General features: G+C 60.9%; 43 protein-coding genes, 2 tRNA genes, 2 pseudogenes and 1 riboswitch. Of the genes and pseudogenes, 24 read left to right on the top strand and 23 right to left on the bottom strand.

The features are described 5' to 3' along the window. From BM132_RS27050 to dapA, 9 genes and pseudogenes are all read right to left on the bottom strand, one after another. Positions 1–430, bottom strand: a pseudogene (locus tag BM132_RS27050) (hypothetical protein); the annotation flags it as partial. A 13-nt stretch (positions 431–443) separates the two neighbouring features. Further along, the gene (locus BM132_RS27045) at positions 444–2,537 is read right to left on the bottom strand and encodes an RCC1 domain-containing protein (RefSeq protein ID WP_092459928.1); all 2,094 of its coding nucleotides are present in this window, start codon (positions 2,535–2,537) and stop codon (positions 444–446) included. Positions 2,538–2,563: 26 nt separating this feature from the next. Continuing rightward, positions 2,564–3,469: an Ig-like domain-containing protein gene (locus tag BM132_RS27040; RefSeq protein ID WP_092459923.1), complete on the bottom strand. Its 906-nt coding sequence runs from the start codon at positions 3,467–3,469 to the stop codon at positions 2,564–2,566. Positions 3,470–3,546: 77 nt separating this feature from the next. Then, entirely contained in the window at positions 3,547–6,021 is a 2,475-nt protein-coding gene (locus BM132_RS27035) for an RCC1 domain-containing protein (RefSeq protein ID WP_092459922.1), read from the bottom strand. 271 nt (positions 6,022–6,292) lie between these two features. Next, a tRNA-Ser gene (locus tag BM132_RS27030) sits at positions 6,293–6,382 on the bottom strand. Positions 6,383–6,465: 83 nt separating this feature from the next. Beyond that, positions 6,466–7,179, bottom strand: coding sequence for a phosphoribosylaminoimidazolesuccinocarboxamide synthase (gene purC / locus BM132_RS27025; protein ID WP_025212375.1), 714 nt, complete (start codon positions 7,177–7,179; stop codon positions 6,466–6,468). Between the two features lie 28 nt (positions 7,180–7,207). Beyond that, the gene (locus BM132_RS27020; protein WP_092397343.1) at positions 7,208–7,966 is read right to left on the bottom strand and encodes an MBL fold metallo-hydrolase; all 759 of its coding nucleotides are present in this window, start codon (positions 7,964–7,966) and stop codon (positions 7,208–7,210) included. Positions 7,967–7,970: 4 nt separating this feature from the next. After that, positions 7,971–9,086 (bottom strand): outer membrane protein assembly factor BamC, encoded by a 1,116-nt coding sequence (gene bamC / locus BM132_RS27015; RefSeq protein WP_092459921.1) that lies wholly within the window; start codon positions 9,084–9,086, stop codon positions 7,971–7,973. 17 nt (positions 9,087–9,103) lie between these two features. Beyond that, complete coding sequence (gene dapA, locus BM132_RS27010) at positions 9,104–9,982, bottom strand: 4-hydroxy-tetrahydrodipicolinate synthase (protein ID WP_092397339.1); 879 nt, start codon at positions 9,980–9,982, stop codon at positions 9,104–9,106. Positions 9,983–10,297: 315 nt separating this feature from the next. Between dapA and BM132_RS27005 the strand changes: the two genes are divergently transcribed. Next, entirely contained in the window at positions 10,298–10,858 is a 561-nt protein-coding gene (locus BM132_RS27005) for a glycine cleavage system transcriptional repressor (RefSeq protein ID WP_047227965.1), read from the top strand. A gap of 10 nt (positions 10,859–10,868) precedes the next feature. Then, a complete protein-coding gene (locus BM132_RS27000; RefSeq protein WP_092397337.1) occupies positions 10,869–11,342 on the top strand; it encodes a peroxiredoxin in 474 nt (157 codons plus the stop codon). A gap of 139 nt (positions 11,343–11,481) precedes the next feature. On the opposite strand, the gene BM132_RS26995 is transcribed toward BM132_RS27000, so the two are convergent. Both BM132_RS26995 and BM132_RS26990 read right to left on the bottom strand, forming a co-directional pair. Further along, positions 11,482–12,552 carry an AI-2E family transporter gene (locus BM132_RS26995; protein ID WP_092459920.1) on the bottom strand — a complete coding sequence of 357 codons (1,071 nt, stop codon included), beginning with the start codon at positions 12,550–12,552 and terminating at the stop codon, positions 11,482–11,484. A 29-nt stretch (positions 12,553–12,581) separates the two neighbouring features. After that, positions 12,582–12,821 (bottom strand): sulfurtransferase TusA family protein, encoded by a 240-nt coding sequence (locus BM132_RS26990; protein WP_047227968.1) that lies wholly within the window; start codon positions 12,819–12,821, stop codon positions 12,582–12,584. A gap of 98 nt (positions 12,822–12,919) precedes the next feature. Between BM132_RS26990 and BM132_RS26985 the strand changes: the two genes are divergently transcribed. Further along, positions 12,920–14,353 (top strand): M48 family metalloprotease, encoded by a 1,434-nt coding sequence (locus tag BM132_RS26985; protein ID WP_092459918.1) that lies wholly within the window; start codon positions 12,920–12,922, stop codon positions 14,351–14,353. A gap of 63 nt (positions 14,354–14,416) precedes the next feature. On the opposite strand, the gene BM132_RS26980 is transcribed toward BM132_RS26985, so the two are convergent. The 4 genes from BM132_RS26980 to rpoE form a co-directional block, all read right to left on the bottom strand. Then, positions 14,417–15,844, bottom strand: a complete 1,428-nt coding sequence (locus BM132_RS26980) for a DegQ family serine endoprotease (RefSeq protein ID WP_092459916.1) — start codon at positions 15,842–15,844, stop codon at positions 14,417–14,419. A gap of 226 nt (positions 15,845–16,070) precedes the next feature. Beyond that, positions 16,071–17,018 (bottom strand): MucB/RseB C-terminal domain-containing protein, encoded by a 948-nt coding sequence (locus BM132_RS26975; protein WP_092459914.1) that lies wholly within the window; start codon positions 17,016–17,018, stop codon positions 16,071–16,073. Between the two features lie 9 nt (positions 17,019–17,027). After that, positions 17,028–17,615 carry a sigma-E factor negative regulatory protein gene (locus BM132_RS26970; RefSeq protein ID WP_092459912.1) on the bottom strand — a complete coding sequence of 196 codons (588 nt, stop codon included), beginning with the start codon at positions 17,613–17,615 and terminating at the stop codon, positions 17,028–17,030. 30 nt (positions 17,616–17,645) lie between these two features. Further along, positions 17,646–18,227 carry an RNA polymerase sigma factor RpoE/AlgU gene (rpoE, locus tag BM132_RS26965; protein WP_003172477.1) on the bottom strand — a complete coding sequence of 194 codons (582 nt, stop codon included), beginning with the start codon at positions 18,225–18,227 and terminating at the stop codon, positions 17,646–17,648. Between the two features lie 556 nt (positions 18,228–18,783). Between rpoE and nadB the strand changes: the two genes are divergently transcribed. Continuing rightward, positions 18,784–20,400, top strand: a complete 1,617-nt coding sequence (gene nadB, locus BM132_RS26960) for an L-aspartate oxidase (RefSeq protein WP_092459910.1) — start codon at positions 18,784–18,786, stop codon at positions 20,398–20,400. Here the strand turns inward: nadB and BM132_RS26955 are convergent. Continuing rightward, positions 20,369–20,821 (bottom strand): protein YgfX, encoded by a 453-nt coding sequence (locus tag BM132_RS26955; protein ID WP_092459908.1) that lies wholly within the window; start codon positions 20,819–20,821, stop codon positions 20,369–20,371. The genes nadB and BM132_RS26955 overlap by 32 nt on opposite strands. Beyond that, on the bottom strand, positions 20,805–21,059 hold the full coding sequence (locus tag BM132_RS26950; RefSeq protein ID WP_007930227.1) for an FAD assembly factor SdhE: 255 nt from the start codon (positions 21,057–21,059) through the stop codon (positions 20,805–20,807). The genes BM132_RS26955 and BM132_RS26950 overlap by 17 nt, the downstream gene beginning before the upstream one ends. Positions 21,060–21,208: 149 nt before the next feature. On the opposite strand from BM132_RS26950, the gene BM132_RS26945 reads away from it, so the two are divergent. Further along, the gene (locus tag BM132_RS26945) at positions 21,209–22,150 is read left to right on the top strand and encodes a CAF17-like 4Fe-4S cluster assembly/insertion protein YgfZ (protein ID WP_092459906.1); all 942 of its coding nucleotides are present in this window, start codon (positions 21,209–21,211) and stop codon (positions 22,148–22,150) included. A 36-nt stretch (positions 22,151–22,186) separates the two neighbouring features. Further along, a complete protein-coding gene (locus tag BM132_RS26940; protein ID WP_092397321.1) occupies positions 22,187–23,008 on the top strand; it encodes an HDOD domain-containing protein in 822 nt (273 codons plus the stop codon). Between the two features lie 229 nt (positions 23,009–23,237). Here the strand turns inward: BM132_RS26940 and BM132_RS26935 are convergent, their stop codons facing one another. Together BM132_RS26935 and BM132_RS26930 are read right to left on the bottom strand one after the other, a co-directional pair. Continuing rightward, positions 23,238–24,629: a sensor histidine kinase gene (locus tag BM132_RS26935; RefSeq protein WP_092397319.1), complete on the bottom strand. Its 1,392-nt coding sequence runs from the start codon at positions 24,627–24,629 to the stop codon at positions 23,238–23,240. Beyond that, on the bottom strand, positions 24,622–25,293 hold the full coding sequence (locus BM132_RS26930; RefSeq protein WP_047227978.1) for a response regulator: 672 nt from the start codon (positions 25,291–25,293) through the stop codon (positions 24,622–24,624). The genes BM132_RS26935 and BM132_RS26930 overlap by 8 nt, the downstream gene beginning before the upstream one ends. A gap of 235 nt (positions 25,294–25,528) precedes the next feature. Between BM132_RS26930 and BM132_RS28785 the strand changes: the two genes are divergently transcribed. From BM132_RS28785 to BM132_RS26910, 5 genes are all read left to right on the top strand, one after another. Further along, on the top strand, positions 25,529–25,654 hold the full coding sequence (locus BM132_RS28785; RefSeq protein ID WP_256244328.1) for a hypothetical protein: 126 nt from the start codon (positions 25,529–25,531) through the stop codon (positions 25,652–25,654). A gap of 154 nt (positions 25,655–25,808) precedes the next feature. Continuing rightward, on the top strand, positions 25,809–26,786 hold the full coding sequence (locus BM132_RS26925; protein WP_092459904.1) for a Bug family tripartite tricarboxylate transporter substrate binding protein: 978 nt from the start codon (positions 25,809–25,811) through the stop codon (positions 26,784–26,786). A gap of 57 nt (positions 26,787–26,843) precedes the next feature. After that, the gene (locus tag BM132_RS26920; protein WP_092459902.1) at positions 26,844–27,302 is read left to right on the top strand and encodes a tripartite tricarboxylate transporter TctB family protein; all 459 of its coding nucleotides are present in this window, start codon (positions 26,844–26,846) and stop codon (positions 27,300–27,302) included. Position 27,303: 1 nt separating this feature from the next. Further along, a complete protein-coding gene (locus BM132_RS26915; RefSeq protein ID WP_092459900.1) occupies positions 27,304–28,818 on the top strand; it encodes a tripartite tricarboxylate transporter permease in 1,515 nt (504 codons plus the stop codon). Beyond that, the gene (locus BM132_RS26910) at positions 28,811–29,851 is read left to right on the top strand and encodes an AbrB family transcriptional regulator (protein WP_092459898.1); all 1,041 of its coding nucleotides are present in this window, start codon (positions 28,811–28,813) and stop codon (positions 29,849–29,851) included. Before BM132_RS26915 ends, BM132_RS26910 begins: the two co-directional genes overlap by 8 nt. 229 nt (positions 29,852–30,080) lie before the next feature. On the opposite strand, the gene ung is transcribed toward BM132_RS26910, so the two are convergent. Then, the gene (gene ung / locus BM132_RS26905) at positions 30,081–30,773 is read right to left on the bottom strand and encodes a uracil-DNA glycosylase (RefSeq protein ID WP_092397307.1); all 693 of its coding nucleotides are present in this window, start codon (positions 30,771–30,773) and stop codon (positions 30,081–30,083) included. Between the two features lie 131 nt (positions 30,774–30,904). Between ung and BM132_RS26900 the strand changes: the two genes are divergently transcribed. Then, on the top strand, positions 30,905–32,017 hold the full coding sequence (locus BM132_RS26900) for an enoyl-CoA hydratase/isomerase family protein (RefSeq protein WP_092397305.1): 1,113 nt from the start codon (positions 30,905–30,907) through the stop codon (positions 32,015–32,017). 213 nt (positions 32,018–32,230) lie between these two features. Here BM132_RS26900 and BM132_RS26895 read toward each other — a convergent pair whose 3' ends face one another. After that, complete coding sequence (locus BM132_RS26895; RefSeq protein WP_092459896.1) at positions 32,231–32,656, bottom strand: hypothetical protein; 426 nt, start codon at positions 32,654–32,656, stop codon at positions 32,231–32,233. Positions 32,657–32,962: 306 nt separating this feature from the next. Beyond that, positions 32,963–33,064, top strand: a riboswitch (guanidine-I (ykkC/yxkD leader). Between the two features lie 60 nt (positions 33,065–33,124). Between BM132_RS26895 and BM132_RS26885 the strand changes: the two genes are divergently transcribed. From BM132_RS26885 to BM132_RS26830, 12 genes and pseudogenes are all read left to right on the top strand, one after another. Further along, complete coding sequence (locus tag BM132_RS26885) at positions 33,125–34,192, top strand: putative urea ABC transporter substrate-binding protein (protein ID WP_092397301.1); 1,068 nt, start codon at positions 33,125–33,127, stop codon at positions 34,190–34,192. Between the two features lie 15 nt (positions 34,193–34,207). Then, positions 34,208–35,023 (top strand): ABC transporter permease, encoded by an 816-nt coding sequence (locus tag BM132_RS26880; protein WP_092397299.1) that lies wholly within the window; start codon positions 34,208–34,210, stop codon positions 35,021–35,023. Beyond that, positions 35,020–35,808 (top strand): ABC transporter ATP-binding protein, encoded by a 789-nt coding sequence (locus tag BM132_RS26875; protein ID WP_092459893.1) that lies wholly within the window; start codon positions 35,020–35,022, stop codon positions 35,806–35,808. The genes BM132_RS26880 and BM132_RS26875 overlap by 4 nt, the downstream gene beginning before the upstream one ends. 13 nt (positions 35,809–35,821) lie before the next feature. After that, complete coding sequence (locus BM132_RS26870; RefSeq protein ID WP_092397295.1) at positions 35,822–36,547, top strand: urea amidolyase associated protein UAAP1; 726 nt, start codon at positions 35,822–35,824, stop codon at positions 36,545–36,547. 11 nt (positions 36,548–36,558) lie between these two features. Continuing rightward, positions 36,559–37,200, top strand: a complete 642-nt coding sequence (locus BM132_RS26865; protein ID WP_092459891.1) for an urea amidolyase associated protein UAAP2 — start codon at positions 36,559–36,561, stop codon at positions 37,198–37,200. Positions 37,201–37,502: 302 nt separating this feature from the next. Then, positions 37,503–41,132 carry an urea carboxylase gene (gene uca / locus BM132_RS26860; protein WP_092459889.1) on the top strand — a complete coding sequence of 1,210 codons (3,630 nt, stop codon included), beginning with the start codon at positions 37,503–37,505 and terminating at the stop codon, positions 41,130–41,132. A gap of 22 nt (positions 41,133–41,154) precedes the next feature. Continuing rightward, entirely contained in the window at positions 41,155–42,933 is a 1,779-nt protein-coding gene (atzF, locus tag BM132_RS26855; protein ID WP_092459887.1) for an allophanate hydrolase, read from the top strand. Positions 42,934–43,284: 351 nt separating this feature from the next. Next, positions 43,285–43,896: pseudogene (locus BM132_RS26850) on the top strand (GGDEF domain-containing protein); the annotation flags it as partial. Continuing rightward, complete coding sequence (locus BM132_RS26845; protein WP_092459883.1) at positions 43,889–44,107, top strand: cysteine-rich CWC family protein; 219 nt, start codon at positions 43,889–43,891, stop codon at positions 44,105–44,107. The pseudogene BM132_RS26850 and the gene BM132_RS26845, both read left to right, overlap by 8 nt. Positions 44,108–44,139: 32 nt before the next feature. After that, entirely contained in the window at positions 44,140–44,832 is a 693-nt protein-coding gene (locus tag BM132_RS26840) for a pseudouridine synthase (protein ID WP_092459881.1), read from the top strand. Between the two features lie 309 nt (positions 44,833–45,141). Continuing rightward, the gene (locus BM132_RS26835; RefSeq protein WP_092459879.1) at positions 45,142–46,026 is read left to right on the top strand and encodes an alpha/beta fold hydrolase; all 885 of its coding nucleotides are present in this window, start codon (positions 45,142–45,144) and stop codon (positions 46,024–46,026) included. A gap of 162 nt (positions 46,027–46,188) precedes the next feature. After that, positions 46,189–46,262, top strand: a tRNA-Gly gene (locus BM132_RS26830). A 179-nt stretch (positions 46,263–46,441) separates the two neighbouring features. On the opposite strand, the gene BM132_RS26825 is transcribed toward BM132_RS26830, so the two are convergent. Next, positions 46,442–46,711, bottom strand: coding sequence for a hypothetical protein (locus BM132_RS26825; RefSeq protein WP_256244327.1), 270 nt, complete (start codon positions 46,709–46,711; stop codon positions 46,442–46,444). Positions 46,712–46,838: 127 nt separating this feature from the next. Beyond that, positions 46,839–47,151, bottom strand: a 313-nt coding sequence (locus BM132_RS26820; protein ID WP_092459877.1) for a DUF6124 family protein, incomplete at its 5' end; no start/stop codon positions are given.

The raw sequence follows: 47,151 nt of genomic DNA, 5'->3' as shown, positions 1-47,151 counted from the left end.
TCCCGCAGCCGAAATCACCTTGAATCGACGCCACCAGCGGATAGGCACACAACACATCCACCGATTTGCCCTGGCTGATGGCCGTGAACGGATCGCTGAACACCATGCCGCTGCTCTGCGTCAGGTTGCGGATGCCTTGGTCGCGGCGCAGATAGGAGAAACTGCGGGCACCCAGGGCGATGGCACTGTCGGTGTGCTCCCAGAACTTTGTCGACAATCCGCTCTCCAGACCGCTGACCAACACACCGCTGCAAAAATACGCCGCATGGTTGCCGGGACATTCCTGCGGGGTAGCTCGGTAGCGGCTGTTGAGCAGTTGAGCGATTTCCGGCCCAGTGGCGGCCTGAACCGGTAAGACCAGCAAGAGCAATAACAGCAGCAAAGGCTTGACCCGTGGGAGAACCGTTTTAAACGAGACACAGAGGCTCATGATCGCTCCCCTGTCACACGGACGCCGACGTGGATCGATAGTAAGAAACCTGGCCGTTGAGCAAAGACTGCACCGCAGCGCTGTCGCCGCCTCCTGTGGCGTATCCCCAGGTCACAGTCCGCCCATCAGCGGTCAAGGCAGTAAACCCATGAGAGTTGCCATAGATGGCTCGAACGTCGGTCAGCACCCCGGCAACCGGTTCCGTGTCCCCACCGACCGTCACATCCCCCCAAGCCACCACGCTGCCATCCTTGCGCAAGGCGGCGAAGGCCTTGGAAGACGCTGTCACCTGGACGATGTCATTCATCCGGGCGATTTCATCACTGACCTCTCCTCCCGTTTCCACAGAGCCCCAAGCCACCACATGACCATTTTCCCGACGCGCGACAAAGGACTGCCAGTTGGAGGTCACTTCGACGATATCGTCCAGATCCTCGATCAGTTGCGGTAGTACGCCGCCGTGTGTCGCCGCGCCCCAGGCGACGACATGCCCGCTGGCACAGCGGGCGACGAAGGCTTGCGCGGTGGCGCAACTGAGCTCAATAACGTCATCCCGATAGGCGATCTCTTGTGGTAGCGTCCCGCCTTGCTCCGCGCCGCCCCAGGCAACCAGTCGACGATTACCGCGCAAGGCAGCGAACGCGGCAAAATTGCCGATCACCTCCTCGATATCGTTCAACTGCGCAATATCTTCATCCAGTTCACCGCCATTGGTCGCCGCTCCCCAGGCCACCACCTCCCCCGTACTGCGGATGGCCGCAAAGGCCAATGAACCGCCGCACACCTTGACGATATCGCTGTATCCATCGATGGGTTCGGGCAGCAGGCCGCCACTGGCCGCGTCGCCCCAGGCCACCACATGACCGCTGTTTTTTATGCCGGCGAAGGCCGCGCCGTTACCCACCACTTGCGTGAAACCGGTCCTTGACACACCGCTCATGGTCGCACCATGGGTGGCCATCCCCCAGGTCACCACATTGCCATTGGCGCGGCGCGCGGCATACGCAGCCGTCGTGGCGCTGACTTCGGCGATATCGTCCATGCTGATAATGGTCGCGGGAATCTTCGCGCCCTCGACACTATTGCCCCAACCGACCAGATCGCCGATGTCTCGACGGGCGATAAAGGCCGCATCACCGGTGAGCACGCCATCGACACCATTACCGAAGACATTCGCCGGGTTCAGGGTGACCTGATAATCGGTGGAACGCACATGCAGGGGCCGGGAGGCATCGCTGTCGCGAAAAGTCGTGCCGGCCACCCAGCCATCGTCGCCATCGTACTGCCACTGCACCAGCAGCGGCCGCCCGCTAACGGCCTGGAACGCGCTCAAACGCCGCGAACAACCCGAACAGCGATACAGGCCACGGTTGTAACGCGCGCCCATGACCCGAACCTCTCCGGAAGCGATGTCACGCTTGACCTCGTACACGGACTCGGGGCTCGGCTCGCCTGCGTTGACGGTATAGGACAACGCGATGGAGCGGCCTTCATTGGCGTTGACCACGCTGTAGGGGATGGCGATGTCCAGGGTCCGCCCCACATCACTCGCCAGCACCGAGTGCGTGATCACCGTACTGCCGGCGCCCGGTACGCCCGTAAGGGTTACGCGGATCACATCGGCGGCTTTCAACCAGGCTTCGGGGGCAATCTGCAGCGTTGCGCTATCCGCCAGGTCGTCCGGGTTCAACCGATCGTCCCTGGCCTGCAAAAGGGTCGGCATCGGCAGGGGCAACTTACCCACTCGCAGGTTGAAGACTTCGGAGGGCTCGTTATCCCCCCCTGTCAGACGCTCTACCTCGTAAGTCAGCGCGACAGCCTGGTCAAGGAAGCGTCGGACCTGCGCCTGGGGCACCGTGAAGGACAAGGGTTTGCCCACATCGTTACGGGTATAGGGTTTTTCGTCGGTATAGGCCACCAGGGCGCCCGCCGCATCCACCCAGCGGAGCAACACAGTGTCTCCTTCGACCAGGCGGTCCTTGGGCACTGTCACCTTGAGCCCTTGGGGTATCGACTCGGGATCGAGCACAGTGTTCTGGGCTACGCCCTCCACGATGGGCGCTGGCAGCAAGTCGCCCTGCCCTGAATCTGCATGGGTATCGTTCATGTCAAAACCTCTTCAGAGCAAAGCCGTCAAGGCGTATCACGCGAAGCCCCCAGTACGGGCAGGTAGGTATCGGTACTCAATGAGGTGGCATTTTCATTGACCTGCTCGCCGTTCAGGTCATAGGCCCAGGCGGTTCCGGCCCCCAACGTGTCACCGGTCCAGAATGGATAATTCAGCCAGCCCAGGTAATTGGCCACGCCTCCACTACCGGGGGAATACAGGGTCCACAGGCGCTTGATATCCAGCAGCGTGACCGGATCCAGGCTGGCGGCATCGCAGACGCGGATCATCCCCTGCCAGTCGGCACTGGAACTCAGGTAATACAATTGCCGGATGCCGCTGACGGTCAGCGGATAGGCGCGCGGTTGATTCAGGCTGTCGGTGGCTGTGATCGTGCATTGGCCGTTACCCCTGGCGGTCACTTCACCGGTCAGGGCATTGACGCTGGCGACGTTCTCATCGCTGCTGGCATAGCCGTAAGGTGGGCTACCCCAAGTGGCGACGCGGGTCATCCGGGCGTAGCCCGGGACAACCAGTGGGGCCTTGTCGGCCACGGCGACATAGTGGTTCTGACGAAGGTCGAGCGCGGCGGGCCCTGCAAAGCCGGCGGATATTTCCAGCGGCAGTTCATCCGAGGGCAGCGTCTCATCATCCAGCGTCAGCACTTTGTAGCGGATGAGCACGATACCGTCGGAATCGGGGGTAAAATGTTCGGCCGCTACATAGAACACCACATCCCTGATATTCGCTCCGACCGGCAGTTGGTTTTCATAGTCGCTGCCGACAAACACAAACACCTTCTGCCAGTGGGTATCGGCGGTATAGCGTTTGATCCGAACACGGGCGCCATCAGGCGGGATATCGGCAAGTTCCAGAACGCCATCTGGCGCTTCATCCACGGAGGGAGGCGGCAGGTTTGGAGTATTGGACATGGTGAGACCTCGCAAACAGTTGGAGAACTGGCGCCCCTTGCGATGCGCCAATACTTGTCGGGAACGGAACAACCGATTTACGAACTGGAAGACGCATGCCCGGCCTGCGCGGCCAATGCCCTCGGCATCGGTGGCGAGCGATAGTAGGAAACGTTGTTGCGTAGCTGGCCAAACACCGCGTCATTGTTACCGCCACCGCTGTAATGACCCCAGACCACCACATCGCCGTTGGCTGTCAACGCGGTAAAACTATGGGAGTTGGCGTACAGGGCCAGGACGTCAACCAGGCGCTGGGCCGTGGCACCGGGAATTAAGCCGCCAACCGCTTGATTGCCCCAGGCAACGACAGAGCCATCGCTGCGCAACGCAGCAAAAGCCTCGGAACTGCCAGCGATCTGCACAACACCCGTCAGCCCCACCGGTGCGATACCACCTTCGTTAGGTCGCCCCCATGCGTCCACGCTGCCATCGCTGCGGCGCGCGGCAAACGCCCGCCAGGTACTGACAACTTCGACAACATTGATATTGGGGACCGGCGCGCCGGCTCCGCCGTACTCCGGCGTACCCCAGGCCACCACCTGTTGATTGTTGTTCAGCACACAGAAGGCCTGGGCATTGGCACAACCAAGTTGGGCGATGCCGGACAGACCGCCAGGCAAATTGCCGCCGTAGGCAGGATTGCCCCAGGCCTCCACCCTGCCGCCGGTGCGCAGGGCCGCAAAGGCGGCGAAACTGCCGATAATCTCCAGCACATCATTGAGCCCCCCGGGGACCGAATCACCGTACCCTGGAATGCCCCAGGCCGCGACCGGGTTGTTCAGACGACGGACCGCGAATGCCTGTGAGGAGCCAGAGACGGCGGAAATATCGCGATAAAGACCAATCTCCGCCGGCACCAGATCGTTGTCCCGATTCGCTCCCCAGGCCACCACGCCACCGTAGTTCTTGCGACCGGCAAAGGCGTTGCCATTCCCGACCAGATCGACGAAACCATCAGCTGATACGACGCCCATCCGCCCGCCTTCGGCCGGATTCCCCCAAACCCGCACCGTGCCCACACGGTCAAGAGCCGCATAGGCGCTCTGAGTGCAACTCACCTCGACGATATTACTCAGGGGTGGATTCACCCCTCCGAAGTCTGGATTACCCCAGCAGACCACATCCCCCTGATCAAGCAGGGCAGCAAAAGCCGCACCGCCGGCAGTCAGAGTATCGACCCCATTGCCGAAGATATTCGCCGGGTTCACAGTCGCCTCCTGGCTGCTCGACCGCACCTGCAATGCCTTGGACGGTTGGCTGTCGCGCCAGGTAGTGGAAGGCGTGCTCCAAGTGGCCTCACCCTCGTACTTCCACTGCACCGCCAGCGGCTGGAGGGTGGTGGCGTGCAAGGCACTCAATAACCGTGAGCTGCCCGAGGCCCGATAGGTCGTACGGTTGAAACGGGCGCCCATGACCTTGAAGGGCTCCAGCGCCACAGGTACGCCAACGCTCATGTTGAACGGCAAGGACGGCCCGGTGATCACCCCATCGCGGTCACGCGTATAGGTCACACTGACGTCCGTACCGAGAAATCGTTGAACGATGGCCGAAGGGATCAAGAAGCGCAGGTAGCTATCAATAGCCGTGTAAGGTTTTTCCTGGGAATCATACTTGGCAACAACCCCCTTTTTATCCGTCCATGTGACAAAGACATAGTCGCCACTGACCAGAGCATCCCCCGGGACCCGGGTCCAGACCTCCGTTACCTGGGAAGGATCGAGCGTACCACCCTCGGGCACACCTTCCACATGGGGCGCGGGCAGATCCAGATCCACCTGACCAAGATGGATATCCAGGAGCTTGGTCGCCGACTGGCTGAAATTGCCCAACTGATCGACCACCACAAAGTCGATCAGGGTCTTGGGGTTGTCACCTGCTTGTTGAAAGGTGCTGGTGAAATAGGTTTTCACTTCGGGTATCGAAGCGTCGGTGATATCCCATTCATCGGTGACATCACCGAGCGAAAAGCGAATGTGATCGAAGGGTCGCCGGTTGCTGTAGTTGAAACCGAACGCCACCCCTTGCGCTGCACGCTCGGCGCTGATCCCTGCGATGACGACATCGGGAGGGATCACCAGGTCCAGCCCCTCCGGCGCGGGTTCGCCTGGAGCGCGCCGGTGATACAGAACATTCAAATCATCCGAGGTCCCGCCGCCTCCACTGGGACGAGTGACTTTGTAGTGCAGTCGGTTGACGCCATGTACCAACCGTCCATGGGGCAGGTACAAGCGCATGCGCTTGTTTTCGTCCCTGATGATATCGCCAGCCACGGGCGTGGCGTCGTCATTGACGTACAGGTCAACCTGATCATCAATTTGCAGTGTCCCGCCACGACGCGGAATCTCGAACCATGGATCAATCAGACACTCAAGGCCCTGAGTCTGGTCGTCGTAGAGCCGTTTTGGAATACCTCCATCGGCGATATTGGCCGGTTTCACCGGGGTCACCCACCCTGGAATGATCACGGGCCATAGCTCGAACAACTCGTTTAACGCAGAGGATTGGATGTCCATTATTGTTCTCCTGGCGGGTGACGAACCGTGGGGCTCGGGACGCAACTATCACACTCCAGGCGGGGGGAACTGGCTACTGTCAGAATTAACAGGTGGGAAGGGATTTAAGACCAATGGTAGGTTGAGATGGCGGGCTTGCATTTTGTGCCCGGTTCTCCAGCAAGACAGTGCATGGTGTCTGGACCTGCTTTACCGAATACGAGGAAGATGTCAGAAACGAAAAAGCCCCTGAAATGTTCAACCATTTCAGGGGCTTAGTCGTACTCAATTATGGCGGAGAGATAGGGATTTGAACCCTAGGTACTGTCGCCAGTACAACGGATTTCGAATCCGTCCCGTTCGGCCACTCCGGCATCTCTCCAGTGGCGCGCATCATACCAGCACATTCGCCGGAAGCGAACCCCCGGGCGAAATTTTTTCCGTGCTATCAGATGCTTGCGTCGATTACAGCGGTACGCCCAGACGCTGGGCAACTTCTTCGTAGGCTTCGATGACGTCACCGAGGCCCTGGCGGAAGCGGTCTTTGTCCATCTTCTTCTTGGTGTCCTTGTCCCAGAGGCGGCAGCCGTCCGGGCTGAATTCGTCACCCAGGACGATGGAGCCGTCGCTGAACACACCGAACTCAAGCTTGAAGTCCACCAGCAGAAGGCCGGCGTCGTCGAACAGCTTGGTCAGCACTTCGTTGACCTTGAGGGACAATTCTTTCATGCGCGCCAGTTGCTCGGCGGTGCCCCAACCGAACGCCACGACGTGGGATTCGTTGATGAACGGGTCGCCCTTGGCGTCGTCCTTCAGGAACAGCTCGAAGGTGTAGGGATTGAGCTTCATGCCCTCTTCCACACCCAGGCGCTTGACCAGGCTGCCGGCAGCGTAGTTACGCACGACGCATTCGACCGGGATCATGTCCAGCTTCTTGACCAGGCATTCGTTGTCGCCCAGCAGCTTGTCGAACTGGGTCGGCACGCCGGCGGCTTCGAGTTTCTGCATGATGAAGGCGTTGAACTTGTTGTTCACCATGCCCTTGCGGTCCAGTTGTTCGATGCGCTTGCCGTCGAACGCCGAGGTGTCGTTGCGAAACAGCAGGATCAAGCGGTCTGCGTCGTCGGTCTTGTAAACCGATTTGGCTTTGCCGCGGTAGAGTTCTTCACGTTTTTCCATGATGGGCTCCGCTTGCTAAGTAGATGGGCTAGGCGATATGTCGCCAGTCGAGCCCTGAATCTTGATCGGCCAGTTGCAGCCAGTCCGGGTCGCACCCAAGGGTGTCGACGAAACATTGCCGGGCCAGCTGCGGCAGGTTGTTCTTGCTGCTCAGATGGGCCAGGACCAGGTGTTGCAGGCCTTGCCAGCCCAACTCGGCCACCAGGAACGCCGCCTGGTGGTTGTTCAAATGTCCGCGCTCCCCGCCTACCCGCTGCTTGAGAAAGTACGGGTAGTACCCACGCGCCAGCATGTCACGACAGTGGTTGGACTCGATCATCAAGGCATCGAGATCGCGGTAGCTGTCCATCACCCTGTCGCAATACGAACCCAGGTCGGTCAGCAACCCAAAGCGCCGCTCACCGTCGCTGAATACATACTGCGTGGGCTCCCGGGCGTCGTGCGCCACGCTGACCACGCTGACCTCCAGGGCACCAATGCGCAGTTGCTCGCCTCCGGCCACCAAGCCTGCAGGTTCGAGGGGCTTACGCAGGCCCTCCAGTGTGCCGCGGCTCAGGTATACCGGCAGATTGTAGCGCCGAGACAGCAAACCCACGCCATGCACGTGGTCGGCATGTTCGTGGGTCACGAGTATCGCGCTCAATTGCGCCGGGTGCACACCCAGGCGCAACAGGCGCTTCTCGGTTTCCCGCAAGGAGAAACCACAATCGACCAGCACATACGTGCCGGCGCTGGCTATCAGCGTGCCGTTCCCTTGGCTACCGCTGCCGAGAACGGCAAAACGCATCGGATCAGCCCAGGTTGTCCTGAATCACGCTCAATACCTGGCGGGCCACATCGGCCGGTGCCACGGTGTTGATGTTTTTCTCGACAGTCACCTGAACGTTGTCACCCACCTTGCTCAGGCGAACCTGATAACGCTCGGCGCGGGCTTCAATTTCTTCCTTGTCCGGCTTACTGCCGAACAGACCACTGAAGAAGCCAGGCTTCTCATCTTTCTTCTCGGCCTTTTCGGCGAGGTTGATGTAGTACAGGCCCAGGCTGCGGTTGATGTCTTCCACCCGCCATTCACCCTGCTCCAGCGCACGGCCCACGCTCGACCAGGCGCGATCCAGATCGGAACCGACGTTGAGCACCGGGTTGCCGCTGCCGTCTTCGCTCAGGCTGACGCGGCTCGGAACGTCGAAATCCCGCGATGCAAGCATCGAAACCGAACCACCCTGTTCTGCATTACGGCTCATGCTGGCGAGCATGTCATCCACCAGCGCGGCATCCAGGCCGGTGTTGACCGAGCGGTTGGTGAAGGCCACATCGGCAGTGCTGCCGGCGGGACGCTCGGCGCTGACCACGTAGATTTCACTGGTGTTGCGCTGCACGCCCGGCTCGATGCGAACCCGCACGCGGCTTTCGCTATCGGCACCGACACCGGCGGCGCTCAAGCGCTTGGCCATGGCGGCGGACAGCTCATCGGCACGTTGCCAGGTGGTGGTGAACTCGCCCGTTTGCGGGCGCTGTTCATCCAGGCGGAAACCGTTGTCCTGGAAGAACTGGATCGCCACGGGCCAGACTTCGGCCGGCGGATGCTGGGCCATGACCCAGCTTGAATCGCCGCTCTTCTGCAGGGTGTAGTCGCTGGCATCGGCCAAGGCCGAGAGCGGCTGTGGGCGGGGAACGACGTATTCGCCCTTGACGCTGTCATCCGCCACGTTACGCGGGATCGGCAACAGCGGATCCAGGCGTTTGGCGACGCTGACATCGGGCGGTATTTGCATCGGTGCAGTCTGTTGCGCTTCCAGGTAATCGCTACCACGGTCGCGGAAGTAACCTTCCGGGCCCCAGACCCATCCGCAGCCACTGGTGCTGGAGATAATCAAGGCAAGTGCGGAAAGTCCGGCCATTCGCTTCATGCGTTGTACTTCCTCAATTAAACCAGGACGCCCGACTGGCGCATGGCCTGCCGAAGCGGTTCGTGACAGGCTTCGCTCAACCAGGTGAGCGGCAGGCGGATGCCTTGGTGCATCAGGCCCATTTCAACCAAAGCCCACTTCACCGGAATCGGGTTGGCTTCGATGAACAGGTCCCTGTGCAGCGGCATCAGTTTTTCGTTGATTGCCCGCGCGGTCTCGGCGTCGCCCTTGAGCGCCGCCTCGCACAGGTCGGCCATTTCGCGCGGAGCGACGTTGGCGGTGACGGAGATATTGCCCTTGCCACCCAGCAGGATCAGCTCGACCGCGGTCGGATCGTCGCCGGACAGCACGAGGAAGTCATCGCTCACGCCAGCGAGGATGGCTTTGGCGCGGTCCAGGTCGCCGGTGGCTTCCTTGATACCGATGATTCTCGGCACGGTGGACAGGCGAATCACGGTCTCGGCCTGCATGTCGCAAGAGGTGCGGCCGGGAACGTTGTAGAGAATCTGTGGGATGTCGACCGCTTCGGCAATGTGCTTGAAGTGCTGGTACAAGCCTTCCTGGGTTGGCTTGTTGTAGTACGGAACGACCAGCAGGCAAGCGTCGGCACCGGCTTCCTTGGCGTTGCGGGTCAACTCGACGGCTTCGCGGGTCGAGTTGGCGCCGGTACCGGCGATCACCGGAATCTTTCCGGCTACCTGTTTGACCACGGCGCGGATGACTTCGATATGTTCGTTGACATCAAGGGTTGCCGACTCGCCAGTGGTACCGACGGCGACAATGGCATGGGTGCCGTTTTCAAGGTGGAAGTCCACGAGTTTGCTGAGGCTGACCCAGTCAAGACGCCCTTGTGCATCCATGGGTGTGACCAGTGCCACCATACTGCCCGCAATCATGAAACCGCTCCTGCCGGAAAAAGAGAGCGGTAATGGTACTGGCGCCAAGATGCTTGTACAAGCGAACTACCATTCCCCTTGGCGATGGTTTTCGCTACCCTTCAGGCTTTGATCGGTACCGATAAGCTCATACGCCGGTTCCCAGCCTCCGTTATTCGTCGCCACAAGCCCCATTCCTGCGTTTGTCCTGCCGCATTTCCGCCACCCCGGAATGCAGCGCAACCCAGGCAAAGGGCTTGAGTCGTTCGTTTCTCCAGGTTTGTCGCCGTGCCGAGCTGCAAAAGTACCGACCGCTCATCGCTTTAGGAATGCTGCATGTCCACCCCCACAGTCCGCGAACAATTCCTTGTTATCAGTGCCCTTGGCGCCAACCCCATGGAGCTGACTAACGTCCTGTGCCGCGCCAGCCATGAAAATCGCTGCGCCGTCGTAACCTCACGCCTGACCCGTCACGGCGAATGCAGTGCACTCGTGCTTGAGATCTCCGGCAGCTGGGACGCCCTGGCCCGCCTGGAAGCCAGCCTGCCGGTGCTGGCCAAGAAACACGCCTTCACCGTCAACGTGGTGCGCAGCGCCGCCCTGGAGAACCGTCCCCAGGCCCTGCCCTACGTGGCCTATGTGAGTTCGGCCTATCGCCCGGACATCATCAATGAGCTGTGCCAGTTCTTCATGGACCACCATGTCGAGCTGGAGAACCTGACCTGCGACACCTACCAGGCCCCGCAGACAGGCGGCACCATGCTCAATGCCACGTTCACCGTGACACTGCCGGCCGGCACCCAGATCAGTTGGCTGCGCGATCAGTTCCTGGATTTCGCCGACGCGATGAACCTTGATGCCCTGATCGAACCGTGGCGCCCCCAAAACCCAATGTAAGGAAGCGTTCATGGCCGTTGCCATTGACCAACCGGTTACCGATTTCCAGGCGCCCGCTACCAGCGGGCACACCGTCAGCCTCGCGGCCCTTAAAGGCAAGCAGGTGGTGATTTACTTCTACCCCAAGGACAGCACCCCGGGGTGTACCACCGAAGGCCAGGGTTTTCGTGACCAGTACGCCCAGTTCCAGGCCGCCAACACCGAAGTGTTCGGCGTATCACGCGATAGCCTCAAGTCCCACGAGAACTTCAAGTGCAAGCAGGAGTTCCCGTTCGAGCTGATCAGCGACAAGGACGAGGCCGTTTGCCAGCTGTTCGACGTGATCAAGCTGAAAAAGCTCTATGGCAAGGAATACCTGGGCGTTGATCGCAGCACGTTCCTGATCGACAAGGACGGTGTGCTACGCCAGGAATGGCGCGGTGTGAAGGTGCCGGGGCATGTGGATGCGGTGTTGTCGGCGGCGCAGGCGCTGAACAAGGCCTGAAGTTTTTTCGTTGCCTGTCCTGGCGCTATCGCGAGCAGGCTCGCTCCCACAGGGGATTTATTAACGGCACAAATCCAGTGTGGGAGCGAGCCTGCTCGCGATGAGGCCACCCGTTTCCTCACCGGATAAATAGCGCCTACTACAACAACGGCGCCACCACCGGCTCCCGGCTCGGCCACGCATCCAGCACAGCCTTGAACAGTGTTGCCAGGGGAATGGCAAAGAACACACCCCAAAACCCCCACAGCCCGCCAAACAGCAACACCGCGCAGATGATCACCACCGGATGCAGGTTCACTGCTTCGGAGAACAGCAGCGGCACCAGCACGTTGCCATCGAGCACCTGAATGATCCCATAGACGGCCATCAGATAAATGAACTGATCGCTCCATCCCCACTGGAACAGCGCAATCAACGCCACGGGCACGGTCACCACCACGGTCCCGACATACGGCACCACCACCGAAATGCCCACCAGCAGCGCCAGCAATGCCGCGTAATTGAGCCCAAGGGCCACGAAGCCGATGTAGGTCACGCCGCCGCAGATGAAAATCTCGATGACTTTTCCGCGAATGTAGTTGGCGATCTGGCGATTCATTTCCTGGGCCACCCGGGTGATCAGCGCCCGCTCGCGGGGCAGATAGCCACGGACCCAGCGCCCGATCATTTCCCGATCCTTGAGAAAGAAAAACACCAGGATCGGCACCAGCACCAGGTAGATCATGATGTTCACCAGCAGCGGCAGGCTGGACAAAGAAAACGTCAGCGCCCACTGGCCGAACTTGCCGATCTGGCCGCGCACCACCTCGATGGCCTGCAGTACCTGTTCATCGGACACCAGATGCGGATAGCGCTCAGGCAACAGCAACAACAACGACTGCCATTTGGCGAGCATCCCGGGCAATTCGTTGAACAAGGTCACCAACTGATGCCAGAGCAGCGGCATGATCACGACGACGAACACCACCAACAACCCCATGAACAGGGCGAACACCAGCCCTACCGCCATGGCTCCAGGCAGCCGCATCCGTTCCAGTGTCGTGACCAGCCCCTGCATCAGGTACGCCAGCACCATCCCTGCCAGCACCGGCGCGAGCATGCCGCCCAGCGTGAGGACTGCCGTGAAGGCCAGGAACAGCAACACTGCCAGCACCACCGCCTCTTCGTCGGAGAAGTAGCGCTGGATCCAGTCGCGTAACACTTTGAACATTAAAAATCCTTAAGGGCCGCTGTGGTTTTTCAGGCTTTCTTCAGCCAGTAACGGTAGACGCCGTTGTCGTCTTCTTCACGCAGCAGCGTATGACCGGCCAGCCGGGCAAAGGTGCGGAAATCACGCTGGGAGCCCGCGTCCGTTGCGGTCACCTTGAGCACGGCGCCGCTGGCCAGGCGATTGAGCTCCAGCTTGGCCTTGAGCAGGGGCAACGGACAATTCAGGCCGCTGGCGTCCAGTTCGGCATCGGGGGCTACAGCATCGGTCATCGGTTCACTCCGCAGCAGGTCGTTGAGCGACTTAGAATATCTGGTCCCGGGCCTGGTGTCCGGCTACAGTAGGGTCTTTGTCGACTAAGGCTTCGTGCATGACATTTCTGCGCCCCACCCTGCTGACGCTCGCTTGCCTGCTTGCCTCACCGGGCTTCGCCGACGACCTGCCGTCACTTGGCGACGCCAGTTCTGCCATCGTCTCGCCGCAACAGGAGCACCAGTTGGGTCGCGCCTGGCTGGCCTTGCTGCGCAGTCAGGTCTCACAGCTCAACGATCCACAACTCAAGGACTACGTCGAGTCCAGCGTTTACAAACTGGTGGAGACCAGCCAGGTCAACGACCGACGCCTGGAATTCATCCTGATCAACAGCCCGCAACTCAACGCTTTCGCCGCACCCGGCGGAATCGTCGGAGTAAACGGTGGACTGTTCCTCAATGCGCAGACCGAAGGTGAATACGCCTCGGTCATGGCCCACGAACTGGCGCACTTGTCACAACGCCACTTTGCCCGGGGCGTCGAAGCTCAACAACGCATGCAGGTGCCGATGATGGCAGCGCTGCTGGCTGGCATTGTGATCGCCGCCGCCGGTGGTGGTGACGCCGGGATTGCGGCCATTGCTGGCACCCAGGCGGCCGCCATTCAGGAACAACGGCGTTTCTCGCGTCAGAACGAGCAGGAGGCCGACCGCATCGGCATCCAGAACCTGGAAAAGGCCGGCTATGATCCGCGGTCCATGCCGACCATGTTCGAACGGCTGATGCGCCAGTACCGTTTCGACGCCAGGCCCCCTGAATTCCTGCTGACTCACCCGGTGACCGAATCCCGAATCGCTGACACCCGCAACCGTGCCGAACAGGCAAGGCCAGGTGGCATCGAGGACAGCATGCGCTATCAATTGATTCGCGCACGGGTCAAGTTGATCTACGAAGAAACGCCAGGGCTGGGCGCCAAGCGCTTCCGGGCGCAGTTGGATGAAAATCCAAAGAACGACGTGGCCCGCTATGGCTTGGCGATCGCGCAGATCAAGGGTGGCCAGTTGAATGAGGCCCGGGAAAACCTCAAGCAGTTACTGGCCAAATCGCCCAACGAGATCATCTATAACCTGGCCCAGGTTGATCTGGATATCACCAGCAACAAACTGCCAGACGCTCAGGCTCGCGTCGACCGGATGCTAGCCCAGTACCCGGGCAACTATCCGCTGAATCAGGTGCGTGTCGACCTGCTGCTCAAGCAGAACCGCCCCGCCGACGCCGAGAAGGCTCTTGAGAACCTGCTCAAGACTCGTCCGGACGATCCGGATGTCTGGTACATGGTGGCAGAGACCCGCGGACTGTCGGGCAACATCATCGGCCTGCACCAGGCCCGCGCCGAATACTTCGCCCTGGTGGGCGACTACCGTCAGGCCATCCAGCAACTGGACTTCGCCAAACGGCGCGCCGGCAGCAATTTCCCGCTGTCGTCACGCATCGACGCCAGGCAGCGCGAGCTCATGGAGCAGGAGCGCATGGTCAAGGACATGATGGGCTGAGTCTTTTCGGACACAAAAAAACCGCCTCTTTCGAGGCGGTTTTTTTTGGGGACAGCTAAGCGATCACTCGGCCAGCTTGAAGGTAATGAAACTCGCACGGCCCTGACGCAGCACCCGCATCGAGACTGAACGATTCTTCGGCAAGGCCTTGGCGATGTCGGTGAACTCCTTGGCCGAACCGATTGCCTGGTTATTCAGGTGAGTGATGATGTCGCCTGGTTGCAGGCCGATCAAGGCCGCAGGCCCCTCCTGCACCTCCTTGATCACGACACCACCTTGCAGCTCCAGGGTCCGCTTTTGCTCTGGCGTAAGCTCCGCCACAGCCACGCCCAGACGATTGCTGCTACGTTCCACGCCTGACTTGGCCAGTGAATCGAGCTCCTTGCCTTCCTCTGGAATGGCGCCGACGGTCAATTCGACGTTTGTGCGCTTGCCTTCGCGGATCACTTCCAGATTCGCCTTGGAACCGGCCTTGAGGGCACCCACCAGATGTGGCAGGTCGGCGGACATGACGATCGGCTGGCCATTCATGCTGAGGATCACGTCGCCCACTTGCAGGCCACCCTTGGCAGCCGGACCACCCTCCTGAATCTGCGCCACCAGCGCACCGGCAGGTTTCTCCAGCCCGAACGACTCGGCCAGGTCCTTGTTCACTTCCTGAATGACCACGCCCAACCAGCCGCGGCTGACCTTGCCTTCGGTTTTCAGCTGATTGGACACGTCCATGGCAACGTCGATCGGGATCGCGAAGGACACGCCCATGAAGCCGCCCGAACGGGTATATATCTGGGAGTTGATCCCGACGACTTCACCGTCGAGGTTGAACAGCGGCCCACCGGAGTTGCCTGGGTTGATCGGCACGTCGGTCTGGATGAACGGTACGTAGTTTTCGTTTGGCAGGCTGCGACCGATGGCGCTGACGATGCCCTGGGTTACGGTGTGGTCGAAGCCAAACGGCGAACCGATGGCCACGACCCACTGACCGGCTTTCAGGTTCTGGGATTTGCCCAGTTTGAGTACGGGCAGATCTTTACCTTCGATCTTCAGCAACGCCACGTCAGAACGCGGGTCAGTACCGATCAGCTTGGCCTTGAGCTCACTGCGGTCTGCCAGGCGCACGAGGATCTCGTCGGCATCGGCAATCACGTGATTATTGGTCAGGATGTAACCGTCGGGCGAAATAATGAAACCCGAGCCCAGGGACTGCGCTTCACGCTGACGACCACCGCCGGGAGAACGCGGTTGCGGCATCCCGCGTTCGAAGAACTCGCGCAGCATCGGCGGCAAACCTTCCAGGTCCGGCATCTGCTGATCCATCACTCTGCGTTCCGGCAGTTTCTGGGTGGTACTGATGTTCACCACCGCCGGCGAGGCTTGCTCGACCAGCTCAGTGAAGTCAGGCAATTCGACCGCCATAGCGGGAACGGCCTGACCGAGCACAAGCACAGTGGCAAAGATGGAAAGATAGGTTTTCAAGCGTGGTATCGACATACGGCTCCCGTTACGACGAGCGTGGTTAAGCGATATGGAGCAAGAAATACCAGGGGAAGATACGCCGGTATTTTTGTTCCGCAAACAGGCAAGGCCAGAGCCGAGCGGCTCTGACCTATAGAAAAAAAATTGAAGTTTTGCAAATGAAAATGCTGACAGAAAGTTTCGGCATTTCGATCGAGTCCCGGCGCTGTAAGCCTCTTGCCCAATCGAACCACCCTGGCAGCTATTGAGTTGCCGTGACATCGGAACGCATGGAGAGCGCGATCCGTTCCGCTGTACCGATGGGAATTTCACCGACCACCGTGACCATCATTTCGCCCTGGGGCGTCGTGAGTCGACGCGAAACAGCGGCTGTCGGGCCGAGCTGCGTACGCGTGTCCGTGACGGTCCCGCCGTTCAATGGTTCCAGAAACACCGAAAAACGAGCCAGGCCATCTTCATACATCAAGCTATTGACCTGAACGTTGGTTTCCGGGTCCTTTCTCATTCCACTGCTGGTCAATTCGAAACCCGGCGGAAGCCAGTCCGAACGCCATGCAGTTTTGGCCTTGGCGCTTTGAGCCGGGTTTTGCGCTACAACCTTGCATTCGGCAGTGGCTTGCAGATCACCGTCGGACGGCGCCGTGATATTCAAACGTGTGAACTGAAAACGCTCGAGCAACTGGCCCTTGTCATTGAGCAAAAGAGACTTGAGCGGCAGGCCGGTCTCTCGGTCCAGATGCAGTTCGAAACCATAACGATGCTGGTCCTTGGGCGTCAGCGCCACAATCACCGCCGGGCGCCCGGCCACGCGCGACTTGCCAATGACGGCAAGATCATACCAATTCTTGAGTTTTTGCGGATCGAGCGCACGTGCCGCGCCTTCAGGCGTATTCCCCACCCCGGCAATCAAGGAGCCACTTACGCATTGAGTACGTCCATCAATGCGCAGAACTTCCTGTGCCGAACCGTCGAGCTGGAGTAACCGCTCACGGACTTTGCCATCCTGGACACGATGCCAGATGTTATGGGTAGAAAAACTACCGTTGCGCTCGTAAACGAAAGTGCCCTGGAAGCTTTGCTGTTGCTCGGCTTGACTCAGACGATTAAGCCAGTCCTGAGCCTCACCGGCATAGGCTGGGATAACGCACCAGCCACCTAGCAAAAGCGAAAATAGAGGTATGGCGCGCAATCGTCCTCCTTAGCGGTTTTCCAGACTGGCTGCACGAGCGTAAGGCAACGCGCTTTCAGTACCTTTCAAGGCAGCTTCCTGGGCATGTTGACGCAGGTAGTTGGGCAGACGCTGATCATGCCAGCCTGGCTGGCCTTGCAGCACACCGTTGGCCATGGGACCTGCGACTTCCGAGCTTTCGCTATAGCCGGCCAACACTGCCGGGCCCTTGACCTGTGGAGCGGCCAAGCCAGGCTGGTTGGACTGCTGGGCCATCTGCACGCCGGCAATCTCATCCTGGTTGTAGAGGCGAACCCCTGCCAGAACAGCTACCGTCACCGAAGCGGCAACCGCCAGACGACCCAGGTTGCGCCAAGGGCTGCGGGAGGCTTTGACCGGAACCGCTTCATCAGCCAGTGCAGCAGATACAGCCGCAGCGATGTCAAGACGCGGAAGTAGCAGGTCCTTGTGCATGACAGCCCGAGCGATCTGGTAACGAGCCCAGGTCTCACGGGTTTCAACATCGTCGAAGGCATTTAATACCCGACGCAATTCCAATTCGTCCGCTTCGTTATCCATCACTGCGGACAGCGATTCCTGCAGGGCTTCACGACTCATGGCGTTCCTCTCTTGGCTGTCGCCGCTGTCTCAGTTTTCCTGCAACAAAGGTTGCAGGGCTTTATCGATGGCCTCCCGAGCGCGGAAAATCCGGGAGCGCACGGTACCCACCGGACACTGCATGACGCTGGCAATGTCCTCGTAACTCAGACCGTCGAATTCACGTAAAGTTAGAGCCGTACGCAAATCTTCGGGCAGTTGCTGGATGGTCCGATGGACAGTGCCTTCGATCTCATCCCGCAGCAACGCTCGTTCCGGTGATTCAAGATCCTTGAGACCGTGATCGCCATCATAGAACTCTGCATCTTCAGAACTTACATCGCTATCCGGCGGCCGGCGGCCGCGTGAAACCAGATAGTTTTTCGCCGTGTTAATGGCGATGCGGTAAAGCCACGTGTAAAACGCGCTGTCTCCGCGAAAATTACCAAGCGCACGGTAAGCCTTGATGAAGGCTTCCTGAGCAACATCCTGGGCTTCATGGGTGTCGTGCACAAAACGCACGATCAACCCGAGAATTTTGTGCTGGTATTTCAGCACTAGCAGATCGAAAGCTCGCTTGTCGCCGCGTTGAACGCGCTCGACCAGTTGCTGATCCTCTTCCTGGGTTAGCATGAACACTCCTCGATAAGCTCGAAGGAGGCTTGCATTACTAATCGACCGGGCTTGCAACCATAGACTCGGGCTTTTCGCAAAAGTTCTCCCCTCCAAGCAAGTTTCCGGCGCGCTCTGATCCGGCACGCACGAAAAGCGCAGCGCGAGATTCCCCGGCTGCGCGAATAATCTGTCGCCGGGCCTGTCGGCAAAGATTCAAATCCTAATCTTGCACCAACCCGACGTTGTTCCCTTTTGCAGACAACCGTCTATTGAACCCAGTCGCTCGGCAAAAGTTCCAACTATTTATAGCCTTGCGTATGGAACATCGGGCAACCCTGACGAGATAAACAGTGTTTCATCCTCGAAACGGTCGCCTTGTCGCCCATCCACCAAAATCGTGATCCGACGAAGCGCGTCATCTTTGTGTCATTCTGGTTTCACATTGCCATGAATACGCCGCTATTGTGCCGATCCCCCTCTCTATATACTAGTGGGCTGCATGGCTGCCTGACCCATTGAAACGGATGTCTTGCGCCAACCCCGACCCGGGTCGTTTTGAGCGGAAACCTTTCAAATGAGCCAACAGTTCCAACACGATGTTCTGGTAATCGGCAGCGGCGCCGCCGGTTTGAGCCTGGCACTGACGTTGCCGGAGCATCTGCGCATCGCAGTCCTGAGCAAAGGCGACCTGGCCAACGGTTCGACATTCTGGGCCCAGGGCGGCGTCGCGGCCGTGCTGGATGACACCGACACTATTGAATCGCATGTCGATGACACCCTCAATGCCGGAGGAGGCCTGTGCAATCCCGAAGCCGTGCGTTTCACCGTCGAGCACAGCAGGGAAGCCATACAATGGCTGATCGACCAGGGCGTCCCGTTCACGCGTGACGAACAATCCGGGACCGAAGACGGTGGTTTCGAGTTTCACCTGACCCGCGAAGGCGGTCACAGCCATCGACGCATCATTCACGCCGCTGATGCTACCGGCGCGGCGATTTTCAAGACCCTGCTGGCCCAAGCCCGCCAGCGGCCCAATATCGAGCTTCTGGAACAACGCGTCGCGGTCGATCTGATTACCGAAAAACGCCTGGGCCTGGACGGCGACCGCTGCCTGGGCGCCTACGTGCTCAACCGTGGCACCGGCGAAGTCGACACCTACGGCGCCCGCTTCGTGATCCTGGCCTCCGGTGGCGCCGCGAAAGTCTACCTATACACCAGCAACCCCGACGGCGCCTGCGGGGACGGCATTGCCATGGCCTGGCGTTCGGGCTGCCGGGTGGCGAACCTGGAGTTCAATCAGTTCCACCCCACATGCCTCTACCATCCGCTGGCCAAGAGTTTTCTGATCACCGAGGCCCTGCGCGGCGAAGGTGCTCACCTGAAACTTCCCAACGGCGAGCGCTTCATGCAGCGCTTCGATTCCCGCGCCGAACTGGCGCCCCGGGATATCGTCGCCCGGGCCATCGACCATGAAATGAAGCGCCTGGGCATCGACTGCGTCTACCTGGACATCAGCCACAAACCCGAAGCATTCATCAAGAGCCATTTCCCGACGGTGTACGAGCGCTGCCTGGAATTTTCCATCGACATCACCCAGCAACCGATTCCGGTGGTGCCAGCGGCGCATTACACCTGCGGTGGCGTGATGGTCGACCAACAGGGTCGCACCGACGTACCGGGCCTGTATGCCATTGGCGAAACCAGCTTCACCGGCCTGCACGGCGCCAACCGCATGGCCAGCAACTCGTTGCTGGAATGTTTCGTCTACGCCCGCTCGGCGGCGGCGGACATTCTTGAGCAATTGCCGCAGATCGGCGCTCCGTCCGCCCTGCCCTCGTGGGACGCCAGCCAGGTCACCGACTCGGACGAAGATGTGATCATCGCTCACAACTGGGACGAACTGCGGCGCTTCATGTGGGACTACGTCGGCATCGTGCGCACCAACAAACGCCTGCAGAGGGCGCAGCATCGGGTGCGGCTGTTGCTGGATGAAATCGATGAGTTCTACAGCAACTACAAGGTCAGCCGCGACCTGATCGAGTTGCGCAACCTGGCCCAGGTCGCTGAACTGATGATTCGCTCAGCCATGGAACGCAAGGAGAGCCGCGGGCTGCACTACACCCTCGACTACCCGGGCCTACTACCCGAAGCGCTGGACACTATCCTGGTGCCGCCCACCTACGCCGGCTGAACTTGAGCCGAACCCGCAGGCGTCGGTGCAGATCCGGCGCCAGCGCATCGCGAGGCACGCACAGCGAACGGACCCGCCATTCACCCCGCAGGCGAAAACGCAGCACGATAATCATCGGCAACGCCAGGCTGTCCGGGCGCAATTGCACCGCCTGCCAGCCACCGGCCCTGTTCCACAGCTGCCAGCCATCGGCATCACGACGCAACCGGCAAAAGGCCTGACGGTGGGTCAACAATAGATGCCGCGGTAGCGTCCAGGCACCATGGGCCAGGCACAGCAGCACGCCGAGGCTGATTAACCAGAACGGGACGGACAACAGCAACAACGAACCCAAGGCAAAGGCCTGGGCCAGGAGATAGGCCGCCAGCAGTTGCCCGGAAGCCCGCCAGCGGCATTCAAAGCGATTACTTGGGCTGGACACGGTCCAGGATCATCCGAACCATGCGCTGCAGCTCCGGGTCTTCGGATTCGCTGCGTTCCATGAACCAGCCGAACATGTCCTGATCCTCACACTCGAGCAGACGCACGTAGCACGCACGGTCCACGTCGTTAAGGTGGGGATAAACTTCTTTCACGAACGGCACCAGCAACACGTCAAGCTCAAGCATGCCGCGGCGGCTGTGCCAGTAAAGGCGATTCAGTTCAACATCTTCGACCATGGAGCGCTCCTCAAATAGAGCGCAAGTATACAGGCCCCGCTGCGATGGAACAGACGGCTCGGGTCAGGCACCACCGATCCTTTGTGAACTACCCATTTCAAGGGCGCCCCCTTATGATGTCCACCAGACTTTTTACCCTGCGATGACCCATGGCTGATTCCGCTTTTTTCTGCACCCTGTCCCACGAAGGCGTTCTCGCGGTCCGCGGCGTGGACGCCGGCAAATTCCTGCAAGGCCAATTGACCTGCAACCTCAACTACCTGAGCGACAGCCGGGCCAGCCTCGGCGCCCGCTGCACCCAGAAAGGCCGGATGCAATCGAGTTTCCGCATCCTGCTCGAAGGCGATGGTGTACTGATGGCAATGGCCACCGAATTGCTCGAACCGCAACTGGCGGACCTGAAAAAGTATGCCGTGTTCTCCAAATCCAGACTGACCGATGAAAGCACCGCCTGGGCTCGCTTCGGCCTGGAGAACGCCGACACGGCGCTCGCAGCCCTGGGCCTCGAGCTGCCGGCCGACACCGACAGCGTCGTTCGTCATGATCGCCTGATCGCCATTCGCGTCTCTCCTAACCGCGCCGAACTTTGGGCGCCCGCCGAACAGGCCGACCCGCTGTCAGCCCGGCTGCGCGAACAGTTGACCGAGGGCGAGCTGAACCAGTGGCTGCTGGGTCAGATCCGCGCCGGGATCGGCCAGGTCATGCCGGCTACCCGCGAACTGTTCATTCCGCAGATGCTCAATCTGCAAGCCGTCGGCGGCGTGAGCTTCAAGAAAGGTTGCTACACCGGCCAGGAAATCGTCGCCCGCATGCAGTACCTGGGCAAGCTCAAGCGGCGCCTGTATCGGCTGCAAATGGATGCCAGTGAACTGCCCGAGCCTGGCGCCCCTTTGTTTTCACCCACGCACGGCAGCTCCATCGGTGAAGTGGTGATGGCCGCTCACGCCGAACGAAACATTGAACTGCTGGCCGTGGTACAGGCCGAAGCTGCAGAAGATGACAATTTGCACCTCGGCGCGCTGGAAGGCCCGGGCCTGCAATTGCTCGACCTGCCTTACGAACTGGACCGCGACCGCGAAATCCAGCGCTGATCGCAGCATTTTGTCGTAACACCCTAGAGAAACGAAATGAGCGATTTGGCGGATAAGGTCCAACGGGATTTGGTGGAGGCCATCGATAACGATGACCTGGTTCTGCCAACATTACCGGAAGTGGCCCTGCAGATTCGCCGGGCCGCCGAAGACCCGGAAATCAGCGTCAGCAACCTGAGCAAAGTGATCGGTCGTGACACGGCGCTTTCTGCGCGCCTGATAAAAGTGGTCAACAGCCCACTGCTGCGGGCGACCCAGGAAGTCACTGACCTGCACACAGCCATCACCCGGCTGGGGGTCAACTACAGCAGCAACCTGGCCATCGGCCTGGTCATGGAGCAGATTTTCCATGCCCGTTCCGAAGTGGTGGAACAGAAGATGCGCGAAGTCTGGCGTAAAAGCCTGGAAATCGCCGGTGTCTGCTATGCGTTGTGCCGGGTTTATACGCAACTCAAGCCCGATCAGGCCGCGCTGGGTGGGCTGGTACATCAGATCGGCGTACTGCCGATTCTCACCTACGCCGAAGACAACAATGAATTGCTGTCTGACCCGGTCAGTCTCAATCACGTCATCGAAACGATTCACCCGGTGCTGGGAGACAAGTTGCTCAGCGTCTGGGAATTTCCAGAAAGACTGGTGAAGCTGCCGGGGCTGTATCTGGACTTCACCCGAGACTCGAAGCAACTCGATTACGTCGACCTGGTGCAGGTGGCCGCCTTGTATTGCTACAAGGACTGCGACCACCCTCTGGGCAGGATCGATGCCTTCGGTGTACCGGCCTTCAAGAAGCTGGGCATCGACCCGGAAAACAAAGCCCGGTGCGCGGAGATCGAAGAAGCGCGGTCGATGTTTTACTAGATCGTCCGAGGGAAAGCGTCTTTTTGTGGCGAGGGGATTTATCCCCGTTGGGCTGCGCAGCAGCCCCCAAACCAGGCAACTCGGTGTACCAGGAAGATTGAGTTAACTGCTTTAGGGCCGCTGCGCAGCCCAGCGGGGATAAATCCCCTCGCCACAGGATCGGGTTCCCTGCGCAGTGTCGCAAACGCGGCGGCCACTCCCTCGCCACAAGACAGTGTTCGGCTCGGGTTCAATCGGAACCAGGGATAAAGCTCACCCTGACTTTCAGACCGCCCTCCTGCCCATCATGCAACGTGATTTGCGCCAGGTGCGCACGGCAGATTTCACCGACGATCGCCAACCCCAAACCAGAACCGGCCACTTGCTGATTGCGTCGATAGAAGCGCTCGAACACGCGGTCTCGCTCATGCAGCGGAATGCCCGGTCCGTCGTCCTCGACCTCGAGCACCGCAGGCGCTGTGACCCGCAGGATCACATTGCCCCCCGACGGGGTATGGGCCAGGGCATTGTCCACCAGATTGCTCAACAACTCGTTCAACAAGGTTGGCTCACCTCGCAGCCACACCGGTTCGTCGGCTTCCAAAGCCAACGCCACGCCACGGGCATGGGCCAACGGCGCCATGGCCATGCCCAGCTCCCGTGCCAGTTGGCTGAGATCCAGTAGCTGCGCGCCGCCCTCGGCGATGGCCCGGGCACCATTTTCGACACGAGCCAGGGACAGCAACTGATTCGCCAGATGGGTCAGCCGATCCGTGCCCTGGGCCGCGGTTTCCAGGGTTTCACGCCAGACTGCCGGCTCGCTGGCGCGTAGCCCCAGTTCAAGCCGAGCCTTCAACGCAGCCAAAGGTGTGCGCAGTTCATGGGCGGCGTCGGCGATGAATTGCGCCTGACGCTCGAATTGCCCGCGAAGACGCTCGGTGAAATGGTTGAGGGCCCGCACCAGTGGCCAGAGTTCATGCTGGACTTCCACCAGGGGCAATGGCCGCAAATCGTCCGGCTGACGCTCCTCCACTGCCGTGCGCAAGCGCTCCAGCGGGCGCAAGGCGGCACTGACGGCGAACCACACCATCAACAGCGCGCCCACTGCCAGCATGCCCAGACGCAACAGCGTGTCGGCCATCAGGCCACGGGCCATGCTGATCCGCGCCTCTTCGGTTTCCGCCACGCGAATCTCCGCCATGCCGTTCATGTTCGGTTCACTCACCGCCTTGAGCAGGCTCACCACCCGCACGTCCTGCCCCTGATAGCTGGCGTTATAGAAACGCGCCAGGGCCGGGTAATCGTCGGTACGCGGTGTACCGGGCGGTGGGCCTGGAAGGTTTTCGTAGCCGGAAATCAGCTTCTGGTGGATGTCATTGACCTGGTAGTAAATACGCCCGGCGCTGTCGTAGGCAAAGGTATCCAGGGCCACATAAGGCACATCCGCGCTGAGGCTGCCGTCGCGTTGCGACAGGCCGGCGGCGATGGTCCGGGCCGAGGCCAGCAGCGTGCGGTCGTAGGCCGTGTCCGCGGCTTCGCGACCGTTCCAATAGGCACTCAGGCCGCTGGCGAGCATCAGTACCACCAACAGCAGTGCCAGGTTCCAGAGCAGTCGCCAACGCAAACTGTCGGGCTTATGCATCGCGGGTTTCCAGCAGGTAGCCCAGGCCGCGGAATGTCACGATCGCCACGGCATGGCCGTCGAGTTTCTTGCGCAGGCGGTGGACGTAAATTTCAATGGCATCGGGGCTGGCCTCTTCGTCCAGGCCGAACACCTGGGCCGCAAGCTGCTCTTTACTCATCACCCGCCCTGGCCGGGCAATCAACGCCTCCAGCACGGCCTGCTCGCGGGAAGTCAGAGTCAGCAGTTCGTCGTCAAGGGTAAAGCGGCGGGTGTCCAGGTCATAAATCAACCCGCCACAGCGCTGCTGGCGTTCGCCCCCCAATACGCTACGGCGCAACAGTGCCTTGACCCGAGCTTCCAGCTCCGTGAGCTCGAACGGCTTGGCCAGGTAATCGTCAGCGCCCAGGTTCAGGCCATGGACCCGGTCCTTGACGTCGCTGCGGGCAGTCAGCATCAACACCGGCAAGGTCTTGCCCCGGGCCCGCAGCCGGGCCAGCACCTCGAAGCCGTCCATGCGCGGCAGCCCCACATCGAGAATCGCGACCGCGTACTCTTCGCTGCTCAACGCCAGGTCGGCCGCCACCCCGTCGTGCAGCACATCCACGGTCAAACCAGTGCTCTTGAGCGCCTGGGCTACACTTTCGGCCAGCTGGAGATGGTCTTCGACGAGCAGGACACGCATTGGGTTTCACCTCGATTCAGGGATGGTCGGCACCACTCTGTGGCGCGGAGTTTACAGCCGCATCCGCCTCTGTGAAGCCAAAAACATCGTGAAAGCTTTTGAAAGGTTAGCGAAAGGTTGGCCGGTTAGAGTCCTCCAACGGCCAGTTTCGACTGCCGCTCGCGAGGCACCTTGCGAACGAAAAACGCCCCGAAGCGTTTTCGCCAAATAAGAACAATAGCGCGGAGTATTCACCATGCTGTCCATACAGCCCCAGGCCCCGACGCCTGCTCGCCCTTCCCGCTTCAACCAGAAGTCTTTCCGTTGCGCCGCCGCTTTCGCCGGTCTTGCACCGTCGTGCCTGTGCATCTGCGCCACGTGACCTATCGTTCCAACCCTACGACCTGCGATGCGGATGACCTGCATCTGGCGGTCGGCTGTAGCGTCAAGTTCTGGTAATGGTCCGCTGTCGATTCCTCAAGGGTCCGGCATCGCCAAATGTGCAACACACAACAACAACTCCTGTGGAGACAAAAATGAACCTATCACTGCGTAAAGTTGCCCTGGCCGCCGGTTGCCTGATGTTCGCCGGGCAGTTGCTCGCCGAACCCAAGCGTCCGGAATGCATCGCCCCGGCCGCGCCTGGCGGCGGTTTTGACCTGACGTGCAAACTGGTCCAAAGCGCCCTGGTGAACGAAAAACTGCTGACCAAACCGATGCGCGTGACCTACATGCCCGGCGGCGTCGGTGCGGTGGCCTACAACGCAGTGGTTGCCCAACGCCCGGCCGACGCCGGCACGCTGGTGGCCTGGTCCAGTGGCTCGTTACTGAACCTGGCCCAAGGCAAGTTCGGGCGTTTCGACGAAAACGCCGTTCGCTGGTTGGCGGCCGTTGGCACCAGTTATGGCGCCATCGCGGTGAAAAGCGATTCGCCCTACAAGAACCTTGATGATCTGGTACAGGCCCTGAAGAAAGATCCGGGCTCCGTGGTCATCGGTTCCGGCGGCACCGTCGGCAGCCAGGACTGGATGCAAACCGCGCTGATCGCCAAGGCCGCCGGTATCGACCCGCGCAAACTGCGTTACGTGGCGCTCGAAGGCGGTGGCGAGATCGCAACGGCCCTGCTTGGCGGCCATATTCAGGTAGGCAGTACGGACATCTCCGACTCCATGCCACACATCCAGAGCGGCGACATGCGCCTGCTGGCGGTGTTCGCCGAGAAGCGCCTGGACGAGCCGGAAATGAAAGACATCCCGACCGCCCGCGAACAAGGCTACGAGATCGTCTGGCCGGTGGTTCGTGGCTTCTACCTCGGGCCGAAGGTCAGTGATGAAGACTACGCCTGGTGGAAAAACGCCTTCGACAAGCTGCTGGCTTCCGAAGACTTCGCCAAGCTGCGTGACCAGCGCGAACTGTTTCCGTTCGCCATGACCGGCCCGGAACTGGACGCCTACGTGAAGAAGCAAGTGGCCGACTACAAGATGCTGGCCAAAGAGTTTGGCCTGGTCCAGTAATCGCCTCTGTTCTCGCGGCGGCGTCGGTAATCCCACGGCGCCGCCCAGGAGTTAGTCATGCTCATCCAACGTATTTTCGCTTCAGTGTTGCTGCTGGCCTGCGTCGGCCTCGCGCTGATGGCCTGGCCTTACCAGGCAGCCTTTTCCTACGAACCGGTCGGGCCGCGCGCCTTCCCCTTGCTGATGATCGGGCTGTTGAGCCTGGCCCTGCTTTATATGGTGTTTCGTCCGACGCCTATCGTGCACAGCGACGAAGATCCGCAACTGGATCGCGAAACCCTGCAAAAAATCGGCATCTGCGTGGTGCTGCTGCTGATATTCGCCGGCACCTTTGAACCCTTGGGGTTCATCCTCGCCAGCATTGTGGTCGGGGTTCCGATGGCGCGCCTGTATGGCGGTCGTTGGGTGCCGAGCGTGGTGATCATCAGCCTGATGGCCATCGGTCTCTATCTGTTGTTCGACAAGCTGATGGACGTGCCGCTGCCCCTGGGCCTGCTCGACGTCCTGGAGAATTGATATGGATACCCTGAATTATCTCGGCCAGGGTTTTGGCGTTGCACTGACCCCCTACAACCTCGTGACCGCCCTGAGCGGCACTCTGATCGGCACCGTGGTCGGCCTGCTGCCGGGCCTGGGTCCTATCAATGGCGTGGCACTGCTGATCCCGATTGCATTCGCCCTCGGGCTGCCGCCGGAATCGGCGCTGATCCTGCTGGCGGCCGTATACCTGGGTTGCGAATACGGCGGGCGAATCAGCTCGATCCTGCTCAATATCCCGGGTGAAGCCTCCACCGTCATGACCACCCTGGACGGTTACCCGATGGCCCGCAAAGGCATGGCCGGCGTCGCCCTTTCGCTGTCGGCGTGGAGTTCGTTCCTCGGTGCATTCATTGCCACTTGTGGGATGGTGCTGTTCGCCCCGCTGCTGGCCAAATGGGCGATTGCCTTCGGACCGGCGGAATACTTCGTCCTGATGGTGTTCGCCATTGTCTGTCTCGGCGGCATGGCCGGAGACCGCCCGCTCAAGACCTTCATTGCGGCGCTGATCGGGCTGTTCCTGTCCTGCGTCGGGATTGACGCCAACAGCGGCGTATACCGTTTCACCGGGGACAATATCCATTTGACCGACGGCATCCAGTTCGTCGTGCTGGTGCTGGGCCTGTTCTCCATCAGTGAAATTCTGTTGCTGCTGGAAAAGACCCATCGCGGCCAGGAAGCGGTGAAAGCCACCGGGCGGATGATGTTCAACGTCAAGGAAGCGGCGTCGGTGTTCTGGGTGAACATGCGATGCGGCGTGCTGGGCTTCATCATGGGCGTGCTGCCAGGCGCCGGTGCGACCCTGGCCAGTGCCGTGGCGTACATGACAGAAAAACGCATCGCAGGGTCGACTGGCACTTTCGGCCAGGGCGACAAGCGTGGTCTGGCCGCTCCAGAAACGGCCATCGGCGGTGCAGCCTGCGGTGCGCTGGTGCCGATGCTGACCTTGGGTGTGCCTGGCTCCGGCACCACGGCGGTGATGATCGGCGCACTGTCGCTGTACAACATCACTCCAGGTCCGCTGTTGTTCCAGCAACAACCCGACATCGTCTGGGGCCTGATCGCCTCGTTGTTCGTCGCCAACATCATGCTGGTGATCCTCAACATCCCGATGATCCGCGTCTTCACCCGTATCCTGGCCGTGCCGAACTGGGCATTGGTCCCGGTCATCGCGATCATCACCGGGATCGGCGTCTACGCGGTGCACGCCACCACGTTCGATCTGTTCCTGATGATCGGTATCGGCATCTTCGGTTACATCCTGCGCAAGCTGGACTTCCCGTTGTCGCCGGTCCTGTTGGGCTTCATCCTCGGTGGTCTGATGGAGCAGAACCTGCGTCGTGCGCTGTCGATTTCCAACGGTGCGCTGGAAATCCTCTGGTCGAGCCCGATCACCCTGGGTTGCTGGGTATTGACCGTCATCATGCTGCTGATGCCATTGCTGCGGATCTGGCGCCGCCGCTCGGCTCAACGTCGCGCCCTGGCCAATGTCTGAGGCAACACTCAGACAATGGTGGGGAACACCGCTGGTCGGTCTGGCCGGCGGTTATCTGGCCAGCCTGATCGGCTGGCCTTTGCCCTGGATGGTCGGCTCGTTGCTGGCGATCATCCTGGTGCGCTGCCTCACCCCGTGGCAACTGATGGAAATCCCTGGCGGCCGTAAATGCGGCCAGTGGGTGGTCGGCATCGGTATCGGCCTGCACTTCACCCCGGTGGTGATGGAGCAGGTGCTGAGCCATTTTGGCCTGATCTTCTTCGGCGCGCTGATCACCAGCGTGTCCAGCGTGGTGAGTGTGTGGCTGATGCGCCGCACCGGCGAAGACCGCGCCACCGCTTTTTTCTCCAGCATGCCGGGCGGTTCCGGCGAGATGGTCAACCTCGGTGCCCGCAATGGCGCCGACCTGAGCCGCGTCGCTGCCGGCCAGAGCCTGCGGGTTCTGGTGGTGGTGCTCTGCGTGCCAGCCGCTTTCAAATACTTGCTCGGCGAAGGCGCCCCGGTGCAGCACGCTGCCTCGGTGGACTGGCTATGGCTGGCGCTGCTGTTCCCGGCGGGCGCCCTGCTCGCCTGGGGCTGGGAGCGTTTGCGCCAACCCAACCCGTGGCTGTTCGGACCGTTGCTGGTAAGTGCGGCGGTGAGCATCGGTTGGGACCTGCACATCGGCCTGCCCGACGGTGGCAGCCAGATCGGTCAGTGGTTGATCGGCAGCGGATTGGGTTGTCATTTCAACCGGCAGTTCTTCCGCCGCGCGCCGTCGTTCATGGGCCGTACGCTGATCGGCACGGTGTTGACGATGTTGATCGCCACCCTTGCGGCTCTGGGCCTGAGCACGCTGACCCACCTGGACTTGCGTTCACTGACCTTGGGCATGATGCCCGGCGGTATTGCGGAAATGAGCCTGACGGCGGAGACGCTGCAATTGTCGGTGCCGCTGGTGACAGCGTTGCAGGTCATGCGGCTGCTGTTTGTGCTGTTTCTGGCGGAGCCGTTGTTCAGGTATTGGATGCGCAAGCCGGGTTCGGACTTATAGACCGCGTTGCCCCCATCGCGAGCAGGCTCGCTCCCACACTGATTTGTGTACACCGCAATACCCTGCTCGCGAAGGCGCCGGCACATTCACCCTTGATGCAAGCTGATCCGCCGCTTTCGCGAGCAAGCCCGCTCCCACAAGGAATAGTGGCGAGCCCCATTTTTGCGCCCCTCCACAACCCCTCTGTGGGAGCGAGCCTGCTCGCGATGAGGCCAGCCCGGTCAACGCATTAAACCGCCGGCAACCGCCAGTCGATCGGCGTCTCGCCCTGTTGCTCAAGAAACTTGTTGGCCCGACTGAAATGCCCGCAACCCAGGAAGCCGCGGTAAGCCGACAGCGGCGACGGGTGGACGGAGGTCAGCACCAGGTGTTTGGTGGCGTCGATCAGCTTCTGCTTGCCCTGGGCATGGGCGCCCCACAGCAAAAAGACCAAATGCGGCTGGTGCTCACTGACCACTTCAATGACCCGATCAGTAAAGTGCTGCCATCCCTTGCCCGCGTGGGAATTGGCATTGGCACGCTCCACGGTCATGGTGGTGTTGAGCAGCAACACGCCCTGGTCGGCCCAGCTTTGCAGGTAGCCGTGATTCGGGATGTCGATATTCAGGTCGCGTTTCAATTCCTTGTAGATGTTCACCAGCGAAGGCGGTGCCGGTACGCCCGGCTGCACCGAAAAGCACAGGCCATGGGCCTGGCCCGGGCCGTGATACGGGTCCTGGCCGAGGATCACCACCTTCACCTTGTCCAGCGGCGTGGAATTAAGGGCATTGAAAATCAGCGGTGCCGGTGGGTAAATCTCCTTGCCGGCCGCGTACTCGCGACGCAGAAATTCACGCAACTCTGCCATGTAGGGCTGGTCGAACTCGGCACGCAGGGCTTGCTTCCAGCTCGGTTCGAGTTTGATACGGTCGTCAGCAGTCATGGTTGCACCCAGTAAAAACAATGGGCGCACCCTAGGAAAGCCTACATGGCTTGTCAATTGATCTGATGCAGAACCGGCACTTTCCTACGCAGCGGTCATACTGATCATTCAAATTTCTGATCGAGGTCACGATGAATTTGCACTTCGAAGAACTCACCGGCATCAACGGCGCCCGTATCGGCATCGCCACCCTGGATGCTGAAAAATCCCTGAATGCCCTCTCCTTGCCGATGATCAACGCTCTGCGCGATCGGCTTGATGCCTGGGCCAGGGAACCGCAAATCGTCTGTGTCTTGTTGCGCGGCAACGGCGCCAAAGCGTTTTGCGCCGGCGGCGAAGTGCGCAGCCTGGTGGAAGCCTGCCGCGCTCAACCTGGTGAAGTACCGCCCTTGGCTGCGCAATTTTTTGCCGCGGAGTACCGACTGGACTTCAACCTGCACACTTTTCCAAAACCCTTGGTGTGCTGGGGCCATGGCTACGTGCTTGGCGGCGGCATGGGGTTGTTGCAAGGTGCGAATATTCGGATCGTCACCCCGAGCACGCGCCTGGCGATGCCGGAAATCAGCATCGGCCTGTACCCGGACGTCGGCGCCAGTTGGTTCCTGTCGCGGCTGCCCGGCAAGCTTGGCCTATTCCTGGGCCTGACGGGCGCCCATATGAATGCCCGTGACGCCATTGACCTGGGTCTGGCCGACCGTTTCTTGCTGGATGAACAGCAGGACGATCTGATCGAGGGCTTGTTGCAGCTCAACTGGCAGGAACAAACACCCATGCAGCTCAACAGCCTGCTCAAGGCCTTGCAGCAGGAAGCCGTCGCGCAGTTGCCCGAAGCGCAGTGGCTGCCGCGCCGGCAGAGAATCGACGAATGGCTGGATGTCAGCGATGTACGATGCGCTTGGAAAGCCCTCAGCCTGCTGGTGGACCATTCAGACCCATTGATCGCGCGAGCGGCCAGGACCATGACCGAAGGTTGCCCACTGACCGCTCATCTGGTCTGGGAACAGATCGCCCGAGCCCGGCATTTGTCATTGGCAGGTGTGTTGCGCATGGAGTACACCTTGAGCCTCAACTGCTGCCGACACCCTGAATTCAGCGAGGGCGTGCGGGCGCGGCTGATCGACAAAGACCACAAGCCCCACTGGCACTGGCCAGACATCAACCATGTACCCGAAGCGGCGGTCGAGGCGCACTTTCACAAAGCCTGGGAAGGTCGGCATCCGTTGGCGGATTTGTCGAATGAGTAAAGAACCTGTGTGACATCTTTGAGAGTGACATCTGTGGGATGTGACATCTGTGGGAGCAAAGCTTGCTCGCGATAGCGGTATGCCAGTCACCGGGAAGCTGACTGATCCCCTGTCATCGCGAGCAAGCTTTGCTCCCACTAGCGTTATCCCATCAGGTTTATGGCAGGCACAAAAAAAGCGGCGCTCAATGCGCCGCTTTTTGCTGCCGATGAATCAGCGGTGGTTACGCCGTCCATCATGATCACCGCGTCCCCGATGATCCCGCCCGCCTCGGCCACGACGGTCGTCATTCCAACCGCCCCGTTTATGGCCGTCCCAGCCGCCCCGGTGTGGATGAGACCGGTATGCCGTACGCGGTGGCGAGTAATGGCGTGGTGCGGGTTGGTAATAACGCGGTGCCGAATAGTAGCGTGGCGCCGGTTGGTAATACCGCGGTGCCGAATAGTAGCGCGGTGCCGATTGGTAATACCGCGGTGCGTAATAGCCACGCGGTGCCGAATAGTAGCTCCCGCCACCGTAATAAACCGGCGCCGGTGAGGTGTAGACCTCGGAACGGTAGTAGCTTGAGCCTCCGTCGTAAGGAACACATGCCGAAAGTGTCAAACCCAGAAACGCAATGAGCAGAAGTCGTCGATACATGGCGGCCTCCTGGACCGCTAATGAGCCACATCAGCGACGCTGGCGGGCGGCAGTCATCTATTGGGTGACTGACGATTAATCTGACAGCGAAATCCGAATCTGGTGCGCCCTGGCAATAAGTTGAAACATGTAGCCCTGTGCCTCATCCCGGTGCGGGCAAGCACCACAACTATGCACAAACCCGCTTGCGACGCCGCGCTCTGCTCGGCCGCCCCTCTCTGGGCCGGGCCTTTACGGCACTTGGCACGGCTCTCGCTTTAACAAACTCCGTGCAGGAGTCATCACAGGTTCGCGGCACCACAATTTGCAATGGCTGACTAGGGTTCCGGCTCGCTTCTGGCGAGTGGCTGGTCCGAGAGTTGGCGACCTCCAGTTGAGGTTACACGGCGGGACAAAAGCCCGGGAGACAAGCCACCGTTCGCGGTGCCGCGTTGCTCCTGTCCGCCCTTGATCAACTGGAGAACCACCATGCTCAAGCTTCGTCTTTGCGCCCTGCTCCTCGCCACGTTCTCGGCCCTCGTGAGCCCCTCGTCCCCTGCCGCACCCAAAGACCATTTCAGCGTCTGCTGGACCATTTACGCCGGTTGGATGCCCTGGGAATACGCCGGCAGCCAAGGCATCGTCGATAAATGGGCGAAAAAATACGGCATCACCATCGATGTGGTGCAGCTCAACGACTATGTCGAATCCATCAATCAATACACCGCCGGTCAGTTCGACGGCTGCACCATGACCAACATGGACGCCCTGACCATTCCCGCCGCCGGTGGCGTGGACAGCACCGCGCTGATCGTGAGCGACTTTTCCAATGGCAACGACGGCATCGTGCTCAAGGGGGACGGCAAGAAAGTCGCTGACCTCAAGGGCATGGACGTCAACCTGGTGGAACTGTCGGTCTCCCATTACCTGCTGGCCCGGGCCCTGGACTCGGTCGGCCTCACCGAAAAAGACCTGAAAGTCGTCAACACCTCCGACGCCGATATCTCCGCAGCCTTCAATACCGACGAGGTCAAGGCCGTCACCACCTGGAACCCGATGCTCTCGGACATCAAGGCCCAGCCCGACGTGAGCGAGGTGTTCAATTCCAGCCAGATCCCCGGCGAGATCATGGACATGATGGTGGTCAACACCCAGACCCTGCAGGACAACCCGGCCCTGGGCAAAGCATTGACCGGCGCCTGGTTTGAAGTGGTGGCGCTGATGAACGCAAAAAACGCCGCCAGCAAGACCGCACTGGAACACATGGCCAAAGCCTCGGGCACTGACCTGGCCGGCTTCCAGTCGCAACTGGACACCACCAAGCTGTTCGCCACCGCCAAGGAGGCCCTGGGCTTCGCCACCAGTGAGCAACTGCCCGCCACCATGCGCAAAGTCGCCGAGTTCTCGTTCCAGCATGGTTTGCTCGGCGAAGGCGCCAAAGACACCGACGCGGTCGGCATGTCGTTTGCCAATGGCGTGACCAGCGGCGACAAGGCCAATCTCAAGCTGCGCTTTGACCCGACCTACGTGCAACTGGCCGCCGACGCCAAGTTGTAAACCGGAGGAGCTGGCATGCGCCTGATCAACCGCTACCCGGATCGCCCCAGTCGCCTGTTGTTGGTGATCCTGCCTTTCGCGCTGGTGCTGTTCGCCTACTTCATGGGCTCGGCCGAACGGTTGACGGACAATCCCAACGACAAGCTGCTGCCCAGTGCGGTGCAAATGGCCGATGCGGTCAAACGCCTGGCCTTCACCGCTGACGTGCGCAGTGGCGACTACCTGCTCTGGCAAGACACCGCGTCGAGCCTGCGAAGACTGGCAATCGGCCTGGGCATCAGTGCCTTGGCCGGCCTGTGCCTGGGCATCGCCGCCGGCACGCTGCCGCTGTTCGGTGCGCCGCTATCGCCTTTACTCACCGTGCTGTCGATGGTGCCGCCGCTGGCCATCCTGCCAATCCTGTTCATCGTCTTCGGCCTGGGGGAGTTGTCGAAAGTGATGCTGATCGTCATTGGCATCACCCCGTGCCTGGCCCGGGATCTGGAACAGCGCGCCCGGGAAATCCCGGTCGAATTGCTGATCAAGGCCCAAACCCTCGGCGCCTCGACCTGGACCCTGATGCTACGGGTGGTGCTGCCACAATTGCTGCCGCGCCTGTTGATTTCCCTGCGGCTGATGCTCGGTTCGGCCTGGCTGTTCCTGATCGCCGCTGAAGCGATTGCGTCCACCGATGGGCTGGGGTATCGGATTTTCCTGGTGCGCCGATACCTGGCGATGGATGTGATCTTGCCGTACGTGGTCTGGATCACCCTGCTCGCCTGGCTGATGGACTGGGGCCTCAAGTGTCTGACCCGCCGAGCATTCCCCTGGTATGAGGGGGCGAAGGCATGAGCTTCATCAAGGTCAACAACGTTTGGCAGCAATACGCCGATCAGGTGGTGCTGGAACGCTTGAACCTGAGCGTCGCCGAAGGTGAGTTCTGCACGCTGGTGGGGGCGTCGGGTTGTGGCAAGTCGACCTTTCTACGGCTGCTATTGGGCCAGGAGCGCGCCAGTCGCGGGCAGATTCTGCTGGACGGTGAGCCCCTGGCCGGCGAGCCGGATGCCAGCCGTGGCGTGGTGTTCCAGCGTTACTCAGTGTTCCCGCACCTGACCGTGCTGAACAACGTGGCCCTGGGCCTGGAACTGCCGCGCTCGCCGCTGCTGGGGCGCCTGTTTGGCAGCGCCAAACGCCAGGCCCGGCAAGAGGCCGCGCACCTGCTGAACAAGGTCGGCCTCGGCCATGCGCTGGACAAATACCCGGCGCAGTTGTCCGGTGGCATGCAACAGCGGCTGGCCATCGCCCAGGCGCTGATCATGAAACCCCGTGTCCTGCTGCTGGACGAACCCTTCGGCGCCCTCGACCCCGGCATTCGCAAAGACATGCACGCCCTGTTGCTGGAACTGTGGCGCGAAACCCGGTTGACGGTGTTCATGGTTACCCATGACCTGTCCGAAGGTTTCAGCCTCGGCACACGCCTGCTGGTGTTCGACAAGGTTCGCCTCGACCCCCATGCCCCCGGCGCCTATGGCGCGCGCATCACCTACGACATTCCACTGAACAGCGACCGCCGCACCGCCCGTGCCGCCGTCGACGCCCTGCCCGCCGAACTGGCCGGCGCATTGCGTATCGCTTGAAAGGAGTTTACCCATGACCGATTCGACCCAACTATTTGCTCCCTTCGCCGAAGAACTGCTGCCCGGTGGCGGCCACCGTTCCTTCGTGCTCAAGCGTGGGCAACTGCTGCGCCTGACCGATCTGCGCGGCGGGGCCAACGTGAGCCTGACGCTGCTCAATGCCAATGAGAAAACCGAGCGCCTGAACCTGCCCGACAGCCTCAAATGCCAACACACCGCCAAACTCACCAGCGGCCATTGCCTGTACTCGGACATGGGCCGGGTGCTGGCGGCAATCACCGCCGACACCTGCGGCTGGAGCGATAGCCTGGGCGGAGTGCTCTGCGCCGAGGAAGTCGCACAAAAATACGGCCAGGGCCGCTATCAGGAACTGCGCAACGGCTTCTTTCGCAACGGCACCGACAACCTGCTGGTGGAGCTGGGCAAATGGGGGTTGGGCCTGTCCGACCTGCTGATGACCCTCAACCTGTTCAGCCGGGTCGATGTCGATGAGGCCGGCAACTTTCACTTCGTTGAAGGCCATTCCAAGGCCGGCGATTACATCGAGCTCTACGCACCGATGGACACCCTGGTGGTGCTGACTGCGCTGCAACACCCGATGGACCCGAACCCGCAATACGCCCCGCAACCGCTCAAGCTCAGTTGGATGAACGCCGAGCCCAGCGTTGCCGAGCACTGTCGCAACTCGCGCCCGGAAAACCAGCGCGGCTTCATCAACACCGACCGCCTGTTCGCCTGAGGATCGCTGCCATGTCACTTGCCATCGCCACCCCACAAAAGCAGCCCGACGCCGCCATCTACCGCGCCATCATTCCCGCCGGGGAACCCTGGCTGGTTGAGGTCAAGGCTGGGCAAACCCTGCGCATCCTCGACCTGGAAGGCAACCAGGCGGTCGATACGCTGTTCTACAGCCTGGCCAACCCCAAGGAACGCTACGACGTGCAGCGCACCCTGCGCCGGCAGAACAGCGTGTACCTGAGCACCGGCAGCGTGCTCTATTCCAACCTCGGCCAGCCGATGCTGACCATCGTTGAAGACACCTGCGGGCGCCACGACACCCTCGGTGGTGCCTGCGCCCAGGAAAGCAACACCGTGCGCTACGCCCTGGAAAAACGCTACATGCACAGTTGCCGCGACAACTACCTGCGGGCTTGTGCTCACGACGGTCGTCTGGGCAAGGGCGACATCGGGCCGAACATCAACTTCTTCATGAACGTGCCGGTCACCGCCGACGGCGGCCTGACGTTCGAGGACGGCATTTCGGCGCCCGGCAAATACGTCGATCTGCGGGCCGAGATGGACGTGATCGTCCTGATCTCCAACTGCCCGCAACTGAACAACCCGTGCAACGCCTACAACCCCACGCCAGCGGAGCTTTTGATATGGAACTGAAATTAGCCCGCCTGCGGCGTTGGCTGTTTACGTTGTGCCAGAGCCGGTCGGGGCAGTGCATTAAATAAACAGATTGTATGAACACCCTCAAACCCTTGTGGGAGCGAGCCTGCTCGCGATAGCGGTCTGCCAGTCACATTGATTTTGGATGTGCGGACGTTATCGCGAGCAGGCTCGCTCCCACAGAGGAAATGAGGTGTTTGGAGGTTTCGCCATCGGGGACGACCCCGGCGGCCATCGAAAACTGCGGGACGGCCCGCATCCCAGTTCAGGCAGACATGCATGCCTGAGGGGGTTACGCCATGTTCAAAAAAATCCTCATCGCCAACCGTGGCGCCATCGCCTGCCGGATCCTGCGGACCCTGCGCGAACTGAAGGTCCAAGGCGTCGCGGTGTATTCCCAAGCCGATGCCGCCAGCCTGCATATCCTGCAGGCCGACGAAGCCCACTGCCTGGGCGAAGGCGCGGCGGCCGCTACGTATCTGGCGGTGGACAAGCTTTTGGCAATCGCCAAAAGCAGCGGCGCGACGGCGATCCATCCCGGCTATGGGTTTCTCTCGGAAAACGCCGCTTTCGCGAAGGCCTGCGAGGCCGCCGGCATCGCTTTCATCGGCCCGACGCCAGAGCAACTGCGCGTGTTCGGCCTCAAGCACACCGCCCGCGACCTGGCTCGCCGCCACGGCGTGCCACTGCTCGAAGGCAGCGAACTGCTCGACAGCCTCGACGCCGCGCTGGTGGCCGCCACCGAGGTCGGCTATCCGGTGATGCTCAAAAGCACAGCCGGGGGCGGTGGCATCGGCATGCGTGTCTGTCGCCATGCCGCCGAGTTGAGCGAGTCATTCGAAGCGGTCAAGCGCTTGGGCCAGAACAACTTCAGCGATGCCGGCGTGTTCATCGAGAAGTACATCGAACGCGCCCGACATCTTGAGGTTCAGGTATTCGGCGACGGCCAGGGCCAGGTGATCGCGCTGGGTGTGCGCGACTGCTCGGTGCAGCGGCGCAACCAGAAAGTCATCGAAGAAACCCCCGCGCCCAACCTGCCCGAAGGGATGGCCGCCGAGCTCTGCGCAGCGGCGATCCAACTGGCCCAGGCGGTCAGCTACCGCAGCGCCGGCACCGTGGAGTTCGTGTTCGACAGTGACGCCGGACGCTTTTACTTTCTGGAAGTGAACACCCGCCTGCAAGTGGAGCACGGCGTCACCGAACAAGTGTGGAACGTGGACCTGGTGCGCTGGATGGTGCAATTGGCCGCCGGCGAACTGCCTCCATTGAACGAGCTGAGCCAGGGCTTGCACGCCCAGGGCCATGCGATTCAAGCGCGGGTGTATGCCGAGGATCCAGGCCGGGATTTCCAGCCGAGCCCGGGGCTGCTGACGGCTGTGCAATTTCCGCCAGCCGACGGCAAACAACTGCGCATCGACACTTGGGTCGAGGCCGGTTGCCAGATTCCGCCCTACTTCGACCCGATGATTGCCAAAGTCATTCGTTGGGCGCCGACCCGCGAAGAAGCGCGCCTGGGTTTGCATCAAGCACTGAATGAAAGCCTGCTGTACGGCGTGGAAACCAACCGCGACTACCTGCAACAGATTCTCCTGGATGCACCCTTTGCCAGCGGCCAGCCCTGGACGCGCAGCCTGGAGGCGCTGGTCTATCGCGCCAACACCTTTGAAGTGCTCAGCCCCGGGACCCAGACCAGCATCCAGGACTATCCCGGCCGACTCGGTTATTGGGCGGTGGGTGTTCCGCCATCGGGGCCGATGGACAGCCGCTCGCTGCGCCAGGGCAATCGCCTGCTGGGCAATGAAGAAGGCGCCGCAGCGCTGGAAATCACCATGAGCGGGCCACTGCTGCGTTTCAATTGCAGTGCGCGGGTGGCCGTGACCGGCGCGGTGATTGCGCTGACCCTTGATGGTGAAGCCGTGCCGATGAACACCGCCCTGTCGATTCCTGCCGGCTCCACGCTGGCGATCGGCAGCATTTCCGGCGCCGGGGCGCGCAGTTACTTGTGCCTGCAAGGTGGCGTGCAAGTGCCGGATTACCTGGGCAGCAAAAGCACCTTCACCCTCGGCCAGTTCGGCGGCCATGGCGGCCGGGCCTTGTGTACCGGTGACGTGCTGCACCTGGCGCCGCTGGATCAGCGCGCGAGCGTGGCGCACACGAGCGCCCCCACTCTGGAGCTGGCCGACGTGCGGCAGATCCGCGTGATTTACGGCCCGCATGGCGCGCCGGAATACTTCACCGAGCGCTACATCCAGACCTTCTTCGACACGTCCTGGGAAGTGCATTTCAACTCCAGCCGCACCGGTGTGCGCCTGATCGGGCCGAAACCCGAATGGGTGCGCGCCGACGGTGGCGAGGCCGGCCTGCACCCTTCCAATATCCATGACAACCCCTATGCCATCGGCGCCGTGGACTTCACCGGCGACATGCCCGTCATCCTCGGCCCCGATGGCCCGAGCCTGGGTGGCTTCGTCTGCCCGGTGACGGTGATCGAGGCCGATCTTTGGCAACTGGGGCAACTCAAGGCCGGGGACAAGGTGCGGTTTGTGCCGGTGGACCTGAAGACCGCCCGATCACTGACTTTGGAATGGAATCAATGTGGGAGCGAGCCTGCTCGCGATGAAGTGGATGCGGTGTCTGATCTGGCCCCATCGCGAGCAGGCTCGCTCCCACAGGGGGTTGGGTCGCCGGTGGTGTTGGATATCGGTCAGGACGATACCCGGCTGGTCGCTCGCCTGGCGGGCGATACGCATTTGCTCCTGGAAATCGGCGCCCCCGAACTGGACCTGGTGCTGCGCTTTCGCGCCCACGCTTTGATGCAGGCGTTGGAACACAAAAAGATGCGCGGCGTGATCGATCTGACGCCGGGCATTCGCTCGCTGCAAGTGCACTACCAACCCGAACAACTGCCGCTGGGCGAGCTACTGCAGATCCTCAGCGGAGAGTGGGACGCGGTGTGCGCCGCGCAGGATCTGCAGGTGCCGTCACGCATCGTGCACCTACCGCTGTCCTGGGATGATCCGGCCTGCCAGTTGGCCATCGAAAAATACATGACCACGGTGCGCAAGGACGCGCCCTGGTGCCCGAGCAACCTGGAGTTCATCCGGCGCATCAACGACCTGCCCAACCTCGACGAGGTGCAGCGCACGGTGTTCGACGCCAGCTACCTGGTAATGGGCCTCGGCGACGTCTACCTCGGCGCGCCCGTCGCCACGCCACTGGACCCTCGGCATCGGCTGGTGACCACCAAATACAATCCGGCCCGCACCTGGACTGCGGAAAACTCGGTGGGCATCGGCGGCGCGTACATGTGTGTGTACGGCATGGAAGGCCCAGGTGGATATCAGTTCGTCGGGCGCACGTTGCAGATGTGGAATCGTTATCGCGAGGTCGCCGCATTCGACGGCAAACCCTGGCTGCTGCGGTTTTTCGACCAGATCCGCTTCTACCCGGTCAGCGCCGATGAACTGCTGCGCATCCGCCGAGACTTCCCCCTGGGCCGCTTCGACCTGGACATCGAGCACAGCCAACTCAACCTTGCCGATTATCAGCGCTTTCTGGCCCAGGAGGCCGACAGCATCGCCGCGTTTCGAGCGCAGCAACAAGGCGCCTTCAACGCCGAGCGCGAGCGCTGGATCGCCAGTGGCCAGGCACACTTTGACAGCGAAGAACCGGCACCCGCGCCCAGCGAAGATTCGCTGCTGAGCGAGGATCAGCTCAGCGTCGACAGCCACATCGCCGGCAATCTCTGGCAAGTCCAGGTGGAGGTTGGTGCACGCGTTGCGGTCGGCGATGTGCTGGTGATTCTGGAGTCGATGAAAATGGAAATCCCGGTGCTCGCCCCCATCTGCGGAGTGGTGCGCCAGATTCGTGTACAGCCCGGCTCGGCGGTGCGCGCCGGACAACGTGTGGTGGTGCTGGAACGTGACTGAACTCAAGCAAAGGATGAATACCATGAACCTGTCTTTACGCCTGGACGATCTGCGTGACGCCTACCGCAGCGGCGAACTTACACCCCGGAATCTACTGTTGAGCCTGCGGGAAAAAGCCGCGGCGCTGAACCCTGATTTTCACCTGTTCATCCACCTGCTCACGCCCGAGGAACTGGAACCTTACCTCGTCGCACTGGAGGGCCAGGATCTGGAAAACCTGCCGTTGTATGGCGTGCCGTTCGCGATCAAGGACAATATCGACCTGGCTGGCATTCCCACCACGGCCGCCTGCCCGGCGTTCAGCTACGTGCCGCAACATTCAGCCACCGTTGTCGAGCAGCTACTGGCCTTGGGCGCGATTCCCCTGGGCAAGACCAATCTCGACCAGTTTGCCACTGGGCTGAATGGCACCCGCTCGCCTTACGGTGCCTGTCGCAATAGCGTGCTGCCCGACTATCCGGCCGGCGGGTCAAGCGCCGGTTCATCACTGGCGGTGGCCCTGGGTGTGGCGAGTTTTGCCCTGGGCACCGACACCGCCGGTTCAGGTCGGGTGCCGGCGGCGCTGAACAATCTGCTGGGATTGAAAGCCACCAAGGGTTTGATCTCCACGGCGGGTGTGGTGCCGGCCTGTCGCACACTGGATTGCGTCACGACCTTCACCGCAACGGCACGGGAAGCCAGCCAGTTACTGGCGCTGACCGCCCGCCTCGACCCACGCGACGAGTACAGCCGCCGCAATCCGCTGTGGAACGACGGCTCCGCGTTCGGCGCGCCGCGACGCTTTCGCTTCGGCGTGCCTCGTGGGCAAGACCTGGCTTTTTTTGGCTGCCACGAAGGTCCACGGCTGTTTCAAGAGGCCATCGAGCGACTCAAGGGACTTGGCGGCGAAGCGGTGGAGCTGGACCTGTCGCCGTTTCTGGAGGCCGCCCGGCTACTGTATGAAGGGCCGTGGGTGGCCGAGCGCTACAGCGTTGCCGGGGAACTGATGGAACGCGAGCCCGACGCCGTACTGCCAGTTATCCGCGCCGTATTGGCGAAAGCGCCTACCGTGGATGGCGTACAAACCTTCCGTGCCCAGTACCGTTTGCAAGCGCTCAAAGCCCAATGCGATCGCGTCATGGAAACGCTCGATTGCGTCCTCACCCCAACCATCGGCCGTCCGGTGACCCTCGCCGAACTGGCCGCCGAACCGGTGCTGCGCAACTCGGAGCTGGGCTACTACACCAACTTCATGAACCTGCTGGACTACGCTGCCGTCGCTGTCCCCAGCGCGTTCATGGCCAACGGCTTGCCCTGGGGCGTGACGCTGTTCGGTCGGGCCTTCACCGATCAATACCTGTTAAGCGTGGCCGATGCCTTGCAGCGCCAACAAGACCCGGCCGTGCCAGCGCCGGCCAACCCGGCTCGCCATGACCGGGCGCGGCTGGTGGTGTGCGGGGCGCATCTGGACGGCTTGGCGCTGAACTGGCAGCTCCAGCAACGCGGCGCCCGTTTGATCGAGGCCACCCAAAGTTCACCCGACTACCGCCTCTACGCCTTGGCCGGCGGCCCGCCCCTGCGCCCCGGCATGCTGCGGGTCAGTGAGGGCGGCGTGGCGGTTGAGGTGGAGGTGTGGGAGCTGCCGAGCAGCGAACTCGGCTCGTTCCTGACCGGTATCCCTGCACCGCTTGGGCTGGGCAAGGTACAACTGGCCGACGGTCGCTGGGAAAGCGGATTCATTTGCGAGCCGTATGGTTTGGCGGGTGCGCAGGACATCAGTCATTTGGGGGGGTGGCGGGCTTACCTTAATACCCGCCAATAAACATAACCCTGTGGCGAGGGGATTTATCCCCGCTGGGCCGCGAAGCGGCCCCAATGCACTTTTGTCTGATATACCGCGTTGACAGGTTTTAGGGCCGCTTCGCGGCCCAGCGGGGATAAATCCCCTCGCCACAATGTTACAAACCTGCAAATCCGAGCACCTTTTCCCACAAGGCCACTAAACTGACTTCATTGGGTCTGCGCCAAGGGAATCGCCATGTCGCTCCGTTCGCCGTTGTATTCCCAGCGCAAGCCGCTCCTGGCCGTGGTGGCGCTGCTTGTTACAGGTTTCCTGGCCATTGCACTGCTGGGCTACTACGCAGCCCATGCCTCGGTACGCGACACCCTCCTCAAGACGCTGTACTTGAACCTGCTGATCGGCGCACTCGTGACGCTGACTGTCCTGGTCATCCTCTATCGCCTGATCGACCGCTACCAACAGCGTATCGACGCCCAAGCCACCCTCGATAGCCTGACCGAACTGCCGAACCGGCGCGGCTTCGATCTGCTGGCCGTGCAAGCCCTGCATGAAGCCCAACGTGAACCCAAGCCCCTGGCAGCGCTGCTGCTGGAGCTGGACGAGTTCAAGCGGCTGGGCGCCACCCATGGTCACATCGCCAGCGACCAGTTGTTGACCGGGTTCGCTCGCGACTTGACCGACAGCCTGCGGCATTCGGACATTGTGTGTCGCTGGAGTGGCGAGGCTTTTATTGTGCTGCTCAAGGACACCGACGGGCAGAACGGTCTGAAGATCGCCGAGAAAATTCGTCAACGAATCGAACAACAGCGTTATTTCTGCAGCGGCAAAGAGCTACGAGTCACCGTCAGCATCGGCCTCACCACCTTGCAGGACGAAGACACCTTGCACAGCCTGCTGTCGCGGACCGATCATGCACTGCAACGCGCCCGGCAAACCGGGAACAACCGAACCTGTGTACAGATGCCTCACTCCAGCTATGAATAAACCTGACCTGTGCCCGGTCTGTGGCGCCAGCAATGACTGCACCCTGGCCGACCCGCGAACCGCAGACCGCGCCTGCTGGTGTTACGGCGTGAGCATCGATCCGGCCGTGCTTGAAGCATTGCCGGCCGAGCTGCGCGATCAGTCCTGCCTGTGCCCGCGCTGTGCCCAGGTATTGGAGCAGTTACAAGCCAAGGAACAGTCGATTGGGTAAGATGCGCGTCCTTTCTCCTCCGCTGCCCACCCATGCGCGTTGATCGTTTTTTAAGCAACCTACCCCGCTTCAATCGCCAGCAGGTCCGCCTGCTACTGGTGGAACGCCGAGTACGGATCGACGGCCAGATCGTCAACGATCCCCATACGCAGGTGCGTGAATTCAGCCGTGTCGAAATCGACGATGAGGTGCTGCAAGGGGGCCGCCCGGCGCGCTACTTCATGCTGCACAAACCGCCCGGTTGCGTCAGCGCCACCCGCGATCCGCAACACCCTACCGTACTGGATCTGCTGAACGAGCCAGACAAGGACGACCTGCACATCGCCGGACGACTGGACTTCAACACCACCGGGCTGATGCTGATCACCAATGACGGCAGCTGGTCGCGGCGCCTGACCCAACCGCAAACCAAACTGCCCAAGGTCTATTACGTCGAAACCGAGCAAACCATCACCGCCGAGTACGCCATCACCTTCGCCCACGGCTTGTACTTCGCCTTCGAAGACCTGACGACCCAGCCAGCTGAGCTGACGTTGCTGGGGCCAAGATCGGCGCGACTGAGCATCGTTGAAGGCCGCTATCACCAGGTCAAACGCATGTTCGGCCACTTCGATAACAAGGTGCTGCGCCTGCACCGCGAACGCATGGGCCCGCTGCTGCTGGACGCCGAACTTGAGCCGGGCCAATACCGTGCCCTGAGCCCTGAAGAGATCCAGCTGATCTGATCGTATGACCGCTCGGCAGAAGTGTCGGGCAATTGTCAAACAACACTTGCGCGACAGCCGGTCCGCTGCTTGAATCAAACCGTCGGCCGAAATGTGACCGATGAGTCACCACATACTTCCAAGAAACTTTTTGCCGGCCGGAGCCCTCAGGCTCCTTCTTAACAGTCGACAAACTGCCCGCCTATAACAACACCCGTCGACCAGCTTGCGCGGATCGACATGGGCCTTCTCTTCCAGGCGTATGCCTACCTGTCACATTGCTCGTGCAATCTCATTGCGCGCATACCCGCTTGCCAGGAGTCTTATGACATGAGGCCAGAAATCGCTGTGCTGGATATACAGGGTCAGTATCGGGTTTACACGGAGTTCTATCGCGCAGACGCCGCGCAAAAGACCATTATCCTGGTCAACGGCTCGATGGCCACCACCGCGTCGTTTGCACAGACCGCCAAAAACCTCTACCCCCAATTCAACGTCGTGCTGTACGACCAGCCCTACGCGGGCAAGTCCAAACCCCACAATCGGCATGAGAAAATGCTGACTAAAGAGATCGAAGGCCAGATCCTCCTGGAACTGATCGATCACTTCGCCGCTGAGCATGTGCTGTCTTTTTCCTGGGGCGGCGCCGCCACCCTAACCGCCCTGGCCCAACGTCCACGGCGCATCGAAAAAGCGGTGATCAGCTCGTTCTCGCCGGTGCTCAATGCACCGATGCGCGACTACCTGGAACGCGGTGTCGATTACCTGGGAAGCCGGGACGGCGACCGCGTGGGCCACCTGGTCAACAGCACCATCGGCAAGCACCTGCCGCCGCTGTTCAAGCGTTTCAACTATCGCCATGTCAGCAGCTTGGCCGAGCATGAATACGGGCAGATGCACTTCCACATCAGCGATGTGCTCCACAGCGATCGGTTGTGCTACGTCAATGCGGCGAAAAAAATCAACGTGCCGGTGCTGTTCCTGAACGGCGAATGGGACGAATACACCGCCGCCGAAGATGCCAAGGTCTTCGCCAACCACGTGCAGCACAGCAGCTTCAGCACGCTGCAAGCCACCGGGCACTTCCTGGACATGGAACACAAAGCCGCCTGCCGCGACAGCCGTGACGCCTTGCTGGGTTTCCTCAAACCAACCCAGCACGAAAGCCGACCGCGCTACAGCTACGTGCAGGGTTACCATGCACCGGCTATCTGAAACCGAGTCTTCGCGAGCAAGCCCCGCCCTGCGCTTTCAGCAACGGGGTTTGCCCGCGAACGACCGCTCTGGTTTGAGGCTTGCGTAGACGGTTAACTTCACCGTCCGTAAAGAAAAACTTCAAATCCCTGGCCACATCTGGTACAAAGTCAGCCGCTCTGAGCGGGTGTCGTATAATGGCATTACTCCAGCTTCCCAAGCTGATAACGAGGGTTCGATTCCCTTCACCCGCTCCAATCGAATTCTGGTCTCCCGTCGTGTGATTTGACGGGGGATATGAAAAAACCGGCTCTTGGTGGCCGGTTTTTTTATGGCTGATGTTTGGGGAAGTGTGAGGGGATCTTCGAGCGTAGGTAGGTGGCTTCCCGTGTCCGGCCAAAATAAATACGTCGCCATTTTCACGCCCGATAGAGCATCAAACATGCTTAGCGACAAAAGCGACGATGACAAACACGGTCAGAGCGAACGCAGCACCAATGCTGAACGGCAACCACGTAACGCGGAATGTGGTCGGGGTGGGGCGCCTCATTTCTTCAGCTAAAGCCTCCACCTCACGATGTAATTGCTCAATGCTTGATGGATAACTTCGATGTGTGGACATGTCTTTTTCTCCTCCAAGGTCGCCGCCCCCCTGCTGAGCCAGTGAAACGAAGCCAGCAAAATCTGTCGGACGCCAGTCGCTCATTACCTATAGTCCGTCTGCGGAGCACTATTTCCGATCTGCGCAGTTGTGGATAGCGGATGGTTCCCGCTTGGCTGTAGGCAAAATCAATGCTGTGAGGGCGCAGGCGCCCTCACAACGTACCTGGCGACTACCCAGGTAACTGCTGATTATCCAGTACGCGATTCACCGCTAACTCACTCAACATGATCACCTGTTGCAGCACCATCATCGTGTTGCGCTGCGAGCCTTCCATTGCGCCGGCGATATCACTGGCCATATCGCTGGCCGACGCCAGCGATTCGCAGGCGTGGACAAGCAGCGTTTCGTCATCCACCGTTGGGTCGATGAGGAAGATGTTGCCGGACTTGCGGGGCGGTATCTGCGTTTTCGGCGCCCCAGGATTGAGGTAGTAGCTGAGTGCGCGGTCTGCCGCCTCTTTTAGCTTCTTAGGATCGAGAGAG

Source organism: Pseudomonas sp. NFACC45, assembly GCF_900113505.1.
Lineage (GTDB): Bacteria > Pseudomonadota > Gammaproteobacteria > Pseudomonadales > Pseudomonadaceae > Aquipseudomonas > Aquipseudomonas tehranensis.
Note: the sequence above shows the minus strand (reverse complement) of the source record. Positions and strands in the feature narration are given on the sequence as shown.

Excerpts from the sequence above, each read along its gene's own strand:
- BM132_RS26840 (WP_092459881.1), top strand. The coding sequence starts at position 44,140 with ATGCGCGTTGATCGTTTTTTAAGCAACCTACCCCGCTTCAATCGCCAG.
- BM132_RS26920 (WP_092459902.1), top strand. The coding sequence starts at position 26,844 with ATGCTCATCCAACGTATTTTCGCTTCAGTGTTGCTGCTGGCCTGCGTC.
- BM132_RS26870 (WP_092397295.1), top strand. The coding sequence starts at position 35,822 with ATGACCGATTCGACCCAACTATTTGCTCCCTTCGCCGAAGAACTGCTG.
- BM132_RS27040 (WP_092459923.1), bottom strand. The coding sequence starts at position 3,469 with ATGTCCAATACTCCAAACCTGCCGCCTCCCTCCGTGGATGAAGCGCCA.
- BM132_RS26880 (WP_092397299.1), top strand. The coding sequence starts at position 34,208 with ATGCGCCTGATCAACCGCTACCCGGATCGCCCCAGTCGCCTGTTGTTG.
- BM132_RS26825 (WP_256244327.1), bottom strand. The coding sequence starts at position 46,711 with ATGAGCGACTGGCGTCCGACAGATTTTGCTGGCTTCGTTTCACTGGCT.
- BM132_RS26970 (WP_092459912.1), bottom strand. The coding sequence starts at position 17,615 with ATGAGTCGTGAAGCCCTGCAGGAATCGCTGTCCGCAGTGATGGATAAC.
- BM132_RS26910 (WP_092459898.1), top strand. The coding sequence starts at position 28,811 with ATGTCTGAGGCAACACTCAGACAATGGTGGGGAACACCGCTGGTCGGT.
- bamC (WP_092459921.1), bottom strand. The coding sequence starts at position 9,086 with ATGAAGCGAATGGCCGGACTTTCCGCACTTGCCTTGATTATCTCCAGC.
- atzF (WP_092459887.1), top strand. The coding sequence starts at position 41,155 with ATGAACCTGTCTTTACGCCTGGACGATCTGCGTGACGCCTACCGCAGC.
- BM132_RS26885 (WP_092397301.1), top strand. The coding sequence starts at position 33,125 with ATGCTCAAGCTTCGTCTTTGCGCCCTGCTCCTCGCCACGTTCTCGGCC.
- BM132_RS26895 (WP_092459896.1), bottom strand. The coding sequence starts at position 32,656 with ATGTATCGACGACTTCTGCTCATTGCGTTTCTGGGTTTGACACTTTCG.
- uca (WP_092459889.1), top strand. The coding sequence starts at position 37,503 with ATGTTCAAAAAAATCCTCATCGCCAACCGTGGCGCCATCGCCTGCCGG.
- BM132_RS26995 (WP_092459920.1), bottom strand. The coding sequence starts at position 12,552 with ATGTTCAAAGTGTTACGCGACTGGATCCAGCGCTACTTCTCCGACGAA.
- BM132_RS26945 (WP_092459906.1), top strand. The coding sequence starts at position 21,209 with ATGGCTGATTCCGCTTTTTTCTGCACCCTGTCCCACGAAGGCGTTCTC.
- BM132_RS26865 (WP_092459891.1), top strand. The coding sequence starts at position 36,559 with ATGTCACTTGCCATCGCCACCCCACAAAAGCAGCCCGACGCCGCCATC.
- nadB (WP_092459910.1), top strand. The coding sequence starts at position 18,784 with ATGAGCCAACAGTTCCAACACGATGTTCTGGTAATCGGCAGCGGCGCC.
- BM132_RS26915 (WP_092459900.1), top strand. The coding sequence starts at position 27,304 with ATGGATACCCTGAATTATCTCGGCCAGGGTTTTGGCGTTGCACTGACC.
- BM132_RS26930 (WP_047227978.1), bottom strand. The coding sequence starts at position 25,293 with ATGCGTGTCCTGCTCGTCGAAGACCATCTCCAGCTGGCCGAAAGTGTA.
- BM132_RS27045 (WP_092459928.1), bottom strand. The coding sequence starts at position 2,537 with ATGAACGATACCCATGCAGATTCAGGGCAGGGCGACTTGCTGCCAGCG.
- BM132_RS26900 (WP_092397305.1), top strand. The coding sequence starts at position 30,905 with ATGAATTTGCACTTCGAAGAACTCACCGGCATCAACGGCGCCCGTATC.
- BM132_RS27020 (WP_092397343.1), bottom strand. The coding sequence starts at position 7,966 with ATGCGTTTTGCCGTTCTCGGCAGCGGTAGCCAAGGGAACGGCACGCTG.
- BM132_RS27035 (WP_092459922.1), bottom strand. The coding sequence starts at position 6,021 with ATGGACATCCAATCCTCTGCGTTAAACGAGTTGTTCGAGCTATGGCCC.
- ung (WP_092397307.1), bottom strand. The coding sequence starts at position 30,773 with ATGACTGCTGACGACCGTATCAAACTCGAACCGAGCTGGAAGCAAGCC.
- purC (WP_025212375.1), bottom strand. The coding sequence starts at position 7,179 with ATGGAAAAACGTGAAGAACTCTACCGCGGCAAAGCCAAATCGGTTTAC.
- BM132_RS26950 (WP_007930227.1), bottom strand. The coding sequence starts at position 21,059 with ATGGTCGAAGATGTTGAACTGAATCGCCTTTACTGGCACAGCCGCCGC.
- dapA (WP_092397339.1), bottom strand. The coding sequence starts at position 9,982 with ATGATTGCGGGCAGTATGGTGGCACTGGTCACACCCATGGATGCACAA.
- BM132_RS26990 (WP_047227968.1), bottom strand. The coding sequence starts at position 12,821 with ATGACCGATGCTGTAGCCCCCGATGCCGAACTGGACGCCAGCGGCCTG.
- BM132_RS26875 (WP_092459893.1), top strand. The coding sequence starts at position 35,020 with ATGAGCTTCATCAAGGTCAACAACGTTTGGCAGCAATACGCCGATCAG.
- BM132_RS26980 (WP_092459916.1), bottom strand. The coding sequence starts at position 15,844 with ATGTCGATACCACGCTTGAAAACCTATCTTTCCATCTTTGCCACTGTG.
- BM132_RS26835 (WP_092459879.1), top strand. The coding sequence starts at position 45,142 with ATGAGGCCAGAAATCGCTGTGCTGGATATACAGGGTCAGTATCGGGTT.
- BM132_RS27000 (WP_092397337.1), top strand. The coding sequence starts at position 10,869 with ATGGCCGTTGCCATTGACCAACCGGTTACCGATTTCCAGGCGCCCGCT.
- BM132_RS26845 (WP_092459883.1), top strand. The coding sequence starts at position 43,889 with ATGAATAAACCTGACCTGTGCCCGGTCTGTGGCGCCAGCAATGACTGC.
- BM132_RS26940 (WP_092397321.1), top strand. The coding sequence starts at position 22,187 with ATGAGCGATTTGGCGGATAAGGTCCAACGGGATTTGGTGGAGGCCATC.
- BM132_RS26985 (WP_092459918.1), top strand. The coding sequence starts at position 12,920 with ATGACATTTCTGCGCCCCACCCTGCTGACGCTCGCTTGCCTGCTTGCC.
- BM132_RS26925 (WP_092459904.1), top strand. The coding sequence starts at position 25,809 with ATGAACCTATCACTGCGTAAAGTTGCCCTGGCCGCCGGTTGCCTGATG.
- BM132_RS28785 (WP_256244328.1), top strand. The coding sequence starts at position 25,529 with ATGCTGTCCATACAGCCCCAGGCCCCGACGCCTGCTCGCCCTTCCCGC.
- rpoE (WP_003172477.1), bottom strand. The coding sequence starts at position 18,227 with ATGCTAACCCAGGAAGAGGATCAGCAACTGGTCGAGCGCGTTCAACGC.
- BM132_RS26935 (WP_092397319.1), bottom strand. The coding sequence starts at position 24,629 with ATGCATAAGCCCGACAGTTTGCGTTGGCGACTGCTCTGGAACCTGGCA.
- BM132_RS27005 (WP_047227965.1), top strand. The coding sequence starts at position 10,298 with ATGTCCACCCCCACAGTCCGCGAACAATTCCTTGTTATCAGTGCCCTT.